50 protein-coding genes are annotated in these 54,064 nt (G+C 71.7%); 19 read left to right on the top strand and 31 right to left on the bottom strand.

All coding sequences use genetic code 11. The annotated features are described in order from the left end of the window. Window positions 1-192: 192 nt before the first annotated feature. Together ACZ3IG_RS35605 and ACZ3IG_RS35600 are read left to right on the top strand one after the other, a co-directional pair. A complete protein-coding gene (locus ACZ3IG_RS35605; protein ID WP_467437355.1) occupies window positions 193-528 on the top strand; it encodes a YnfA family protein in 336 nt (111 codons plus the stop codon). 120 nt (window positions 529-648) lie between these two features. Beyond that, window positions 649-1,422: an SDR family NAD(P)-dependent oxidoreductase gene (locus tag ACZ3IG_RS35600; protein ID WP_467437354.1), complete on the top strand. Its 774-nt coding sequence runs from the start codon at window positions 649-651 to the stop codon at window positions 1,420-1,422. 15 nt (window positions 1,423-1,437) lie between these two features. Here the strand turns inward: ACZ3IG_RS35600 and ACZ3IG_RS35595 are convergent, their stop codons facing one another. After that, complete coding sequence (locus tag ACZ3IG_RS35595; protein ID WP_467437352.1) at window positions 1,438-2,631, bottom strand: RtcB family protein; 1,194 nt, start codon at window positions 2,629-2,631, stop codon at window positions 1,438-1,440. A 205-nt stretch (window positions 2,632-2,836) separates the two neighbouring features. Between ACZ3IG_RS35595 and ACZ3IG_RS35590 the strand changes: the two genes are divergently transcribed. From ACZ3IG_RS35590 to ACZ3IG_RS35580, 3 genes are all read left to right on the top strand, one after another. Continuing rightward, window positions 2,837-3,706 (top strand): DUF3558 domain-containing protein, encoded by an 870-nt coding sequence (locus ACZ3IG_RS35590; protein WP_467437351.1) that lies wholly within the window; start codon window positions 2,837-2,839, stop codon window positions 3,704-3,706. Window positions 3,707-3,857: 151 nt separating this feature from the next. After that, window positions 3,858-4,748: a DUF3558 family protein gene (locus ACZ3IG_RS35585; RefSeq protein ID WP_467437350.1), complete on the top strand. Its 891-nt coding sequence runs from the start codon at window positions 3,858-3,860 to the stop codon at window positions 4,746-4,748. 100 nt (window positions 4,749-4,848) lie between these two features. Beyond that, window positions 4,849-6,159 carry a DUF2637 domain-containing protein gene (locus ACZ3IG_RS35580; protein WP_467437349.1) on the top strand — a complete coding sequence of 437 codons (1,311 nt, stop codon included), beginning with the start codon at window positions 4,849-4,851 and terminating at the stop codon, window positions 6,157-6,159. Here the strand turns inward: ACZ3IG_RS35580 and ACZ3IG_RS35575 are convergent. Then, on the bottom strand, window positions 6,123-7,037 hold the full coding sequence (locus tag ACZ3IG_RS35575; protein WP_467437348.1) for a CPBP family intramembrane glutamic endopeptidase: 915 nt from the start codon (window positions 7,035-7,037) through the stop codon (window positions 6,123-6,125). The genes ACZ3IG_RS35580 and ACZ3IG_RS35575 overlap by 37 nt on opposite strands. 209 nt (window positions 7,038-7,246) lie before the next feature. Beyond that, entirely contained in the window at window positions 7,247-8,989 is a 1,743-nt protein-coding gene (lysS, locus tag ACZ3IG_RS35570; RefSeq protein WP_467437346.1) for a lysine--tRNA ligase, read from the bottom strand. Between the two features lie 154 nt (window positions 8,990-9,143). Here lysS and argS point away from each other — a divergent pair, with 154 nt between their 5' ends. After that, complete coding sequence (argS, locus tag ACZ3IG_RS35565) at window positions 9,144-10,916, top strand: arginine--tRNA ligase (RefSeq protein ID WP_467437345.1); 1,773 nt, start codon at window positions 9,144-9,146, stop codon at window positions 10,914-10,916. Between the two features lie 89 nt (window positions 10,917-11,005). Here argS and ACZ3IG_RS35560 read toward each other — a convergent pair whose 3' ends face one another. Continuing rightward, window positions 11,006-11,455: a peptidoglycan-binding domain-containing protein gene (locus ACZ3IG_RS35560; RefSeq protein ID WP_467437344.1), complete on the bottom strand. Its 450-nt coding sequence runs from the start codon at window positions 11,453-11,455 to the stop codon at window positions 11,006-11,008. A gap of 310 nt (window positions 11,456-11,765) precedes the next feature. On the opposite strand from ACZ3IG_RS35560, the gene ACZ3IG_RS35555 reads away from it, so the two are divergent. Further along, the gene (locus tag ACZ3IG_RS35555; protein WP_467437342.1) at window positions 11,766-12,554 is read left to right on the top strand and encodes a peptidoglycan-binding protein; all 789 of its coding nucleotides are present in this window, start codon (window positions 11,766-11,768) and stop codon (window positions 12,552-12,554) included. Then, a complete protein-coding gene (locus ACZ3IG_RS35550; RefSeq protein WP_467437341.1) occupies window positions 12,551-13,396 on the top strand; it encodes a DUF2690 domain-containing protein in 846 nt (281 codons plus the stop codon). The genes ACZ3IG_RS35555 and ACZ3IG_RS35550 overlap by 4 nt, the downstream gene beginning before the upstream one ends. On the opposite strand, the gene ACZ3IG_RS35545 is transcribed toward ACZ3IG_RS35550, so the two are convergent. Then, entirely contained in the window at window positions 13,385-14,611 is a 1,227-nt protein-coding gene (locus ACZ3IG_RS35545; protein WP_467437339.1) for an aminotransferase-like domain-containing protein, read from the bottom strand. The genes ACZ3IG_RS35550 and ACZ3IG_RS35545 overlap by 12 nt on opposite strands. 79 nt (window positions 14,612-14,690) lie before the next feature. Further along, window positions 14,691-16,127, bottom strand: a complete 1,437-nt coding sequence (locus ACZ3IG_RS35540) for a helix-turn-helix domain-containing protein (protein WP_467437338.1) — start codon at window positions 16,125-16,127, stop codon at window positions 14,691-14,693. A gap of 211 nt (window positions 16,128-16,338) precedes the next feature. Between ACZ3IG_RS35540 and ACZ3IG_RS35535 the strand changes: the two genes are divergently transcribed. Both ACZ3IG_RS35535 and ACZ3IG_RS35530 read left to right on the top strand, forming a co-directional pair. Next, window positions 16,339-17,034, top strand: a complete 696-nt coding sequence (locus ACZ3IG_RS35535) for a DUF4232 domain-containing protein (RefSeq protein ID WP_467437337.1) — start codon at window positions 16,339-16,341, stop codon at window positions 17,032-17,034. Window positions 17,035-17,542: 508 nt separating this feature from the next. After that, the gene (locus tag ACZ3IG_RS35530) at window positions 17,543-17,665 is read left to right on the top strand and encodes a hypothetical protein (protein WP_467437335.1); all 123 of its coding nucleotides are present in this window, start codon (window positions 17,543-17,545) and stop codon (window positions 17,663-17,665) included. Here the strand turns inward: ACZ3IG_RS35530 and hemB are convergent. From hemB to ACZ3IG_RS35505, 5 genes are all read right to left on the bottom strand, one after another. Next, window positions 17,662-18,654 carry a porphobilinogen synthase gene (gene hemB, locus ACZ3IG_RS35525; RefSeq protein WP_467437333.1) on the bottom strand — a complete coding sequence of 331 codons (993 nt, stop codon included), beginning with the start codon at window positions 18,652-18,654 and terminating at the stop codon, window positions 17,662-17,664. The genes ACZ3IG_RS35530 and hemB overlap by 4 nt on opposite strands. 57 nt (window positions 18,655-18,711) lie before the next feature. Further along, on the bottom strand, window positions 18,712-19,122 hold the full coding sequence (locus ACZ3IG_RS35520; RefSeq protein WP_467437332.1) for a VOC family protein: 411 nt from the start codon (window positions 19,120-19,122) through the stop codon (window positions 18,712-18,714). A gap of 56 nt (window positions 19,123-19,178) precedes the next feature. Then, on the bottom strand, window positions 19,179-19,571 hold the full coding sequence (locus ACZ3IG_RS35515) for a helix-turn-helix domain-containing protein (RefSeq protein ID WP_467437331.1): 393 nt from the start codon (window positions 19,569-19,571) through the stop codon (window positions 19,179-19,181). Next, the gene (locus ACZ3IG_RS35510) at window positions 19,568-20,434 is read right to left on the bottom strand and encodes a helix-turn-helix domain-containing protein (RefSeq protein ID WP_467437329.1); all 867 of its coding nucleotides are present in this window, start codon (window positions 20,432-20,434) and stop codon (window positions 19,568-19,570) included. The genes ACZ3IG_RS35515 and ACZ3IG_RS35510 overlap by 4 nt, the downstream gene beginning before the upstream one ends. A 272-nt stretch (window positions 20,435-20,706) precedes the next feature. After that, on the bottom strand, window positions 20,707-21,108 hold the full coding sequence (locus tag ACZ3IG_RS35505) for an ATP-binding protein (RefSeq protein WP_467437328.1): 402 nt from the start codon (window positions 21,106-21,108) through the stop codon (window positions 20,707-20,709). A gap of 115 nt (window positions 21,109-21,223) precedes the next feature. Between ACZ3IG_RS35505 and ACZ3IG_RS35500 the strand changes: the two genes are divergently transcribed. Then, complete coding sequence (locus ACZ3IG_RS35500; protein WP_467437327.1) at window positions 21,224-22,066, top strand: helix-turn-helix domain-containing protein; 843 nt, start codon at window positions 21,224-21,226, stop codon at window positions 22,064-22,066. After that, window positions 22,054-22,233 carry a DUF397 domain-containing protein gene (locus ACZ3IG_RS35495; RefSeq protein ID WP_467437326.1) on the top strand — a complete coding sequence of 60 codons (180 nt, stop codon included), beginning with the start codon at window positions 22,054-22,056 and terminating at the stop codon, window positions 22,231-22,233. Before ACZ3IG_RS35500 ends, ACZ3IG_RS35495 begins: the two co-directional genes overlap by 13 nt. Window positions 22,234-22,369: 136 nt before the next feature. Here ACZ3IG_RS35495 and ACZ3IG_RS35490 read toward each other — a convergent pair whose 3' ends face one another. The 5 genes from ACZ3IG_RS35490 to ACZ3IG_RS35470 form a co-directional block, all read right to left on the bottom strand. Continuing rightward, the gene (locus ACZ3IG_RS35490) at window positions 22,370-23,917 is read right to left on the bottom strand and encodes a class I SAM-dependent DNA methyltransferase (protein ID WP_467437325.1); all 1,548 of its coding nucleotides are present in this window, start codon (window positions 23,915-23,917) and stop codon (window positions 22,370-22,372) included. Beyond that, window positions 23,914-25,467 carry a restriction endonuclease subunit S gene (locus ACZ3IG_RS35485; RefSeq protein WP_467437324.1) on the bottom strand — a complete coding sequence of 518 codons (1,554 nt, stop codon included), beginning with the start codon at window positions 25,465-25,467 and terminating at the stop codon, window positions 23,914-23,916. Before ACZ3IG_RS35485 ends, ACZ3IG_RS35490 begins: the two co-directional genes overlap by 4 nt. Then, entirely contained in the window at window positions 25,464-29,054 is a 3,591-nt protein-coding gene (locus ACZ3IG_RS35480) for a DEAD/DEAH box helicase family protein (RefSeq protein WP_467437323.1), read from the bottom strand. Before ACZ3IG_RS35480 ends, ACZ3IG_RS35485 begins: the two co-directional genes overlap by 4 nt. Window positions 29,055-29,426: 372 nt before the next feature. Then, complete coding sequence (locus ACZ3IG_RS35475) at window positions 29,427-31,475, bottom strand: ATP-binding protein (RefSeq protein WP_467437356.1); 2,049 nt, start codon at window positions 31,473-31,475, stop codon at window positions 29,427-29,429. A gap of 291 nt (window positions 31,476-31,766) precedes the next feature. Further along, the gene (locus tag ACZ3IG_RS35470) at window positions 31,767-32,267 is read right to left on the bottom strand and encodes a cupin domain-containing protein (protein WP_467437321.1); all 501 of its coding nucleotides are present in this window, start codon (window positions 32,265-32,267) and stop codon (window positions 31,767-31,769) included. A 297-nt stretch (window positions 32,268-32,564) separates the two neighbouring features. On the opposite strand from ACZ3IG_RS35470, the gene ACZ3IG_RS35465 reads away from it, so the two are divergent. After that, window positions 32,565-33,551, top strand: a complete 987-nt coding sequence (locus tag ACZ3IG_RS35465) for a helix-turn-helix transcriptional regulator (protein ID WP_467437320.1) — start codon at window positions 32,565-32,567, stop codon at window positions 33,549-33,551. 48 nt (window positions 33,552-33,599) lie between these two features. On the opposite strand, the gene ACZ3IG_RS35460 is transcribed toward ACZ3IG_RS35465, so the two are convergent. Next, a complete protein-coding gene (locus ACZ3IG_RS35460) occupies window positions 33,600-34,103 on the bottom strand; it encodes a MarR family winged helix-turn-helix transcriptional regulator (protein WP_467437319.1) in 504 nt (167 codons plus the stop codon). Window positions 34,104-34,207: 104 nt separating this feature from the next. Here ACZ3IG_RS35460 and ACZ3IG_RS35455 point away from each other — a divergent pair, with 104 nt between their 5' ends. From ACZ3IG_RS35455 to ACZ3IG_RS35445, 3 genes are all read left to right on the top strand, one after another. Continuing rightward, a complete protein-coding gene (locus ACZ3IG_RS35455) occupies window positions 34,208-34,420 on the top strand; it encodes a hypothetical protein (RefSeq protein WP_467437317.1) in 213 nt (70 codons plus the stop codon). A 276-nt stretch (window positions 34,421-34,696) separates the two neighbouring features. Beyond that, entirely contained in the window at window positions 34,697-35,272 is a 576-nt protein-coding gene (locus ACZ3IG_RS35450) for an NAD(P)H-dependent oxidoreductase (RefSeq protein ID WP_467437316.1), read from the top strand. A 97-nt stretch (window positions 35,273-35,369) separates the two neighbouring features. Continuing rightward, window positions 35,370-36,314 (top strand): NADP-dependent oxidoreductase, encoded by a 945-nt coding sequence (locus ACZ3IG_RS35445; RefSeq protein ID WP_467437315.1) that lies wholly within the window; start codon window positions 35,370-35,372, stop codon window positions 36,312-36,314. A 403-nt stretch (window positions 36,315-36,717) separates the two neighbouring features. Here the strand turns inward: ACZ3IG_RS35445 and ACZ3IG_RS35440 are convergent, their stop codons facing one another. The 5 genes from ACZ3IG_RS35440 to ACZ3IG_RS35420 form a co-directional block, all read right to left on the bottom strand. Beyond that, complete coding sequence (locus tag ACZ3IG_RS35440; RefSeq protein ID WP_467437313.1) at window positions 36,718-38,430, bottom strand: bifunctional uroporphyrinogen-III C-methyltransferase/uroporphyrinogen-III synthase; 1,713 nt, start codon at window positions 38,428-38,430, stop codon at window positions 36,718-36,720. Further along, window positions 38,427-39,386 (bottom strand): hydroxymethylbilane synthase, encoded by a 960-nt coding sequence (gene hemC, locus ACZ3IG_RS35435; RefSeq protein ID WP_403533855.1) that lies wholly within the window; start codon window positions 39,384-39,386, stop codon window positions 38,427-38,429. Before hemC ends, ACZ3IG_RS35440 begins: the two co-directional genes overlap by 4 nt. After that, entirely contained in the window at window positions 39,383-41,065 is a 1,683-nt protein-coding gene (locus ACZ3IG_RS35430) for a glutamyl-tRNA reductase (RefSeq protein WP_467437312.1), read from the bottom strand. The genes hemC and ACZ3IG_RS35430 overlap by 4 nt, the downstream gene beginning before the upstream one ends. After that, the gene (locus ACZ3IG_RS35425; protein ID WP_467437311.1) at window positions 41,062-41,883 is read right to left on the bottom strand and encodes a redox-sensing transcriptional repressor Rex; all 822 of its coding nucleotides are present in this window, start codon (window positions 41,881-41,883) and stop codon (window positions 41,062-41,064) included. Before ACZ3IG_RS35425 ends, ACZ3IG_RS35430 begins: the two co-directional genes overlap by 4 nt. Before the next feature lie 302 nt (window positions 41,884-42,185). After that, window positions 42,186-42,482, bottom strand: a complete 297-nt coding sequence (locus tag ACZ3IG_RS35420) for a glutaredoxin family protein (protein WP_467437309.1) — start codon at window positions 42,480-42,482, stop codon at window positions 42,186-42,188. Window positions 42,483-42,644: 162 nt separating this feature from the next. Between ACZ3IG_RS35420 and ACZ3IG_RS35415 the strand changes: the two genes are divergently transcribed. From ACZ3IG_RS35415 to ACZ3IG_RS35405, 3 genes are all read left to right on the top strand, one after another. Next, the gene (locus ACZ3IG_RS35415; RefSeq protein WP_467437308.1) at window positions 42,645-43,568 is read left to right on the top strand and encodes an HAD family hydrolase; all 924 of its coding nucleotides are present in this window, start codon (window positions 42,645-42,647) and stop codon (window positions 43,566-43,568) included. A 313-nt stretch (window positions 43,569-43,881) separates the two neighbouring features. Then, complete coding sequence (locus tag ACZ3IG_RS35410) at window positions 43,882-44,682, top strand: ECF subfamily RNA polymerase sigma factor, BldN family (RefSeq protein ID WP_215167353.1); 801 nt, start codon at window positions 43,882-43,884, stop codon at window positions 44,680-44,682. Between the two features lie 218 nt (window positions 44,683-44,900). Then, window positions 44,901-46,136 carry a DUF5667 domain-containing protein gene (locus ACZ3IG_RS35405; protein ID WP_467437306.1) on the top strand — a complete coding sequence of 412 codons (1,236 nt, stop codon included), beginning with the start codon at window positions 44,901-44,903 and terminating at the stop codon, window positions 46,134-46,136. A gap of 94 nt (window positions 46,137-46,230) precedes the next feature. On the opposite strand, the gene ACZ3IG_RS35400 is transcribed toward ACZ3IG_RS35405, so the two are convergent. The 9 genes from ACZ3IG_RS35400 to ACZ3IG_RS35360 form a co-directional block, all read right to left on the bottom strand. Further along, a complete protein-coding gene (locus ACZ3IG_RS35400; protein ID WP_467437305.1) occupies window positions 46,231-47,298 on the bottom strand; it encodes a lysophospholipid acyltransferase family protein in 1,068 nt (355 codons plus the stop codon). 14 nt (window positions 47,299-47,312) lie between these two features. Continuing rightward, entirely contained in the window at window positions 47,313-48,374 is a 1,062-nt protein-coding gene (locus ACZ3IG_RS35395; RefSeq protein ID WP_467437303.1) for an NAD-dependent epimerase/dehydratase family protein, read from the bottom strand. 220 nt (window positions 48,375-48,594) lie between these two features. Next, the gene (locus ACZ3IG_RS35390) at window positions 48,595-48,693 is read right to left on the bottom strand and encodes a 30S ribosomal protein bS22 (RefSeq protein ID WP_003948845.1); all 99 of its coding nucleotides are present in this window, start codon (window positions 48,691-48,693) and stop codon (window positions 48,595-48,597) included. 165 nt (window positions 48,694-48,858) lie between these two features. Then, window positions 48,859-49,068: a helix-turn-helix domain-containing protein gene (locus tag ACZ3IG_RS35385; RefSeq protein ID WP_189424546.1), complete on the bottom strand. Its 210-nt coding sequence runs from the start codon at window positions 49,066-49,068 to the stop codon at window positions 48,859-48,861. 129 nt (window positions 49,069-49,197) lie between these two features. After that, complete coding sequence (locus ACZ3IG_RS35380) at window positions 49,198-50,013, bottom strand: phosphatase (RefSeq protein WP_467437302.1); 816 nt, start codon at window positions 50,011-50,013, stop codon at window positions 49,198-49,200. A gap of 175 nt (window positions 50,014-50,188) precedes the next feature. After that, window positions 50,189-51,364 (bottom strand): acetoin utilization protein AcuC, encoded by a 1,176-nt coding sequence (locus tag ACZ3IG_RS35375; RefSeq protein WP_467437300.1) that lies wholly within the window; start codon window positions 51,362-51,364, stop codon window positions 50,189-50,191. Continuing rightward, on the bottom strand, window positions 51,315-52,526 hold the full coding sequence (locus tag ACZ3IG_RS35370) for an MFS transporter (RefSeq protein ID WP_467437299.1): 1,212 nt from the start codon (window positions 52,524-52,526) through the stop codon (window positions 51,315-51,317). Before ACZ3IG_RS35370 ends, ACZ3IG_RS35375 begins: the two co-directional genes overlap by 50 nt. Before the next feature lie 23 nt (window positions 52,527-52,549). Further along, complete coding sequence (locus tag ACZ3IG_RS35365; protein WP_467437298.1) at window positions 52,550-53,239, bottom strand: VC0807 family protein; 690 nt, start codon at window positions 53,237-53,239, stop codon at window positions 52,550-52,552. A 73-nt stretch (window positions 53,240-53,312) separates the two neighbouring features. After that, window positions 53,313-53,957, bottom strand: a complete 645-nt coding sequence (locus ACZ3IG_RS35360) for an HAD family hydrolase (protein WP_467437296.1) — start codon at window positions 53,955-53,957, stop codon at window positions 53,313-53,315. Window positions 53,958-54,064: the final 107 nt, after the last annotated feature.

Here is a 54,064-nt window from a genome sequence, read left to right as displayed (position 1 = left end):
TGGCGACCATGGCCTTGATGCGCTCCCGCTCGGTCGGCGTACGGCCCGTGGTCGGGTCCGGCGTGACGTCGCCGACGGTGAAGATGCCGAACTGCATGGTCGATCGACCTCCAGGTTGTTTACCGTTCAACTATACCCCTGAACGACTGCCCGGCCGACGGTATTCCGCCACGGGGATGCGAAGCTGCCCGCATGCCGATCGCCCGCTCCGCCGCCCTCTTCCTCCTCGCCGCGCTGTTCGAGATCGGCGGCGCCTGGCTGGTCTGGCAGGGCGTACGGGAACACCGGGGCTGGCTGTGGATGACGGGCGGCGTCCTGGCGCTGGGCGCCTACGGCTTCGTCGCCACGTTCCAGCACGACGCCCACTTCGGCCGCGTCCTCGCCGCGTACGGCGGGATCTTCGTCGCCGGTTCGATCCTGTGGGGGGTGGTGGCGGACGGTTACCGCCCGGACCGCTGGGACATCGCGGGCGCCCTGGTCTGCCTGGCGGGCATGGCGCTGATCATGTACGCGCCGAGGGGCGACTGAGAGGGCGCCCCCTGGCGGCGCGGGGAACCGCGCGACCAGACACAACGCACCCGCGGCCTGCACCCGCCCGAGCCACCCCGCCTATCCTTGCAACTCCCCGTCGCCGCCAAGGAGCCCCGCATGCCCACTGCCCCCTCCGCAGCCTCCCGCATCGCCGTCGTCACGGGAGCCAGCTCCGGCATCGGCGCCGCCACGGCGCGCCGGCTCGCGGCGGCCGGCCACCGCGCCGTCCTCACCGCCCGCCGCAAGGACCGCATCGAGGCCCTGGCCGAGGAGATCACCGCGGCCGGCCACTCGGCGACCGCCTACCCCCTCGACGTCACCGACCGCGCGGCCGTCGACGAGTTCGCGTCGGCGTTCAGGACCATCGGCGTCCTGGTGAACAACGCGGGCGGCGCGCTCGGCGCCGATCCGGTCGCCACCGGGAACCCGGAGGACTGGCGCCGGATGTACGAGACGAACGTCATCGGCACCCTCCACCTCACCCAGGCCCTCCTGCCCAAGCTGGAGGCGAGCGGCGACGGCACGGTCGTGGTCGTCTCCTCCACCGCCGGCCACGGCACCTACGAGGGCGGCGCCGGCTACGTCGCCGCCAAGCACGGCGCGCACGTCCTCGCCGAGACGCTCCGCCTGGAGATCGTCGGCCGCCCGGTCCGCGTCGTCGAGATCGCGCCCGGCATGGTCAAGACCGACGAGTTCGCCCTGACCCGCTTCGCCGGCGACGCCGAGAAGGCCGCCAAGGTCTACGAGGGCGTGGCCGAGCCCCTCACCGCCGACGACGTCGCCGACACCATCACGTGGGCGGTCACCCGCCCCTCCCACGTCAACATCGACCTCCTGATCGTCCGCCCCCGCGCCCAGGCGTCGAACACGAAGGTGCACCGGGAACGGTGACGGCCGGCCCGTGGGTCAGCCCTTCACGCAGACCACCTGCTTCAGCTTCGCCACGACCTCCACGAGGTCCCGCTGCTGGTCGATGACCTGCTCGATCGGCTTGTAGGCACCCGGGATCTCGTCCACGACACCGGAGTCCTTGCGGCACTCCACGCCCCGCGTCTGCTCCTCCAGGTCCTTGGTCGAGAACCGGCGCTTGGCCGCGTTGCGGCTCATGCGCCGGCCGGCGCCGTGGGAGGCGGAGTTGAAGGACTTGTCGTTCCCGAGGCCCTTGACGATGTACGAGCCCGTCCCCATGGAGCCGGGGATGATCCCGTACTCACCGGAACCGGCCCGGATCGCGCCCTTGCGGGTGACGAGCAGGTCCATCCCGTCGTAGCGCTCTTCGGCCACGTAGTTGTGATGCGCACTGATCTCCGGCTCGAAGACCGGCTTCGCCTTCTTGAACTCCTTGCGGACGACGTCCTTCAGGAGCGCCATCATGATCGAGCGGTTGTACTTCGCGTACTCCTGCGCCCAGAACAGATCGTTGCGGTACGCCGCCATCTGCGGGGTGTCCGCCACGAAGACCGCCAGGTCGCGGTCGATCAGGTCCTGGTTGTGCGGCAGCTTCTGGGCCACGCCGATGTGGTGCTCGGCCAGTTCCTTGCCGATGTTCCGGGAACCGGAGTGCAACATCAACCAGACAGAATCGGTCGAATCTATGCAGATTTCGACAAAATGATTTCCCCCGCCGAGCGTCCCCATCTGCTTCCCGGCCCGCTCCTCCCGGAACCGCACCGCCTCCGCCACCCCGCCGAACCGCCCCCAGAAGTCGTCCCACCCGGCCGTCGCGAACCCGTGCAGCCGCCTCGGGTCCACGGGATCGTCGTGCATCCCCCGCCCCACCGGGATCACCTGCTCGACCTTCGACCGCAGCCGGGACAGGTCCCCCGGCAGGTCGCCCGCCGTCAGGGACGTCCTCACCGCCGACATCCCGCAGCCGATGTCCACGCCCACCGCCGCCGGGCACACCGCGCCCCGCATGGCGATCACCGACCCGACGGTCGCGCCCTTGCCGTAGTGCACGTCCGGCATCACGGCCAGACCCTTGATCCAGGGCAGCGTCGCGACGTTCTGGAGCTGCCGCATCGCACCGCCCTCGACCGTCGCCGGGTCGGCCCACAGCCGGATCGGTACCTTCGCGCCCGGTACTTCCACGTACGACATGACGTCCTCATTCCCCCGGAACCACAACATAAAGAAGAAAGCGCAAAAACCGTCACCAGTACTGACGAAAGGGATCTCGGACCGGCGTCCGCGGCAGCGCGTGCGATAGACATTGTCCCCAGGACCCACCCCCGTGCGGCAAGCGATTAACCAGCGGGGACACTGAAGGACCCGCCACCGGACCCACCGTCGAGAGGAGCCGACCGTGCAGCGGAAGGCGTACGTATCCGGCGCCGTCGCCCTCCTCGCGGCGCTGCTGGCTGGCTGCACCGGCGGCTCGGACGGCGGCACGACCGACGACTCCAACCCGGGCGGCTCCGGCACCGCCTCGGCCGCCGCCCAGCCCGGCCGGTACCGCACCCTCCCGGAACCGTGCTCGGCGGTCGGCGAGGACTCCCTCGACTCGCTGCTGCCCGGCATCCGGCAGATCACCGACGAGGACCAGCGCGCGAAGGCGTACGAGGGCGAGGCGACGCTCGCCTACGACAACGACCGCAAGGTCGGCTGCCGCTGGAAGGTCGACTCGACGGACGCCACGGACCATCTGCTCGTCGACTTCGAGCGCGTGGTGTCCTACGACAACGCGGTCAGCGACGACAGCCAGGCCGAGGAGCTGTTCGCGACCAAGGAGGAGGACGCGGACCTGCCCGAACCGACCGTGTCCGAGACGCAGTCGGCACCGGAGTCGGAAGAAGCGTCCCCCTCGTCCCCCTCCTCCCCCTCGTCCTCCGCGACACCCAACGCCACCGCCACCGCCTCCGCCCCGGCCACCTCCGAGCCCGGCTCCGCGTCCGGCTCCCCGTCCGGCGCGTCGGCCGAGGCCACCCCCACCGACCTTCAGCCCCGGCTGCTGGACGGACTGGGTGACGAGGCGTTCCTCGACGACGAGCTGAGCGACTCCGGTTCGACGGCCCAGCGGCGCACGGTGACTGTGGCGTTCCGCACGTCGAACGTCATCGTCACCATCGAGTACGCCGAGCAGCCGGCCGTGGTCGGTGTCGTCCCCGACAGCGAGGAAATGCAGGACAAGGCCCGGAAACTGGCCTCCCGGCTGGCCGATTCCCTCAGCGGCTGACGCCCGTTCGGCGCCGGCCGCGCGCGTTCGTGAAGCGTGCGAACCGGGACCGCGCGGTTTCCCCACCGCGTACGGTGGCCCACCAGAACCGTTCCGAACGCCTGAACGCCCGAACGCCAAGAACACGAGTGTCATGAGTGTCATGAGTGCCATGAGTGAAGGAACCATGCAGCGACGAGTGCAGCGAGACCAGCAGGACCGACAGGTGAAGCGTCTGAGCCGCGTTCTTGTCGGCGCAGCCGCCGTCCCCGTGATGCTGGTCGCCGCCGGCTGCTCCTCCGACTCCGGCTCCGACGAGGGCAAGTCCGCGAGCGGGAAGAGCGCGTCGGCCTCCGCGTCGGCGACCGCGAGCCCGTCCCCGACGGTGCGGGCGGCAGCGTACGGGAAGCTGCCGGAGTCGTGCGACGTGCTGACGAAGAAGACGCTGAAGGACCTCGTGCCGAAGGCGAAGTCCGGCAAGGAGGGCTCGTCCTCCGACACCGCGACGCGCGCCAGTTGCTCCTGGGACAGCCTGGACGACAACGGCGTCAAGGGCTCGCAGTTCCGCTGGCTGAACGTCTCGTTGCTGCGCTTCGAGTCCGACGTCACGCGCGGCGCGGGCGACGACCTGGCGCACGAGTACTACGAGAAGCAGATCAAGGACGCCCAGAACACCGACGGCGCGAAGAGCGTGCGCAGCGACCTGTTCGCCGGGGCGGGCGACGAGGCCTCGATGGTGCAGTACGTGCTGAAGAAGAAGGAAGGCACCTTCAAGCAGCAGACCGCCGTCGCACGCGTCGAGAACGTCGTCGTCACCGTCGACTACAACGGTGCCGGCCTGGCCGGCGACGAGTCCCCGGACGCCAAGGGGATGGTGACGGACGCGAAGCGGGCGGCCAAGGAGGCGGTGGCCGCGGTGTCGGCCGCCAACGGCGCCTCGGCGAGCGCCTCGGCCTCGAAGACCACCGGCACGTCGGGCGGCACGTCGGACGACGACCCGGACGACGACAGCTCCTCGTCGAAGTCGAAGTCGTCGTCGAAGTCGTCAGCGAAGAAGAGCTGACAACCCGGCAAACGCCACTTCCTCCCACCGGCCACCCGCTCTTCCGCACACATGTGCCACCCTGTAGCGCGCAACAACAGGCACTGGGAGGGGAGTACGGGTGGCCGCGCCACTTCAGCTGACACGGATGCACCGCGTTCTCATCGGGGTCGTCGTCTTCGGTGCCGTCATCATCGCGGGGATCGGTTTCGCCGGCTCGTACGCGGCCGTTCTCGACCTGGCCATGCAGAAGGGCTTCGGGAAGTTCAGCTACGTCTTCCCGATCGGCATCGACGCCGGCATCTGCGTCCTGCTCTCCCTCGACCTGCTGCTGACCTGGATCCGCATCCCGTTCCCGCTGCTGCGCCAGACGGCGTGGCTGCTGACGGCGGCGACGATCGCGTTCAACGGCGCGGCGGCCTGGCCGGACCCGCTGGGTGTCGGGATGCACGCGGTGATCCCGGTGCTGTTCGTGGTGGCCGTCGAGGCCGCCCGGCACGCCATCGGCCGGATCGCGGACATCACCGCCGACAAGCACATGGAGGGCGTCCGCCTCACCCGCTGGCTGCTCTCCCCCCTGCCGACCTTCCTGCTGTGGCGCCGGATGAAGCTGTGGGAGCTGCGCTCCTACGAGCAGGTCATCAAGCTGGAGCAGGAGCGCCTGGTCTACCAGGCCCGGCTGCGCTCCCGCTTCGGCCGCGCCTGGCGCCGCAAGGCCCCGGTCGAGTCGCTGATGCCGCTGCGCCTGGCCCGCTACGGCGTCCCGCTGGCGGAGACCGCCCCCTCGGGCCTGGCGGCGGCGGGCATCGAACCGGCCCTGCTGCCTCCGGCGCCCCCGCAGCAGACCACGCAGTCCCCGTCCCCGTCCCCGTCCCCCTCCCGGACAGAGGCGCCGGCGCAGCCCCAGCCGCAGGTGGCGCCCGCCCCGGAGCAGCGCCGCGAGCTGGCCTCGGGACCCGGCCCGGAGCAGCGGCCGCCGGTCGTGGACGAGAGCAGCCCGTGGTTCAAGGCCCCGCGCCAGACCGAGTACCGGGGCGGCTACGACCCGACGTACGACCCGGCCGAGCAGTACGCCCAGTGGTACGAGGAGCAGCAGCAGGCGGAGGAGTACCGGGACCAGTACGAGGAGGAGCCGCCGCCGATCGAGCCCTCCCCGGAGGAGACCGGCAGCTTCCCCATACCGGTCTCGCCCGGCCGGACCCGCGAGCTGGGCGAGGGCGGCGGCACGCCGGTCCAGGAGCCGGACGAGGAGGACTACTACCAGGTCTTCAGGAAGTCGGTGCCCGGCGGCGGCTACCCGACCGCGCGCGAGTTCGGCGAGAACGTGGAGGCCGAGTTCGGCACGGCCCTGCCCCCGGAGGAGGCCAAGCGCATGGTCAACCGCTTCACCAACCGCTACAACGCGGAGCTGGAAGAGGACCACATCGCCTGACCCCGGGGCATCCCCAGCCGCCCCCGGGTCGCCACCAGGACCACCAGCGCCGCCGCCAGCGACGCGAGCAGGAAGGCGTAGGTCGTGGCCCCGGACTCCGCCGACGGGAACATGTCCGACCACGCCACGGAGAAGAAGTTGTTCACGCTGGTGTGCAGCAGCATCACCAGCGGCATGCTCTCGCGGGAGCGGTTGAACACCCAGGTCATCACCACGCTGAACGCCAGCGTCGTGCCCATGAAGGCCAGTACGTGGGCGGGGTCGGCGTCCGGGCCGCCGCCCCACTCGGTGAGGAACAGCGGCAGGTGCCAGGCACCCCACAGCACCCCCACGACCAGGGTGGCGACCAGCGGGCCGAAGCGGCTCTGCATGCGCGGCATCGCGAACTCGCGCCACCCCGGCTCCTCGGCCAGCCCCGTGGTGATCATCTGCATGATCAGACCGGGGATGTACGCGACGAGCACGGCGGCCGACGGCAGCACCGGGTTCTGCTCGGTCAGCGCGGCGGTGGCGATCGTCAGCGCGAGGGGCACCGAGAGCGCCACGAGCAGGAACCAGAGCCAGCTCACCCTGAGCTTCGTCATCCGGCCCCGCCACACCCGCAGCCCGGCGCGTCCCTCCGTGACGGCGGTGATCAGCAGCGCCGCGCCGATCGGGCCGAGGTAGGCACCGGGCAGGACGCCGAGCAGCTGGCTGCCGAGCGCGCCGCCGGGGAAGGTCCAGTGCCACAGGCCGACACCGTTCTCGGAGAGGATGTACGGCGTCCAGGCCAGCCAGCTCACCCCCATGGCCAGCGTGAAGAACCAGGTGAGCGGCCGGCGGTGGAGGGCGGAGCGGCGTGGTGCCGGGGTCTGCCGGGGGAGGCTGGTGATCGTCACCGGGGCGGGTCCCTTCAAGGAAGCCGAGCGGCGGCTCGGCGGCGGCTGAGCGGCCTTCGAGCACCGCCCTCACGATGCCTCCAGCACACCAGCGCCGCGCTCCCCGATCACTGCCGCGCACGCCCCGATCCCGGGTACAGCAGGCTGTACCCGGGACGATGAGGGGGCGCCCGGCACGCGCCGGACGCCCCCTCACCGCGCGTACGGCGCTACGCCCCGAGCAGCGCCCGCACCCGCTCCTGCCCCACCGCCAGCAGCAGCGTCGGCAGCCGGGGGCCGGTGTCGCGGCCGACGAGGAGGCGGTAGAGGAGGGCGAAGAAGGTCCGCTGGGCGGTCTTGATCTCCGGCGGGAGGTCCTTGGGCGTGGCGTCGGCGGGGAAGCCGGCCTGGACCTTGGGCACGCCGTAGACGAGGTGGGTGAGCCCGTCCAGGGACCAGTGGTCGGCGAGCCCGTCGAGCAGCAGCCGCACCGACCGCGCGGACGCCTCGTCGAGGGAGGCAAGGAGCTCGGTGTCGGGCTTCTCCCTCACGATGGTGCGCTGGTCGGCGGGGACGTGGGTGTTGATCCACGCCTCCGCCTTGTCGTACCGCGGGCGGACCTCGTCCAGGGAGGCCGGCGGGTCCGCCGGGTCCAGCTCGCTCAGGATGCGCAGCGCCTGGTCCTCGTGCCCGGCGGTGATGTCCGCCACCGAGGCGAGCGTGCGGTACGGCAGCGGCCTCGGCGTCCTCGGCAGGTCACCGGCGGCCGTGCGCACGGCACGGGAGTGCGCGGCGATGTCGGCGGGCAGGGCGGAGCCGTCGGCGACCTTGGCGTCCAGCCGGTCCCACTCGTCGTACAGCCGCTGGATCTCCTGGTCGAAGGCGATCTTGAAGGACTGGTTGGGCTTGCGGCGGGCGTACAGCCAGCGCAGCAGCTGCGGCTCCATGATCTTCAGCGCGTCGGCCGGGGTGGGCACCCCGCCCTTGGACGAGGACATCTTGGCCATGCCGCTGATGCCGACGAAGGCGTACATCGGGCCGATCGGCTGCTTGCCGCCGAAGATCCCGACGATCTGCCCGCCGACCTGGAACGAGGACCCCGGCGAGGAGTGGTCCACCCCGCTCGGCTCGAAGACGACACCCTCGTACGCCCAGCGCATGGGCCAGTCGACCTTCCAGACCAGCTTGCCGCGGTCGAACTCGCTCAGCCGGACCGTCTCCGAGAAGCCGCACGCCGTGCAGGCGTAGGTCAGCTCGGTCGAGTCGTCGTCGTACGCGGTGACCGTCGTCAGGTCCTTCTCGCAGTTGCCGCAGTACGGCTTGTACGGGAAGTACCCGGCGGAGCCGGAGCTGCCGTCGTCCTCGGCGGCGGCGCCGGAGCCCTCCTCGGCCTCCAGCTCGGCCGCGTCCACGGCCTTCTGCTGGGGCTTCTTCGTCTTCGGCTTGGTGCGGTACCGGTCGAGGATCGCGTCGATGTCCGCGCGGTGCCGCATGGCGTGCAGGATCTGGTCGCGGTAGGCACCGGAGGTGTACTGCGCGGTCTGGCTGATGCCGTCGAACTCCACGCCCAGCTCGCCGAGCGCCTCGATCATGGCGGCCTTGAAGTGCTCGGCCCAGTTCGGGTGGGGCGAGCCCTTCGGGGCGGGGACGGAGGTCAGCGGCTTGCCGATGTGCTCGGCCCAGGAGTCGTCGACGCCGGGGACACCGGCCGGGACCTTGCGGTAGCGGTCGTAGTCGTCCCAGGAGATCAGGTGCCGGACCTCGTGGCCGCGGCGGCGGATCTCGTCGGCGACCAGGTGCGGGGTCATGACCTCGCGGAGGTTGCCCAGGTGGATGGGGCCCGACGGGGACAGGCCGGACGCGACGACGACCGTTTTGGCGCCCGGGGCACGGCGCTCCGATTCGGCGATGACCTCGTCCGCGAAACGGGAGACCCAGTCGGTGGTCTCTGTGCTCTGAGCCACGATCGGCACGTCCTTCTTTCCTGCACTGGTTCGAGCGGGGGGGTGACGGTCCATTCTCACAGACCGCGTCGCGCTCCGGGAAACGGCTTTGCCGCCCGGGGAAGACCCCATGAGAGACTGAACGGGTCTATCGATCCCCACGAGGAGAACGGCACCCCTTCCTATGGCCTCGGTCACGTCCCTCAGCGACTCCGTCCACCAGCACCTCGCGTCCGCCCTGTCGGCCACCCGGCCCGAGGCCGCCGGCGCGGACCCGCTGCTGCGACGAAGCGACCGGGCGGACTACCAGGCCAACGGCATCCTGGCGCTGGCCAAGAAGGCGAAGGCCAACCCGCGCGAGCTGGCCGCCGAGGTCGTCTCCCACGTCACCACCGGCGCCCTGATCCAGGACGTCGAGGTCTCCGGCCCCGGCTTCCTGAACATCACGGTCGGCGACCGGGCGATCACCGAGAACCTCGCGGCGCGGTACGCGGACGACACCGGCCGCCTCGGCGTGCCGCACGCCGCCGAGCCGGGCACCACGGTCATCGACTACGCCCAGCCGAACGTGGCGAAGGAGATGCACGTCGGCCACCTGCGCTCGGCGGTGATCGGCGACGCGGTCCGGCAGATCCTGGAGTTCACCGGCGAGACGGTGGTCCGCCGCCACCACATCGGCGACTGGGGCACCCAGTTCGGCATGCTCATCCAGTACCTGGACGAGCACCCGCACGAGCTGGACCACTCCGGTGGCGAGGTCTCCGGCGAGGAGGCGATGTCGAACCTCGACCGCCTCTACAAGGCCGCACGGAAGAAGTTCGACTCCGACGAGGAGTTCAAGACGCGGGCCCGGCGCCGGGTGGTCGACCTCCAGGCCGGGGACGAGCACACGCTCGCCATGTGGCAGAAGTTCGTGGACGAGTCGAAGATCTACTTCTTCTCCGTCTTCGAGAAGCTGGACATGGAGATCCGGGACGCGGACATCGTCGGCGAGTCGGGGTACAACGACATGCTGGCCGAGACCTGCCGCATCCTGGAGGAGTCGGGCGTCGCCGTCCGCTCCGAAGGGGCCCTCTGCGTCTTCTTCGACGACGTCAAGGGCCCGGACGGCAAGCCGGTCCCGCTGATCGTGCAGAAGTCGGACGGCGGCTACGGCTACGCGGCCACCGACCTCTCCGCGATCCGCGACCGCGTCTTCGGCCTGAAGGCCGACACGCTGCTCTACGTGGTCGACGCCCGCCAGTCCCTGCACTTCAAGATGGTCTTCGAGACGGCTCGCAGGGCCGGCTGGCTCGGCGAGGACGTCGAGACGGTCGAGCTGACCCAGCTCGCCTTCGGCACGGTGCTGGGCAAGGACGGCAAGCCGTTCAAGACCCGCGCGGGCGAGACGGTCCGCCTCGTCGACCTCCTCGACGAGGCCATCGACCGCGCCTCGGCGGTCGTACGGGAGAAGGCGCAGGACCTGTCCGAGGAGGAGATCACCGAGCGCGGCACCCAGGTGGGCATCGGCGCGGTGAAGTACGCGGACCTGTCGACGTCGGCGAACCGGGACTACAAGTTCGACCTGGACCAGATGGTCTCGCTCAACGGCGACACCTCCGTCTACCTCCAGTACGCCTACGCCCGCATCCGCTCCATCCTGCGCAAGGCCGGCGACACCGCCCCGGCACCCCGCCCGGAGCTGGAGCTGCACGCCGCCGAGCGCGCCCTGGGCCTGCACCTGGACGCGTTCGCGGAGACGGTGGCCGAGGCGGCGGCGGAGTACGCCCCGCACAAGCTGACGGCGTACCTGTACCAGCTCGCCTCGCTCTACACGTCCTTCTACGACAAGTGCCCGGTGCTGAAGGCCGATACGCCGGAGCGGGTCGAGAACCGCCTGTTCCTGTGCGACATCACGGCCCGCACGCTGCACCGGGGGATGGAGCTGCTGGGGATCAGGACGCCCGAGCGGCTCTGACCCCCTGTCCGTGACACGGCACGCGGCCCGGCCTCTCCCCGGAATATCGGGGAGAGGCCGGGCCGCGGCACGGGTGCGGCCGGGGGCGCTCAGCAGCGGTGGGTACCGGCGAAGTCCCAGAACTCGGCCTTGGTGGCCGGACCGGCGACGCCGTCCACGGCGAGGCTGGCACCGTGCAGGTTCAGGTACCTCTGGAGCCCCTTGATCGTGTTGGGGCCGACGATCCCGTCGATGGCGTCGTCGTAGTAGCCCAGGCTGTCGAAGAACCTCTGCGCCGCCTTCCAGCTGTTGGTGCCCAGCTGCCCGTCGATGGTGCCCGGCGAGTAACCGCGGTCGCGCAGCAGGCACTGCCAGCTCTTCGCGTGGGCGGTGTCCAGCCCCAGGTTGACCACAGCGAGCACGCCGGCCTCGCCGCTCACCGCCTGCTCCTGGACCACCGACGCGGGCGCCGCCATCGCCGTACCGGCGGTCGCCATGCCGCCGGCCGCGATCCCGACAGCGGCGGTGACGCCGACGAGTGCCTTCGTGATACCTCGCATGCTGTTCCCCTCCATGTGACGTGCGGTGAGCGGGACCGACCGCACCGGCCGGCTCCACGACGAGACTGCGGTCACGGCACGCCGCACCGCCACAGTTGGCGCAGAAGTGACGTCGTCCCGGGACGTCCCAGGCCCTGACCTGCTGGGACGCCGCCCCCTGCGGCGCGTCGACGGGACGGCTCCGTACGGATTTCGGCCGATCACCCACCGGATCGAGGCCTTCACCCCAGTGCCGCCGGGGCCGCTGATGCAGAATGAGGCCGGGACACACGGGACCGGCCCAACGGTCCCGGACGCGAGCGGGGGACACATGTCGCGTTGGAAAGAGCTGCCCGGAGAACTCCCACCACACGTCCGCCAGTTGATCGTGCGCCTGCGCACGCTGAAGGACCGCAGCGAACTGAGCACCCGTCAACTGGCCGTGAAGACCGGCTACAGCGCGAGATCGTGGCAACGATATCTGAACGGCGGATCGCTGCCGCCCCGGGCCGCCGTGGAGGCGATGGCCCGCGTCGGCGGCGACGATCCGGCCCGGCTGCTGGCGCTGCACGAGATCGCCGCCGAGCGCTGGGCGGAGGGACACTCGGCCCCCGTGAGCGCCCACGCGGGGACGGACGACGCCGCGCAGCGACGGCCGTACGGCCGCCACCCCTACCCCCGCGCCCTGGTCACGGCGGGAGCGGTCGCACTGGTGCTGTCCGTCTCCGTGACGCTCCTGCTGGCCGTGCGGCTCGCCGAGACCCGCGAGCGGCTCGCCCGGGTCCGCACCGACACCGTCGCCGCCGCCCCGGCCACCGTGTCGGAGTCCCTGGTGCCGGTCACCTACACCTGCCGCCTGGAACAGCGCGACGGCCGCTGGTACGCGGGGCTGAGCCGGACCTCGGACACCATCCTGGCGTACACGCACGTGGGGCCCGAAGTGGCCGAGGCGCAGTGCCTGTTGCGGCGGGCCGGGATCTCGCCGGGGGACATCGACGGCGTCTTCGGCCCGCGGACCCAGCGCGCGGTGCAGCGCGTCCAGGAGCGGCACGACCTGGTCGTGGACGGGGTCGTCGGCCCGCACACCTGGAAGGCCCTGCGGGAGGTGGCGCCCCGGTGAGCACCGCGCACACCCGGCTGACCGAGGCCCTGCGGGAGCTGAGGGCCCGTACGGGGCTGAGCCTGGCGGCCCTGGCGGAGCGGACGGCGTACAGCAAGTCCTCCTGGGAGCGCTATCTCAACGGCAAGATCCTGCCCCCGCGCCAGGCCGTGCAGGAGCTGTGCCGGATCGCGAACGAACCGCCCAAGCGGCTGCTGGCCCTGTGGGAGATCACCGAGTCGGACCGGAGCGGACGCGGCGCGGTCCCGGCCGCCCCTCCCCCAGGAGAACCACGGCACGGGACGGAGCGGCCCCAGCCCGCCGGCGACCGCCGCCGCGGCCCCGGACGCGTCCGTCTCCTGGTGGCGCTGGCGTCGGTGTACACCCTGCTCGCCGGCGGCACGGCCCTGCTGCTCCTCCTCCCGCCGGCCCGGGACAGAGCGGCGGACGAACCGCTGCCGGTCTCCGTCCCGTACTCCCTCTCCCCCCGGTGTCACGGAGCCGCCTGCGAGGGCCGGGACCCGCTGCGCCTGATCTGCGGCGTCGACCCCGACACCCTCGCCACCTCCCGCACCGCCACCGGCGCCTACGTGGAACTGCGCTACAGCGAGACCTGCGGCGCGAGCTGGGCCCGGACCTGGGGAACGGAGGTCGGCGACCGGCTGGACATCACGGTGTCCGGACCGACTCACGCCGTGCGGGTCAGGGACGAGGCCGACGCGGACACCTACGTCTACACCAGCATGGCCGCGGCCGGCCCCGGCAGCACGGTCCGCGCCTGTTTCCGGCCCGCGTCGGCCGGCCACGACCCCGAGTGCGTCACCGCCCGGGTCGGCCCGGCCCGCTCGCCGTCACCCGGCTAGCGCGGCTTCCCGCAGCCCCTCCCCGAGCCTGCGCAGCCCCTCCCCGATCGCGTCCGGCGTCTGCGTCACGAAGCACAGCCGCATCGTCGACCGGTCGGGCTCACCGGCGTGGAAGGGCGCTCCGGGCACGTACGCCACGTCGTGCCGGACCACCCCCGGGAGCAGGGCTGTGGTGTCGTACCCCGCGGGCAGCGTCGCCCACAGGAACATGCCGCCCTCCGGCCGCGTCCACCGCGACCCGGCCGGCAGCGCGTCCGCCAGCCCCGCCAGCATGGCGTCCCGGCGTGCGCGGTACGCCCGCGCGACCCGGCGGACGTGGGCGTCCAGGTCCCGGTCGGCCAGGTACCGGGCGGCGGCGAGCTGGTTGACGGTCGGGGTGTGCAGGTCGGCGGCCTGCTTGGCCACCGCGCAGGCCCGGCGCAGCCCGGCGGGCGCCCGCAGCCAGCCCAGCCGCAGCCCCGGCGCCATCACCTTGGAGAAGGAGCCGAGCAGCACGGTCCGGTCCCGGGCCTCCTCGTACGCGGCGATCCACGGCACCCGCTCGCCCTCGAACCGCAGCTCCCCGTACGGGTCGTCCTCGACGATCCACAGCCCGTACCGCGCGGCGACCGAGGCCACGGCGGCCCGCCGGGCGGCGGACATGGTGCGGCCGGTCGGGTTCTGGAAGGTCGGCACGGTGTAGAACAGCTTGGGCCGCTCCCGCACCACCAGCTCCGCCAGCGCCTCGGCATCCGGTCCCTCGGCGTCCCCGGGCACGGCGATCACGCGGGCGCCCGCGAAGCCGAAGGCCTGGAGCGCGGCGAGGTAGCAGGGGTCCTCCACCAGCACGGTGTCGCCCGGTTCGAGCAGGGCGGTGGCCAGCAGGGACAGCGCCTGCTGCGAACCGGTCGTGACGAGAAGGTCCTCGGCGTCCGTGTCCAGGCCGCGTGCCGAGGTGCGCGCGGCGAGCGCGGCCCGCAGCGCCGGCTCGCCCTCGGTCGTGGAGTACTGGAGCGCCCGCTCCGGCGTCTCGGCGAGCACCGCCCGGTAGGCGGCGGCGATCCCCTCGGTGTCGAACAGCTCCGGCGCCGGCAGCCCGCCCGCGAAGTTGACGACCTCGGGGCGGGCGGTGACGGCGAGGATGTCCCGTACCGGTGAACCACCGATCGACCGGGCCCGCGCGGCGAGGGGCGGGACGGGGGCGAGGGACGCGGCAGGAGGCTGGGTCACGGTCATGGCCGCAGCCTAGGCATTTACATGCCGTCTACAAGCAGGTTTCCGTGATGCGGACACCGGCTAGCAGCAGGCCGGCCCCTCACTCCTTCGTGTACTGCTCCCACTTGTCGCCGCCGAGCGGATAACCGTAGTAGCTGTCGCTCTCCGAGGCACTCGTGCGGAACGGCTTCCCGTTGTCGTCGATCTTCAGTGTGCCCCGGCGCGACCCGCTGGACCAGTCCAGTTCCAGTTGCCAGCGCACGTCGCGCCCGCTCGTGTGGGCGTTGACGTAGAAGGCCTCGGGGTCGGACTCGGTCACCTTGTACGGGAAGTCCCGCTGCCCGTTGACCGGCGTGGCCAGCGGATTGCCGAGGTCCAGCGAGACGTCGAACGCCTTGGTGCCGACCCCGCCCCCGCAGCCGACGCCCATGGCGTACTCGTTCCAGGTCAGCGGCGCGTCGCTGCTGAGGACGCGGACGTGCAGGGCGTTCAGGACGACCGTCTCCTCGCCCGTGCCCTGCACGGTGAAGGCGACCTGCTGCCGGTCCGCGGCGACAGCGCCGTAGGAGGCGATCCAGCCGGCCGAGTCCTGCTGGGGAGGCGCCTCCAGCACGTTCTCGGGGCTGCGGTCGACCAGGAAGTTCTGGTCGCACGGCCCGTCCCAGTAGTGCGGGGTGGTCTGCACGGACAACGGAACGGGGCCGTCGGCCTTCGGGGCCCCGGCGGACGCGGTCGCGTTCCCGCCCTTGCTCGCGGCGGCCCGCGGACCGGCACCGGCACTCGCCGTGGCGCCGGCGCTCGCGCTCGGGGACGCGCTCGGGGACGCCGACCGGTCGGCGCTCGGCGACGGGTCCGAGGACCGCGTGGAGTGCCGGGCGGAGACGGTCGCCCCGACGGTGCCGGAGGAGTCCTGCCCGTCTCCCCCCTCCGGGAGCAGCCCGATCACGAGCGCCACTGCGGCGGCCAGCCCGACCCCGGTACCGGCGGCGTACATCACCCGCTTGCGGGACCGCCCACCGCTCGCGCCGTCGCCGGCCGCCTCCCCGACCACGGTGACCTCGGCCGGGTCCTCGTCCAGCGCCGCGCCGTCCGGCACCGCGCCGTCCGGCACCGCGCCGTCCGGCTCGTTCCCCGGCGCGTGCGCACCGCCCGGTACGGCCGGCGCGTCCCCCTCGCCCGACTCCCCGTCACCCACCGCGGCACCAGCACCCGCACCCGCACCCTCAACGGCACCGGCACCCGCCTCACCGGGCTTGGCGGCGGCGTCCCCCTGATCGGCAGCCCCGTCCGCCTTCACCCCCCGCAGCGCGTCCGCCCGGATCCAGCGGCGGTGGAGTTCCAGCAGTTCCTCGGGCGTCGCCCGGCACAGCCGGGCCATCCGCTCGACGGAGGCAAACTCCGTCGGTACGACCTCGCCCTTCACGTACCGGTGCAGCGTCGACGCGCTCATGTGCAGCCGCTTGCCCAGCGCCCCGTAGCTGAGTCCCGACCGTTCCTTCAGCTCCCGCAGCAGTCCCGCGAAATCGTCCGCAGCCACCGTTTCTCCCGCTCCCCTTGTCCCCGCACCGCATCCCAGAACAGGGACGTCTCTCCAGGTCAGAGTGGTTCCAGCCGTCCCAGCGTCCCGCGTGTGCCGCCGTGGCTGGCGACCGGAACGGCCGCTGCCGCAGGCTGTGACCAGTCAAGCAGCCGCCCCCGGCAACGGTCGAGCGGCGCCACTCCCACCCGCCTGTGAAGGGGATCACCTCATGTCCGCACGCACCACTCGGGTCCGTCTGTTCGCCGCCGCCACCGTCGCACTCGCCACGCTCTCCCTGACGGCCTGCGAGGACGACTCGGCCACGGGCCTGCGCACCACGTCCGCCTCCTCGGACACCACCGCGCAGACCGGCACCGAGGGCGCCGCCTCCGGCGACACGGCCGCCAAGGACACCGCCTCCGCCGGCGCGAACGGCGCGAACGGTACGGCGGGCGGCGGCACGGACACCGCCGGCAAGCAGAACAGCTCCAGCACCGGGAACAACGCCGACGCCTCGATCCCCGGCGACTGCTCCGCCGACGACGTGGAGATCACCGCCACCGAGGTGGCCAGCCCGATCAACCACCTGCTCCTGACCGCCACCAACACCGGCTCGAAGACCTGCTCCCTGCCCACCTACCCGGCGGCCCGGTTCGGCGACGCCCAGTCCGTGCCGTCGGTCGTGGAGGCCAGCAAGCCGCAGGCGCTGACCACGCTGGAGCCGGGCGCGTCCGGCTACGCGGGCGTCCTGCTCTCGGCCGGCGACGGCAGCGCCGCGGGCGGCCGTACGGAGACGGCGCTGACGGTCCCGTTCGACGACGGTTCCATCGCCACGGTCTCCCTGCCCGCCGCCGGCGTCCACGTCGACGACTCCCTCTCGGTCACCTACTGGCTGACCGACCGCGCCACGGCCCTGACCTACTGAGCCGTGTGCCGTCGCAGACACCGCGGGCCCGTCCCGGAGCGGCCGGCTGACCGTGCCCGCGGGCGGGGTCCGGGTGTTCTCGGACGCGACCGTGACCGCCGCCGCCTGGCCGAGCCCGGCCACCGCCGTCATCTGGAGGCCGTCGCTGACACGCGGCCCCGGACGCCCGGGGGGTCCGGGGGGGCCGGGGGGGGGCCGGGGGGCCGGGGGGCCGGGGGGCCACAGCCCCGGGTCGCGGAGCGGGTCCTCGTCGCCGGACCAGTCGACGAGCGGCTCGTCGGCGAGGTCGGCCCGGCCCGAGCGCAGCCGCCGCACCCGGTCCGGGGCTCCCCGTACGTCTTCACCGAGGCGATGCTCCCCGTCCTCGGCGCCGGCGCCCCCGGCCGCGTCGTGAACATCGTGTCCAGCGCGATCATGGCCGCCCGGCCCGCACTGCGGCATGCCGGCGCCCGGCCGCGCCGAGCCGCCCGCGGCGTCTCGGTCTTCGGCCACCGGCAACGCCGCCCAGATGACCACCGACACCCTGCCGCCCCCGACGCGCCCGCTGTGGGACCAGATCCTCCAGGGCGTCGCCACCCCGGTCTCCGCAGCCGTCCGGGCCTGGACCGGCTCCCTGCTCGCCACCGCCTAGCGGAGCGTGCGCGCGGCCTCCACCGCCCAGTAGGTCAGGATGTTGCGCGCACCGGCCCGCTTGATCCCGGTCAGCGCCTCCAGGATCGCCCGGTCCCGGTCGATCCAGCCCTTCTCGGCGGCGGCCTCGATCATCGAGTACTCACCGGAGATCTGGTACGCGGCGACCGGCACGTCCACGGCCTCCGCCACCTTCGCCAGGATGTCGAGGTAGGGCCCGGCCGGCTTGACCATCACCATGTCGGCGCCCTCCTCCAGGTCCAGCGCCAACTCCCGCAGGGACTCCCGCGCGTTGGCGGCGTCCTGCTGATAGGTCTTCCGGTCCCCCCGCAACGACGAGCCGACAGCCTCCCGGAACGGCCCGTAGAACGCGGAAGCGTACTTGGCCGTATAGGCGAGGATGGCGACGTCCTCCCGCCCGATCTGATCCAGAGCGTCCCGGACCACCCCGATCTGCCCGTCCATCATCCCGCTCGGCCCGACGACGTGCGCCCCGGCGTCGGCCTGCACCTGGGCCATCTCGGCATACCGCTCAAGGGTGGCGTCGTTGTCGACCCGCCCCTGCTCGTCGAGCACCCCGCAGTGACCGTGGTCCGTGAACTCGTCGAGGCACAGATCGGACATCACCAGCAGTTCGTCCCCGACCTCGCCGCGCACGTCCCGCAGCGCGACCTGGAGAATCCCGTCCGGATCGGTCCCGGCGGTCCCGAGCCCGTCCTTCTTGCCCTCCTCCGGCACGCCGAACAGCATGATCCCGGAGATCCCGGCCTCCACCGCCTCGACGGCGGCCTTCTTCAGCGTGTCCCGTGTGTGCTGCACGACCCCCGGCATCGCGGCGATCGGCACCGGCTCGCTCACTCCCTCCCGCACAAAGGCCGGAAGGATGAAATCGGCGGGATGCAGCCGCGTCTCGGCGACCATCCGACGCATCACGGGGGTGGACCTCAGCCGCCGGGGCCGGCTTCCGGGAAAGCTTCCATACGTCGACATACCACCTACGCTACGCCCGCCCCCGCGATGCCTTTGCCGACGCGCAGTCGGCCGGGCTCAGCCCTTCAACTGGGTGAAGCGGATGCGATTGCCGAAGGGATCACGCAGCCCGCAGTCGATCCCGTACGGCCGCTCGGTCGGCGCCTCCGTGAACTCCACCCCCTTCTCCAGCAGCGTCTCGTAGGTCTTGCGGCAGTCGTCCGTGGTGAGGATGAGCCACCCGCCCATCGCCCCCTTGGTCACCAGCTCGCGCACCTGCTCCGCCGTCTCCTCCGACATGGCCGGAGCGCCCGGCTTCTCCAGCAGGATCTCCCGCCCGGGGTGGCCGGGAACGCCGACGGCGAGCCAGCGCATGAACCCCATGTCGAGGTCGGCCGTGACCTCCAGCCCCAGCTTGCCGACGTAGAAGTCGAGGGCCTCGTCCTGGTCGAGGACGTACATCTGCGAATGCGTAATGGCGTTGAACATGACCACCACGCTACGGAGCGGAGCACCCGAATACTTATCCAGAACTGCTCAGTCGCTCAGCCGCTCGGTCGCGTCCACGCCATCGTGAAGCAGGTCGGCACCCGCGCGGCGACCGCCGCCTTCCGGTACTCCCGCGGCGACAGCCCGACGATGTCCCGGAACGTACGGCTGAAGGTCCCCGCGCTGCCGAACCCGACCTCGAAGCAGATGTCGGTCACACTGCGCCCGGTCTCCCGCAGCAGGAACATCGCCCGCTCCACCCGCCGCCGTTGCAGATACCGGTGCGGAGTCTCCCCGAACGTCGCCCGGAACGTCCGCGCGAAGTGCGCCGGCGAAACATGCGCGATCCGCGCCAGCGCCGGAACGTCCAACGGCCGCGCGTACTCCCGGTCCATCGCGTCCCGCGCCCGCAGCATACGGCGATTGCTCTCCTCGACAGCCCGGCTCACGGCGCCATTCCACCACGGCCGCCGTCCCTTCTCGCCCGGCAGTCCCGGCACCAGGACCCCTCGGGGGCGCGGAAGGGACGACCGCAGTACCCCGCGCAGTTCGTCATGGGATACCAGGGTCTCGTCTCGTGCTCCCGAGGCGTCGCCAGGACGACCGTCTCCGACACGGGCGGCAGAGGCGGCGGCAGCATCTCCTTCAGCCGGTACGCGAGGAATCCGGCCGGACGTTTCAGGAGAACGGGCACGTCATGGGTCAGGGCGTGGTGCACGGCCGTCCTGTTCGCCCCGTTCTCGAACCACGCCACGACAGCGGGCACCAGCCGACGCACGTCCTTCCGCGACAGCGTGAACCGGCTGTCGGACCGCCGCAGCCCGACGAGCAGCGACTCGGCCTTCTCCTCGTGCTCGCTGCGGGGCGGCTCGGCCTCCTCCACGACGGGCTCGGCCTCCACGACCGCGGGTACTTCAGGGGCGGGGGCAGGGACAGGGACCCCCCGTTCCCCCGGCACGTCGTGAGCGAACGTCCGCGTGACGAACCGCCCCCCGTCGACCCGCTCCCGCACCCGCTCGATGTACCCGCAGGCCTCCAGCTCCCGCAGCGCGAACCCGATCCGGTCCCGCCCTTCGGGAAATCGGGCGGCGAGCGTACGGATGTCGGAGGCGCCTCCGTCCGGCAGCGACAGGATGTACACGGCGAGCCCGATGGCGACCAGCGACAACTGGCGGTGCTGGGCGAGGTGGTTGCCGATGATGGTGTACCGGTCGGGTTGGTACGTCCGTACGTGCGTGACACCGGAGGGAGCGGCGGTACAGGGAACACCCTGACGCGAACTCGGGGCAGGGATAAGCTGTGGCGCAGCCATAAGGGAAGGGTCTTTCTTCCTACTTGGTGAGGCCCTCGCCCTGGGAGTGCAAGTCCCGGCGGGGGCCGCAGTCATATGCGGCGGAGTTGCCTGATCCCGAGAGTGCCCGCCCGCGCGACGCCCGCGCCAGCCCCGCCAGCCCCTTTCACCCACCCGAGTGACGTACACCGGGTTTGGCCGGGTTGGGAGGGTTCTTTCCCCGAGTTCTTTGGTCTTTCACCGCCCGCCGCCCCGGCCTCCGCCCCACCGGCTCCCGTGTTTCCGGGCTCCGGTCAGACGGGATCGATCTCGGCCCACACCGTCTTGCACGGCACGGGCCCGACTTCCACTCCCCACCGGTCCGCCAACTCCCCGACCAGCACCAACCCGTACCCCGACTCCCCGTCCGTCGCCGCCGCCGGGCCGGGCGACAGGTCCCCCCGCGCGTCCACGACCTCGATCCGCAGCACCCCGTCCTCGCCGACGGAGAGACCGAGCCGGAAACTCCGCCCCGGCACCCGCCCGTGCAGCACGGCGTTGGCGCCGAGTTCGGCGACGACGAGCCGGGCGGGGTCCAACGGCAGTCCCCACTCGGTCAGCTTTTCGACGGCCAGCAAGCGGGCGAGGCGCGCACCGCGCCGGGTCGCGGAGAGCGGCACGGTGAAGTGCCGGGTGCAGGTGATGTGTCGGTTCACATCACAGAGCGTGTCGAGGCATGCGTAGCCTGTGAAGGGAATCACCCCGTGCGGACGAGGGCTGTCCAGATGACGCCGGTTTCCGTCCGGGACGTACGACGGGAGGGCGGTAGGCATGGGCGAGTGGGACGTGAGTCCGGAGGACGACGAGGCCGCGGGCGTGATCAGGACGGTGGCCCGGCAGTTGAAGCTGTGGCGCGAGTCCGCCGGCCTCACCCAGCCGGAGTTCGGAGCGGCCATCGGGTACGGCGAGGAGTTGGTCTCGTCCGTCGAGCGCATGAGACGCATTCCCCGCCCCGAGTACCTGGAGGCGGCGGACGAGGCCCTGAACGCGGGCGGCAAGGTCGCGGCGCTGAAGAAGGACCTGGCGGACGTCCGGTACCCGAAGAAGGTGCGGGATCTGAAGAAGGTGGAGGACGACGCGACGGAGCTGTGCGCCTACAACAACTCCGTCGTCCACGGGCTATTGCAGACGGAGGAGTACGCACGGGCAGTACTCGGCGCGCGTAGACCACCCTTCACGGATGACAAGCTGGAGCAGCACCTGGCAGCCCGCATGGTTCGCCAGGAGATCGTCGATGGCACTACAGGCCGCCCTGTCTTCAGCTTCGTCCAGTGCGAGTCGACCCTCCGGCGGCTGATCGGAGGCAAGATGGTGATGCGCAGGCAGCTCGAACGGCTGTTGGAGGTCGCTGGCTTCTGCAATGTCGACCTCCAGGTGCTCCCACTGAGCTGTGAAGAGAACTCGGGACTCGACGGTTCGTTCCGGTTGCTCCGCTTGAAGGACGGCACAACGGTCGGGCACGTGGAGGTGCAGCACATCAGCCGGGTGATCACCGACCAGAAAGAGGTGCAACTCCTCGACATGCGCTATGGGATCATCCGGGCACAGGCTCTCAGCCCTCGGGAATCAACGGCCCTCATCGAGAAGGTACTCGGAGAAACATGCAGTGGATAAAAAGCAGCTACAGCACGTCTGACGGCCCCGACTGCGTCGAGGTAGCCGCTCCTGATCCGGAGCTGGACCGCGTCCTCATCCGCGACTCGAAGGACCCCCAGCGGGGCCACCTCACCGTCGCCCCCACCACCTGGGCCGCCTTCCTCCCGTACGCCTCCGGCGGCTGATCCCCTCCCCGCCGAACCCCCCTCCCGAAAACCGTGAGCACTTCGGCCCGAAGTGCTCACGACTCGGCGACGGGGTCCGGCGTCGACACGTGGCCCGCACCCGCCGACTGCTCGGGTGCGGGCCACGCGCGTACCGTCACTCCCCGGCCGCAGCCTCGCCTTCCTCGGTGACGCTGTCGCGAGCCTGCTGCAACGTCTCGGCGATGGCGGCGAACTCCTCCAGCGCGGCCTGGAGGTCTTCGACGATCTCGGCGGCGAGCACCTCGGGCGCGGGAAGGCTGTCCGCGTCGTCCAGGCTGGGGTCGCGGAGCCAGGTGATGTCGAGGTTGGCCTTGTCGCGGGCGGCCAGTTCCTCGTAGGTGAACGCCTTGAAGCGTTCCGTCTCCACCCGCTTGGAACGGTCCTCTTCGGGCCGGTAGCACTGCACGAAGTCCTCGAGGTGGGCCCGGGTGAGCGGGTTCTGCTTGAGGGTGAAGTGCTGGGCCGTACGGAAGTCGTAGACCCAGAGCTTCTCGGTCCACGGCTGCTTGGGGCGGGCCGGCTTGCGCTCGAAGAACAGGACGTTGGCCTTGACCCCGCCCGCGTAGAAGATGCCGGTGGGCAGCCGCAGCAGCGTGTGGACGTCGTACTCGCTCAGCAACCGCCGGCGGATGGTCTCACCGGCGCCGCCCTCGAAGAGGACGTTGTCGGGGACGACGACAGCGGCCCGTCCATGGATCTCCAGCAAGGAGGCGATGTGCTGGACGAAGTTGAGCTGCTTGTTGGTGGTGGTGACCCAGAAGTCTCGCCGCTCATAGGCGATGGCCTCCCGCGCCGCCGAACCGTCGTCGCCGTAAACCGTGATGGACGACTTCTTGCCGAAGGGCGGGTTGGCCAGGACGAGACTCGCCCGCTGGTCGGGCGGCGCGGCGAGGGCGTCCTTGGTGCGGACAAGGGCCGTACCGGTCGGCTGACCGATGCCGTGCAGGAAGAGGTTCATGGCGGCGAGCCGCGCGGTGTTCCTGACCAGCTCGGTACCCCAGATGCCGCCGCTGCTGAGGTGCTCGCGCTGCTCGGGGGTGAGCCGGTTGCCGTACTCCTGGAGGATGTACTCGGCGGCGGAGAGCAGGAAGCCACCGGTTCCGCAGGCGGGGTCGGTGATCGTGTCGTCCGGGGTCGGACGGACGCAGTCGATAATGGCCTGGATGAGCGGACGCGGGGTGAAGTACTGCCCGGCCCCCGACTTGATGTCCTCGGCGCCTCGGGAGAGCAGCTCCTCGTAGGCGTCGCCCTTGATGTCGGTCTTCTGCCCCGACCAGTTCTCCTTGTCGATCAGGTCCTTGACGAGCCGCTTGAGCTTGGCGGGGTCGTGGATACGGTTCCGGGCCCCGTTGAAGATCAGGTGGAAGGTCGTACCCGCGCGCTGTGCGCCGAGGTCTTCGAGCAACTCGGTGTAGGCGGCTTCGAGCGCGGCCCCGTCGTTCTTCAGCAGCTCGGGCCAGCCCCGGTTCTCCCACACCGACCCCTCAGGCATGATCCGCTCACGGAACATCGGCGGCCGGGTCTGCGCCTCGTGCGCCATCTTGAGGAACACAAGAAGCGTCAACTGCTCGACGTAGTCGATGGTGGAGACACCGTCGTCCCGCAGGACATGGCAGTAACTCCACAGCTTGTCGACAAGCCGCCGGGCCTCGGTCGTGGTCACGAGGGAATCTCCAGATCAAGGGTGGGCTGAGTGGCGGTGGCGAGGTCGGACGCGTTCGCACGGGGCACCGGAGGCGCCTCCGGAACACTCGCCTGCTGAGCGGACGCCCGCCGCGGACTCCGCCGACGAGACTTGGTCACTCCGGCCGCCTCACGCTCCGCGCGGATGCGAGTGAGCAGAGCTTCGGCGGACTCGTCTGCGGCACCTTGCGCGGTCAAGCGGCCGGCGAAGGCTTCGGCAAGGAGCGCGCGACGGAGGACGGCCGACCGAAGCAACGCAGACTGAACAGCCTTCTCCGTACCTTCGAGGACAGAGAGCTGACGTTCAGTTTCCTGAACGATCCGCCCTTGCAAAGAGCGAGGAGGGACCGGGACGGGAAACTGCTTGATCTTTCGAAGACTGATCGAAGCCAGATTCACGCTCTGCTTCCCATTCACCTCGAACCATCGGCGCCCAAAACTATTGGCATGCCAGGCAAGAATTTTGGGGTCAAGCAGTCCATCACGAATCCGTGCTCGGAATACATGGTTCTGATGGATGCAGTTTTCGATTTGACCCTCCCAAATCCACCCCCTACCCAGCTTGTCCCGGTCTCCGCCTTCATTCAGCAAAACGTCGCCCGACCGAAGAGTCAGTGCGGCAGCCTTTTCAGGAGTGGCGCGAATGCGCGAGATATTGGACAGGTCCAAGCGTCCACGCTGCACATTCGCCACGCGCAAGTAAGGGACTTCAGGCAATTCGATGTCTGATTGCTTCTTCGCATCCTTCGTGATTCCACCAACCACATCAGCGATCTCGCCGAGCCGACGCCAAGTCCAATCCTCGGGCAGTGATGGAAGTTCGCCATCTACACAATCAGCGGCAGTGAGGGCAGGCTGATCAATCGAAGGCGGAAGATTCAGCAACTGGCCGTCACACGCTTGAAGAAGCAAACGCTCCCCGCAAGCAACAATCTTGCGAAGATTCGACCTCAGAAGGTCCTGAGCTCGGTCCAGCTGACCTAGGTACTCTTCGAGCGCCGCAACGATACGCCCTTGCTCCTCCAGCGGCGGAATAGGAATGTGCGTACCCAAAATGCCGCCAAGCTTAAGGTTATTGATGTTGGAACCTTTAGCCATTCGCGACCATTTTTTTCGCACTTCATCACTCCGCAAGAAAAGAGAGATGAACGAAGCGTTGATTCCCGCACATGGTCGCACGCAGACACAAAAGGCGCCCCACGTGCCCTCCCAAGGGGAGGAAAGTTGAGCACTTTTTCCGACTACTGACACACTGCCGCTCGATGATGCCACGATAATGTCACCAGCGCGCAGCCGTTGATGGGCGGAGACGAGCCCATGAGGGACGTATACTACTTTCCCGTCGACATCAAGAACTTCCTGAATATTTGTCGCCCGCAATAGCGGCAGGTATCCGGGGAGAGGAGAATCGGAAGCCTGCTGCTTTTTATAGGTAACTCCCCGGATCACCTCGGCCACGTCCTCGAGTGTCGCCCAGTGCCACCCTTCGGGCAGAGCAGTCTCACCTGCGTCTTCACGCCCCGCACTCACGCACCCAGCTCCCGTCCCAGCTCATCCAAAATCTCCGCCCCCCGATCCGCCCCGAATTCCTGAAGGAACCCGTCCACGCCCCCGCGCCCCATGAAGGTTACGTCCTTCAGACGCTCGGGCTCGATCGCCGCATCCGTGGCGATGACGTCGACCATGCGGTCGAGCCACCACACCTGGTCCTCCGTGAAGACGGCCCCCGCCTGCTCCTGCTTGGCACGCCAGGCCGCGTACCGTTCCTCGACCAGGGCCCGGTACGGCCGTACCTCCGTATCCAGCCCCAGCTCGAACCGCAGCAGGCCGATCAGGTCGACCACGCCGGCCGTCCCGCGCGGACGCTGCGACGCCTTGCCCAGCTGCACGTACGCGTCGTACAGCCGCCCCGGCGTCCACTGGAACGGGGGCCGCTCGATCTTGCGGGCGAGGTCCTTCAACCGCCGGTAGACCTCCCTCGGGTCCCGGCGCTCGGAGAAGGCGAGGTTGAGCGCCGCGATCTCGTCGCGGTGGTCCTTGAGGTACTGCTGCCAGGACGTGACTCGCCGCATCGCCAGCTCGTCGGCGGTGACGCCGCGCGCCTCCTTCACCTCGTCGACGTTCACCTCGTCGATGACGATGTCGTGGGCGCGGCGCATGGACATCAGCCGGTCGCGCAGCTCACGGTTGGCGGCGATCGGCTTCAACGCGTCCAGCATGTCCTGGCGGACCTGCTTTTCACCTCCTATGCGCCGGGCCTTCTCCTGCTGGTCGGGGTCAACGGAGCGGACCAGGCCGCCGACGATCTCCCGGAGCGGCCGGCCGGCGAGTTCCTCGACCTCCTGGCGTTCCTCGGGCGTGAGCTGCCGGTCGAGCCGGGCGAGGCGGCCCGCCAGTGTGGCGACCTCGTCCTCCGTCACCGCGAGGCCGGCCGTCTTGGCCATCAGCCGCTCCAGTGGGACCTTCCGCTCGGAGACACGCGCCAGCGGTCGCGCGTCGACGCGGGGCGAGTCCGTGACGCCGACCGCGTCGACGATGACGAACCGCTCCTTGACCTCGGCGTCCGGCGTCACCGCCTGGAACTCCGCCGGGTCGATCGTCCGCGAGCCCCGCCCCTTCATCTGCTCGAAGTAGGCCCAGCTCTTGACGTCCCGCAGGAAGAACACGCACTCCAGGGGCGGGATGTCGGTGCCCGTGGCGATCATGTCGACCGTGACGGCGATCCGCAGCTCGGGGCTGTTGCGGAAGGCCTTGATCAGCTCGGCGGGCCGCTTCGCGGCATGCGTGATCTTGCGGCAGAAGTCGTCGCTCTCGCCGAAGACCTGCCGCGCCATCCGGACGATCTCGTCGGCGTGGTTGTCGTCGACGGCGAAGATCAGCGTCTTGGGCACGTGGGTGCGCGCCCGCCGCACGTCACCCTCGCCCACCGGCGGGAAGATGTCGGTGAACAGGTGCGCCCGGAAGGTCTCCAGGACCAGCTTGAGCTGACCCTTGCTGATGACCTGGCGGCCGAGCTGGGAGGCCTTCCACTCCAAGTCCTCCTCCAGCTCCTGGTACCGCTCGCGCCGCGTCTTGCGTTCCCGCATCGGGACGACCGTCTCGGCCGGGATCGTGCCGCCGTTCTCGCCCAGCTCCGTACGGATGCGGAAGACGTCGAAGTCGACGTTGACACCGTCGGCGACGGCCTGCTCGTAGGGGTACTCGCTGACCAGGTTCTGGAAGAAGAAACCGAAGGTCTGCATGACCGGGGTGGCGGTCAGGCCGACCAGGTGGGCGTCGAAGTACTCCAGGACCGCGCGCCACTTGCCGTAGATGGAACGGTGGCACTCGTCGACGACGATGAGGTCGAAGGTCTCCGGCGGCAGGTCGGCGTTATAGCCGACCTCGACCGGCGCGTCGACCAGGTCGTAGCGGTCCAGGCTCTGGTCGTTGTCGTCGGCGCTGGGGACGTCCCGGCCGGTCAGCGCGAGCCACAGCCGCTGGACGGTCGACACCACCACATGAGCGGACCCCAGCACGCTGTCACCGGCCAAGCGCTGCACCACGTACAGCTCGGTGAACTTGCGGCCGTCGTCCGGGGTGTCGAAGTTCTCGAACTCGGTGGCGGCCTGGCTGCCGAGGTTGTTGCGGTCGACGAGGAACAGCACCCGCTTGGCGCGCGCGTGCTTGAGCAGCCGGTAGCTCTCGCTGACCACGGTGTACGTCTTGCCCGCGCCGGTCGCCATCTGGATGAGGGCGCGCGGGTCGTCCTTGGCGAGGGAACGCTCCAGGCCGGTGATGGCCCTGTGCTGGGCCGGGCGCAGCGGGCCGGGGTCGAGGAAGGTCTGCGGGAGACGCCGCATCCGGGCGCGCAGGGTGGGTGCCGAGGGGTCGGCCTCCGCCTCGTCGATCCAGCGGGCGATGGTCTCCGGCTGGTGCACGGCGAAGACCTCGCGGGTGCGCGGGGACGGGTCGAGCGCGTTGTGGAAGCGGACGGTGTTGCCGTCGGCGACGTACCGGAAGGGCAGGCTGGCACGCCAGGCGCTGAGCTGCTGGCTGCGGGTGAGCCCGGTGGCGTACCGCGCGGCCTGCTGCATCGCGCCTTCGAGGTCGGCGCCCTCCCGCTTGGCCTCTATGACGCCGACCAGGCGCTGGTCCACGTAGAGGAGGTAGTCGGCGCGGCCGACGGCGGTAGAGACCTCGCGGACGGCGACCCCACGGCCGTCGAAGAGGTTCTTGTCCTTGTCGTCCTGGACGACCCAGCCCGCCATCCCCAGAATCCGGTCCAGCTCGTCGCGGACCTGCGCCTCGCTCATCGGCGGGCGCACCGCCTTCTGCGCGTGGGCGATGAACTCGTCCCGCTTCGAGGCACCGTCCAACGGCCGTGCCACCGTACGCGACTGGAGATCCGGCGCCGTCAGCTCGGTGATCTTGTCGCTCAGTTCGGCGACGAGATCGTGCAGGGCGGCCCGCTCGGCCTCGGCCGCCTCGAGTTCCGCCTCGGCCTGTTCCCGGGCGGCCTGCTCCCGTTCCAGACGGCTCTGCTTGCCGTCGTAGCGGAGCCGGGCCTCTTCGAGACGGCGCCGGTAGGTGTCCAGCTCGGCGCGGAGCTGCTCCAACTCCCGCCGGTCCGCGCCGTTGGCCGGGACGGGGGCGGCCGAGGGCCGTGCCGGGGGCAGGAAGACCCGGTGCGTCGTGTCGTCGGGCGTGAGCGAACGGTGCAGCCAGTCACCGAGGCGGAAACACGCCTCCACGGCCTGCAGCGCGGCCCTGACGTTGGCGTAGTACTCGTGGACCGCCTTGTTGCCCGTCGTGCGGACGGCCTCGAACCAGCCGCGCACCTGCGGGTGCAGCACCTCCGCCTTGACCAGGGCGTTGATGCGGTCGACCTGCTTGTTGCCCGGGACGGTCACCTTGACGAGGGTGACCAGGTGCTTGGCCATGATCTCGCCGTACAGACGCGCTTTGACCATGGCCGCGTGCGGATCGGTGTGCACGTAGGACTCGGCGGCGCAGCCGAGCGTCACCAGCAAAGGCTCGTGCCGGAGCAGGTGACCGAAGTTGGACGAACCCGCCGCGAGCCGCGCGACCTGGTCGTCGTGGCCACTGGACGGGTTCCCCGTCGCCGTCCCTGTCATGTTCTTCCCCCCAGAAGTTCCGGTTGTCGTGTCAGCGCAAAGCCTTGCAGGATGACACGGACGCCCGGACGGATCAAGGGTTTGGGGAAACAGGACCGCGCACGTGCTCTTTTGAGCGCCCCGGTGACAGCCGGGGCCTGAATGCTCACGCTTCGCCGCGACGGGTTCCGTTCCCCCGCGCACAGGGGAGCGGGTGGCACGGCGTCCTCCAGGGGCGTGACCGCGTGGGTCCGCCCGCGCGCGGGCCGGACGGCCGGCCGGCCGGCCGGGAAGGGTGACGGCCGCGGCGGACCGTGCGCCGGGGCGGCACGCGGCGGACGCGGTACCGGCGGGACGGCCCCTCGCCCGCCGGCCGCGTGGCGCGCGCGGCCGTCAGTCCGGTGGCGCCGCACCGCCGCTCCCGGACGCGACCGGGGGCGATGCCTGCCGCAGCAGGTGTGCGACGAGCCGCTCCTTGGCCAGGGCGAGGTGGCGCCGGTAGGTGCCGTAGGGCACACCGAGCCGTCGGGCGGCGGCCTTGTGGGTGCGGGAGGCCGTGATGTAGGTGGCGGCGAGGGCCTCGTGGGCCTTGACGCCCGCGGGGTCGGTCTGCATCGCGTCGACGGCGGTGAGGATGGCGGCACGCAGGTCCGCGGCCGGGTCGGACGAACCCGGCGGCACCAGGGGGGAGTCGAGCAGGACGCTGGTGGCGAACGCGCGGGGCGTGTGCCAGGTGCGCAGCGCCTCCAGCACGCCCTCTGTGAACGCCGCGCGCGGCACCCGGCCGCCCGGACCGCCCGTGGCGTCGGCCGCGGGCCAGGTCGCCACCGGCGCGGCCCCGGCGCGCGCCCGGTGCCGCGCCCACTGTTCCACTGTCTGCCGCCGCCAGTCCCGGCCGAAGACGTGCTGCCGCCGCCCGCCGACGTCCACGGCCACCAGCTCCGCCAGCCCGGCCCCGGCGAGGTGGCTCCCCCACCGGTCGGCGTCCTCGAAGACGGTGAAGGTCATCGCGCGTCCCCTGGCCCGCATCTCCTCGCCGATGGCACGCCGGCCGATGAGCTCCATCAGCGGCGAAGGCCGCTGGTGCCCGCCGACCTGCACCGCGAAGCGGCGGATGCCCAGATGCTCGCCCGGCCCCAGGGGCGCGACCGCCTCCACGAACTCCCGGACCGCCGCGATCACCGGGTCCTCGGCGTGGTCCTCGGTCAGGGACGCGTCCAGCCGCAGGACGGCCATGAACGACACGGGCGTGCGGGAGCCCGCGTAGCGGTGGACACGGAACGCCTCCGGCTGGCGGCGCACCCAGTACGCGACCGCCGCCGCCGATGCCGGGCCCTCCTCCTTCTCGGCCATGCGTAACACGCCCGGCACGTCCTCGGGCCGCAGCGCGGTCTCCTCGATGTGCGGGTGCGCCCGGTGGGTGTACGGGTCGTCCGGGCCCCCCTGGCCTCGGAAGAGGAACATCCACTCCGCGACCCGCGCCGGCACGTCCTCCTCGGAGGCGTCGCGTACGGCGCGCAGGCCCGCGAGTGAGACGCGGACGCGGACGTCTTCGTAGCGCTCTGGGTTCCGCCAGCGCAGGTCCGCCTCCAGGACCGCCCGCACCGCGTCGTGCGGGTACAGCCCCTCGGGCGTGGCCTCGATGTAGGGCAGCTGACGCAGCCAGCGGAACACCGCGTCGGTGTCCTCGTCGCCCAGCACCGCCCGCAGCAGCTGCTCCCGGGTGACGCAGGCCTGCGCGACGACCTCCAGGGCCCGCCGGTGGACGACGCCGGGCAGGTCGCCCACGAGCCGCTCGACCAGGATCGTCAGGACGTCGCCGGCCGGCTCCCAGGGCACACCGGGCGCCCCGGCGGGCATCGAGGCGGCCAGTGAGAGGGCGAGCGGATTGCCTCCGGCGAAGGCGACCAGGGCGCCGCGCCGCTCGGCGGGGACCCCCCGGGCGGCGAGCAGGGCGTGGGACCGGGCGGTGTCCAGCGGGCGCACGGCCAGCGCGGTGAACAGCTGCGCCCAGCCCGGGTCCAGGCACCATTCCGCGTCGGGGGCGACCCGGCCGGCCAGGATCACGATCGCGCGGTCGGCGAGCCGCAGCAGGAAGGTGTCGCGCAGCCACGCCTCCAGGGACTGGCACCGCTCGAAGCTGTCGATGAGCAGCACCGTGCCGGGTTCGGCGCACGCCGGGGCCGCCTCCTCGGCCAGCCGGCGCGGATCACCGCCGAGGAACCGGCCGTCCACCTGCACCACGCGGCGTCCGCCGAGCCCGGCCCGCCACGCGGCGTAGCGCAGCAGCGAGGACTTGCCGATGCCACCGGGACCGTGCAGATAGGCCACGAACGGGGCGTCCGCCGCGCCCGACAGCATCCGGTCGAGCACCGCCCGCTCCGGCTCCCTGCCCACCAGTGCCCCGGCTCGCGCCGCGGCCAGCCGGTCCGCCAGTCCCACCGCGCCCAACCCGCGCTCCTCGGTTCATAGCAGTAGCAGTTCGAGCAGCGCGAGGAGTGAGGAGTGCGGTCACCCACCGCCCAGGCCGCCGTCCTGTCCGCGGCCGGGACACCGGGCTGCTCGTCACGGTCACCCCGGGCACGGCCACGTCCGTGACCGCGGCGGGACGGGCCCGGGGCCTGACCCGGCCCCGCCTCATCCGGGGACTCTGGGAGGCCACCCGGCCCGGTGCACGCCCCCGGCCCGACGCGCGCCCCCCCCCCCGGCGGCCGGGCGTACCGGCCCCGCGGGCTACAGGAACTCGCTCCGGTAAGCCGAGGCCAGCTCGACCGCACGGCGGCGGCGCTCCATGACCTCGTCCTCCGACAGCCGCGGCGGCGGCGCGTCCTTGCCCTCGACGACGTCGCCGACGCGCAGGAAGTACTCGTCCTGGCCGGCCGGGGTGCACATGCACAGCATGCGGGCCGGAGCGCCCGAGACGTTGCGGAAGTTGTGCGGCGCGTTGGCCGGGATGTTGACCGTGGACCCGGCCCGCACCGTGTGCTTCTCGCCGCGGAAGGTGAACTCGATCTCGCCCTCGAGGATCGTGAACATCTCCTCGAAGTCGTGCCGGTGCGGGGGCGGGCCGCCGCCGTCGGGAACGCGCATGTCGATCAGGCAGTACCGGCCGTCGGTCTGCTCGCCGGTGATCAGCATGGCGTAGGTGTTGCCCACGAGCGAGACGTACGTCGTGCCGGGGTCGTCCGGGTTGGCCACGGTCAGCGACCGGGACGGGTCGTCAGCGGGAATCATCGCGGTGGTCTCCTGGGGGGTCGGTCGGGGGGGGAGTCGGTCGCCGGACGCGACGAGGACTCCGCCACCGGACGGTGCGCCCGCGGCGGCGCCGGCGTGCGGCTCCACCGTGCGGCGTGCGGCGCCGGCGTGCGGTATGCGGCGCCGGCGTACGGCGACCCGGCGGTGACACCCGCGGGCGGCGGACCGTTGACGGTTGAATCACGGCCAAGCGTAGGAACGGCCGTACGCGGAAGGCATGTACGTTTGCGACATCAGACGGGATCCCGGCGACACGTTCGCCGGCGCGGAGGGCACATGAACGACAGACCGCGTTTCCTCGGTCCGAGCGACAGGATGGGCACGTTCACCGTCGACGCCGGGTCCATGGGCACCGGCCGCAGGACGTGGGAGCCGTTCATCGACACCTGGAACGACCGCATGGGTGACCTGTACCCCCTGCCGGAGTTCAGCACTTCCACCCTCGACGGCTTCCAGGGGACCATGCGCTCGGTGGCCCTGCGGGACACCGCCGTGAACGAACTGTGGGGCTCCTCACCCCTGAGCACCCGGGCGGTCGGTGCGCACGAGCACGACCACGTCAGGCTGTACTTCGTGCTGCGCGGCGCGATGACCCTGCGGGAGCCGCACGACCAGGGCGGTGACGCCCGCGTCTCGGCCGGCACCTACTTCGCGCACCACGTCGTGACGGAGAACCACTTCCACACCACGCCCGAGATCGGCAGCCGCATCTTCATCTTCCCCGGCGACGCCCTGCGGTCCCTGGTCGCCGGGAAACCGCGCGCCGGCCGGGCCACCTCGCCCGCGGCACAGATCCTCATGGCACACACCAGCATGGTCCAGCGGACCGTGGGCGACCTGGGCCCCGCGGCCGCGCACGCGGCCCGCAACGCCCTGCTCGAACTGGCCAAGGGGCTGCTCCTCGACCACTTCGACGACCGCGAGCCCGCCTTCACCCCGGCGCTGGCCCGGGCGGCCAGGGACCTGGCCGACGCCCGCCTCACCGACGCCGACCTGTCCCCGGCCGCCGTCGCCGCGCACCTGCACGTCTCCCTGCGCACCCTGCAACGGGCCTTCGCGAGTCTGGACGAGTCGTTCAGCGCCTACATACGCCGCCGGCGCCTGGAGGAGGCCGCCGCGGCGCTCACCGCCCCCGGATCACGCCTCACCGTCTCCGAGGCCGCCGCGCGCTGGCACTTCACCGACAGCAGCCACTTCATCCGCGCCTTCAAGAAGCGGTACCAGGCGACGCCGGCGCAGTTCGCGCGCCGGCCGACGGCCTGACGGCTCGGCCCGCCGCCCCGTCCGGGCGCACCGGCGCCGGCCGCGTCCTCACGCCCCGCCCCTGCGGCGGCGGGGCGCGGCCGAGCGGGGCGGCGCCGAGCGCATGTGGTCGCGCACCGGCGCCAGCAGGCCGGCGAGGGCCTTGACGTCGTCGCGCGAGAGCGGCTCGAACAGGAGACCGCTGACCACCTCGACGTGTCCCGGCAGCACCTTCGCCAGCAGCGCGCGTCCGGCGTCGGTGAGGGTGACGGTGATGCTCCGCTCGTCGTCCGGCGAGGGAGCGCGGACGACCAGGCCCGCTTTCTCCAGCAGACCCACCTGGTACGTCAGCCCGCTGCGGCTGTAGACCACGCCGTCGGCCAGGTCGGTCATGCGGTGGCTGCCCGTCGGCGAGTCCCCGAGGCGGGCCAGCAGCTGGAACTGCACATAACTGAGATCGCCGCTCTCGCGCAGCTGCTGCTCGACCGCGTGCCGGAGCAGGCTGGTCACCTCGATGAGGTCGAAGTAGGCGCCGAGCTGCACGGGGTCGAGCGAGCGCGGTGAATCAGGCATGACCGGAGTCTACTGCTTCGAATTCGAAGAGTGTGGTGCGCGCATGGCCCCGGGGTCCCCGGGCACGCGAACCGCGTTGCCCGCCGACCGAGTTGGAGGCGAACGTGAGTAACCGTACGTGGCGGATCGTTCCGACGAGCCGGGTCATGAGCGTCCTCTACCTGCTGATCGGCGTCGCGCTGGCGGTCAACGCCGCGCACCGGCTGGAGGACGACGTGACCGTACTGCCCCTCCTGTCCGGCCTCGCCGCCGTGGCGCTCGTGGCCGTCGCCGCCGCGGGCCTGGTCCGCCCCGGCTCCCGCGTCCGGACGCGCTGACGCGCTGTCGCACTGGCGCTCCCGTGACGGGGCCGCGCCGCCCCGGGTGAACCGCGTGGGCAGCGTTGGGCCCGACTGAGCACCGCGGACCGTGGCGGCCGGGCAGTGGCGCGGCGCAGGGTTGCGGAAGGAGGACGGCGCCGCCGTCCGCGCGTCCCGAGGACCAGCCATGGACATCCCCCCGTACCGCGCACCGCGAGGAGCAGCGGCGGACCGAGCGGACCGGCGGGAGCGACGGCCAGGCCACGCGGACGCGCCCATGAGCACGGTGCCGGCATGAGCACCGCCGCGTGGAGCCCGGTGTCCCTGACCGTCGTGAGCGCCGGCGCCGACGCCCCGGGTCCGACCCGCCTGCTCGCCGACCGGGTCACGGAGGCGGTGTGCCGGTCACTGGCGTCCGGCGGCGCGCGCGCCGACGTGGAGGTGGTGGAACTGCACCGGCTGACCGCCGACCTCGCCCGGTCCGCCGCCCGCGGTCACGTCGGCCTCGACCTGCGGGAGGCGGTCGCGGCGGTCGCCGCGGCCGACGGGCTGGTGATGGCGACCCCGGTGCTCGCGGCGTCCCCGAGCCCGGTGTTCGACGCGTTCCTCGCCGTCCTCGGGAACGGGCTCCTCCCCGGCACGCCGGTGCTCCTGGCGCTCGACGCCGGCTCCCGTCGGCAGCCGCCCGACCTCACGCGGGCCCTGTGCGGGCGGCTGGCCGGCGCGCACGCGGTCCCCGTGCCCACGGTCGTCGTCGCCACTCCCGCCGGCCGGGGGGCCGCGGCCCACGGCGACGCGGAACGACTGCACGCCCGCGTCGACCGGGCCGCCGCCGAACTCGCCGCCGCGATGCGCTCGCGCCGGCGATGACCGATCCCCCTTGCTTCGAATTCGAAGCAGATGTATGGTCCTCGACAGTTGCTTCGAATTCGAAGCACATCGGATCGCAGCGAAGGTGAGAACAGCCATGAAGGCAGTGCGTTTCCACGAGTACGGCGAGCCCGGCGTCCTGCGCTACGAGGACGTGGAGCAGCCCGTCCCCGGCGCGGGCGAGGTCCTGATCCGGGTCGCCGCGACCTCGTTCAACTCCGTCGACGGCAACATCCGCGCCGGATTCATGCAGGGCCCCATCCCGGTGACGCTGCCCCACACCCCCGGCCTGGACGTCGCCGGCACGGTCGACGCGCTCGGCGAGGGCGTGGACGGCATCGCGGTCGGCGACGACGTCATCGGCTTCCTGCCGATGACCGGCACCGGAGCCGCCGCGGAGTACGTCATCGCGCCGGCCGGGATCCTGGCCCCGGCACCCAAGAGCGTCCCCCTGGCGGACGCCGCCGCGCTGCCCGTGGTGGCCCTGACCGCGTACCAGGCCCTGTTCGACCACGGCAAGCTGACAGCCGGACAACGCGTACTGATCAACGGCGCCGGCGGCGCGGTCGGCGGCTACGCCGTGCAGCTGGCCAAGAACGCCGGTGCCCACGTCATCGCCACCGCCGGCCCGCGCAGCGCCGAAGCGGTCCGATCCGCCGGCGCCGACGAAATCATCGACCACACCACCACCGGCGTGACCGCGGCGGTGACCGAACCGGTCGACCTCGCCCTCAACCTCGCACCGGTCGACCCGGCCGAACTGGCCGCCCTGGTCACCCTGGTCCGCCCCGGCGGGACCCTCGTGAACACCACGGTGTGGATGCCCGCCCCCAGCGACGAGGAGCGCGACGTGCGGGGCATCGACCTGTACGTCCGCAGCGACGCCGACCAGCTGGCGGCACTGGCGGCCTCGGCCGACCGCGGCGAACTGCGCGTCGATGTCGCCGAGCGGGTGCCGCTGGCCGAACTGCCGGCGCTGCACGCGCGAGCCGCCCAGGGCGCGGTCCACGGCAAGGTCGTCGTCGTCCCCACCGCCGCCTGACACCGGTCCGCCACCGGAAGGAAAGGGCCACGGCACTCAGTCCGTACCCCGGAATCGCCAGCGCGCCGGCCCCGAGGGCCGGCGCGCCGGCGGACACCCCTCCCCGGACCCGCTCGAAGACATCCGCGCGGCACCGCGCCGACCGCGCGAGCACACCACCGGACCCGACACCGACGCCGACACCGGGCGCGAGACCCCGGCCAGGACACCGGCACCGAACGAGCGCCCCGGCCCGTGAACGCCCTGGCCCGTGAACGAACGGCCCGACCCATGAACGACCGGGCCCGTCAACACCCCGGCCCGTGACCGACCGGGCCCCCACCCGACGCCCGGGGCCCCGAAGAGCCCCGCCGCCCGCCCCCGGGCGGTGACGGAGCGGGCGCCCCCGAAAGGGCGCCCCACCTCAACTGGTCGTAGTCGACCGCCGCCGCCGCGACCCCGGACGCCGCTCGCTCGGCCGCGTCACCGGATCGCCCGCCTCCAGCGCCGCCGCCCGGCGCCGCATCCCGAACTCGGCCAGCGCCTCCGCCAGCTTCAGCACCGACGGCTCGGGGGCCATGACGTCGACCCGCAGCCCGTGCTCCTCGGCCGTCTTGGCCGTCGCCGGGCCGATACAGGCGATCACCGTCACGTTGTGCGGCTTGCCCGCGATACCGACCAGGTTCCGCACCGTCGACGACGAGGTGAACAGCACCGCGTCGAAACCGCCGCCCTTGATCGCCTCCCGCGTCGTGGCCGGCGGCGGCGACGCCCGCACCGTCCGGTAGGCGGTGACGTCGTCGACCTCCCAGCCCAGCTCGATCAGCCCGGCGACCAGCGTCTCCGTGGCGATGTCGGCGCGCGGCAGGAAGACACGGTCGATCGGGTCGAAGACCGGGTCGTACGGCGGCCAGTCCTCCAGCAGCCCGGCCGCCGACTGCTCCCCGCTCGGCACCAGGTCCGGCTTCACGCCGAAGGCGATCAGCGCGTTGGCGGTCTGCTCGCCCACCGCCGCGACCTTGATCCCGGCGAAGGCCCGCGCGTCGAGCCCGTACTCCTCGAACTTCTCGCGGACGGCCTTGACCGCGTTGACCGACGTGAACGCGATCCACTCGTAGCGGCCGGTCACCAGCCCCTTCACCGCCCGCTCCATCTGCTGGGGCGTGCGCGGCGGCTCGACGGCGATGGTCGGGACCTCGTGCGGTACGGCCCCGTAGGAGCGCAGCTGGTCGGAGAGCGACGCCGCCTGCTCCTTCGTACGCGGCACGAGCACCTTCCAGCCGAACAGCGGCTTGGACTCGAACCACGACAGCTGGTCGCGCTGGGCGGGGGCGGAGCGCTCGCCGACCACGGCTATCACCGGCCGGCCACCGTCCGGGGACGGCAGCACCTTGGCCTGCTTCAGCGTCTGGGCGATGGTGCCGAGCGTCGCCGTCCAGGTCCGCTGACGGGTCGTCGTACCGGCGACCGTCACTGTCATCGGCGTGTCCGGCTTGCGGCCCGCCGACACCAGTTCACCGGCCGCGGCGGCCACCGAGTCCAGCGTCGTCGACACGACCACCGTGCCGTCGGAGGCACCGACCTCCGTCCAGCACCGGTCGGAGGCCGTGCGGGCGTCCACGAACCGCACGTCCGCGCCCTCGGCGTCCCGCAGCGGGACACCGGCGTACGCGGGCACACCGACGGCGGACGCGATACCGGGAACCACCTCGAAGGGCACCCCGGCGGCGGCGCAGGCCAGCATCTCCTCGGCGGCGTACGTGTCGAGCCCGGGGTCCCCGGTCACCGCACGCACCACCCGCCTGCCGCCCCGCGCGGCCTCCATGACAAGATGTGCGGCATCCCGCACGGCGGGGACACCAGCGGTTGTTGACGAGCCGTCAACGACCGCCAGCTGAGGCGTGCCTGTGCCCGGGACCGGGCCACCGGACGGGTCCGGGTCGGTGTGCACTTCGGCCACGCCGTGCCGGGCATGCGTACGTACGACGTCGAGCACCTCGTGCTCGGCGACAAGGACGTCCGCGTGCGCCAGCGCCTCCACGGCGCGCAGTGTCAGCAGTCCCGGATCTCCGGGTCCGGCACCGAGGAAGGTGACGTGCCCGTGTTCCGGACCGGCGGGAAGGGCGGTGGGGCTCAATGTTCTCGCTCCCCCATCAGACCGGCCGCGCCCTGGGCGAGCATCTCGGTGGCGAGTTCGCGACCGAGAGCCAGTGCCGCCTCGTGCGTTGCGGGCACGGGACCGGTGGTGGACAACTGCACCAGCGACGAGCCGTCGGTCGTGCCGACGACGCCGCGCAGGCGCATTTCCTTGACAGTCTGCCCGTCGGCCAGCAGGTCGGCCAGCGCCCCCACGGGTGCGCTGCAACCGGCCTCCAGGGCGGCGAGCAGTGACCGCTCGGCGGTTACGGCGGCCCGCGTGAACGGGTCGTCGAGTTCGCCGAGCGCGGCGATCAGCTCCGCGTCGGACGCGGTGCATTCGATCGCCAGTGCCCCCTGGCCGGGGGCGGGCAGAACCGTGTCGACCGACAGGAAGTCGGTCACCTCGTCGCCGCGGCCGATCCGGTTCAGCCCCGCGGCGGCCAGTACGACGGCGTCGAGGTCGCCCTTGCGGACGTACCCGATGCGGGTGTCGACGTTGCCCCGGATCGGCACCGTCTCGATGTCCAGGCCGTGCGCGCGGGCGTACGCGTTGAGCTGCGCCATGCGCCGGGGGGCGCCGGTGCCGATGCGCGCGCCGCGCGGCAGGTCCGTGAACTTCAGCGCGTCCCGGGCGACGAGCACGTCGCGCGGGTCCTCACGCTCGGGTACGGCGGCCAGCACCAGGCCGTCGGGCTGCGCGGTCGGCAGGTCCTTCAGCGAGTGAACCGCGAAGTCGACCTCACCCCGCAGCAGCGCCTCGCGCAGCGCGGCCACGAACACCCCCGTGCCGCCGATCTGCGCGAGCTGCTCCCGCGACACATCGCCGTACGTGGTGATCTCGACCAGTTCGACGGGCCGTCCGGTCACCTGGCTCACGGCGTCCGCCACCTGCCCGGACTGGGCCATGGCGAGCTTGCTGCGCCTGGTCCCCAGTCTCAGTGCCTTCTCGGTCATGCCGGTCCTCGGTTCTTCTCAGTGCTGTTCCCGGCCCGGGAGACGGAGGCCACCGTCTCGGGGTCGAGGTCGAACAGGGTGCGGAGCGCGTCCGCGTACCCGGCGCCGCCTGGCTCGGCCGCGAGCTGCTTGACCCGCACCGTCGGTGCGTGCAGCAGCTTGTCCACCACGCGCCGTACCGTCTGGGTGATCTCGGCGCGGTGCTTGTCGTCCAGGGCGGGCAACCGCCCTTCCAGCCGCGCGATCTCGCTCGCCACGACCTCGGCGGCCATGCTGCGCAGCGCCACCACGGTGGGGGTGATGGTCGCGGCCCGCTGGGCGGCGCCGAACGCGGCGACCTCGTCCGCGACGATCCGCCGGACCTGGTCCACGTCGGACGCCATCGGCGCGTCCGCGGACGCCTCCGCCAGCGACTCGATGTCGACCAGCCGGGCCCCGGCCAGCCGGTGCGCGGCGGCGTCGATGTCGCGCGGCATGGCGAGGTCGAGGAGGAAGAGGACGGGCTCCGGGCGCGGCACCTCGGGGACCGGCTCGGGCCGACGCATCTCGGGGACCCGTCCGGCGGTGGCCGCGGCCGCGGCGAGCGCGGAGATCAGGCCGGCGTCGGCGCTCTCCCGCGGCTGGTCCACCGCGGTACCGCCCGCGGCCCACGCCCCGTGCTGCTCCAGCGCGGCGGCGTCCAGGCCGGCCACCGCCGCCTCCCCCATGACGGAGAAGCCGGACTGCGCGGCGGACAGGTCGAGCGGGCAGCCGTCCTCGGTGCCGGCACTGGCCGGCGGCAGCGGCGCCCCGGCGGCCGGTGCGACGGGTGCGGCCTCGATTTCGACGGGCTCGCCCGTACGTCCCCCGACCGCCGCGGCGACCGCGTCGACGGTGAGCACCAGGCCGGTCGCGCCGGTGCAGGAGACGGCGACGTCGGCACGTGTCAGCTCGGCCGGCACCGCGTCCATCGGGACCGCGCGGGCCACCACGCCCGTGTCGCCGCCCTGGGTGAGGATCTGCGCGAGGCGCTCGGCGCGCTCGAAGGTGCGGTTGGCGACCACGACCTCGGCGACCCCGGCCCGCGCCAGCGTCGCGGCGGCCAGCGAGGACATCGACCCGGCGCCGATGACCAGCGCCTTCTTGCCGCGGGCCCAGCCGGAGACCTCCGCGCCCGCGGCGAGCTGCTCCAGGCCGAAGGTGACCAGGGACTGCCCGGCGCGGTCGATGCCGGTCTCGGAGTGGGCGCGCTTGCCGACCCGCAGCGCCTGCTGGAACAGGTCGTTCAGCAGCCGTCCGGCGGTGTGCAGGTCCTGGGCGCGGGCCAGAGAATCCTTTATCTGCCCGAGGATCTGGCCCTCGCCGACGACCATCGAGTCCAGTCCGCAGGCCACCGAGAACAGATGGTGGACGGCCCGGTCCTCGTAGTGCACGTAGAGGTAGGGGGTCAGCTCCTCCAGGCCGACCTCGCTGTGCTGGGCGAGCAGCGTGGACAGCTCGGCGACCCCGGCGTGGAACTTGTCCACGTCGGCGTAGAGCTCGATGCGGTTGCAGGTGGCCAGCACCGCGGCCTCGGCGGCCGGCTCGGCGGCGACCGTGTCCTGGAGCAGCTTGTTCTGCGCGTCCGCGTTCAGCGAGGCCCGCTCGAGGACGCTGACGGGGGCGCTGCGGTGGCTGAGTCCGACGACGAGGAGGCTCATGCCGGCATCACGGCGGGGACGTCGTCCCCGTCAGGACCCTGGTCGGCAGAGGCAGAGGCACCGGCAGAGGCGCCGGCAGCGGCACCGGCAGCAGAGGCAGCGGCGGCACGCTTGCGGGCGGCGCCAGCCGGTACGGCACCGTCCGCCGCGGCCTCCTCACCGGCCTTGCGCTGCTCGTGGAAGGCGAGGATCTGGAGTTCGATGGAGAGGTCGACCTTGCGCACGTCGACGCCCTCGGGGACGTTCAGCACGGTCGGCGCGAAGTTCAGGATGGAGGTCACCCCGGCGTCCACCAGCCGGTCGCAGACCTGCTGGGCGGCACCGGCGGGGGTGGCGATCACGCCGATCGAGACGCCGTTGTCCTGGATGATCCGCTCCAGCTCGTCGGTGTGCCGCACCGGGATGCCCGCGACCGGCTTCCCGGCCATCGCGGGATCGGCGTCGATGAGCGCGGCGACCCGGAAGCCGCGGGAGGCGAACCCGCCGTAGTTGGCGAGCGCGGCGCCGAGGTTGCCGATACCGACGATGACGACCGGCCAGTCCTGGGTCAGGCCCAGCTCACGGGAGATCTGGTAGACGAGGTACTCGACGTCGTAGCCGACGCCCCGGGTCCCGTACGAACCGAGGTAGGAGAAGTCCTTGCGCAGCTTCGCGGAGTTGACCCCCGCCGCCGCGGCCAGCTCCTCGGAGGAGACCGTGGGCACCGAGCGCTCCGACAGTGCGGTCAGCGCGCGGAGGTACAGCGGAAGCCGGGCGACGGTGGCCTCGGGAATCCCTCGGCTGCGGGTCGCCGGTCGGTGTGTTCGGCCAGTTGCCACGGTGCTCCTGCGGGTAGAGCGGGGCTGTAGGCGGTCATACGTCCCTACATGACCGCCCCGTCGAATGCAGGCTATGTCTTTGTGAACGCGTGCACAAAGATGGTGTCCGATTTGCCCGGCCAACGTGACCGGGGTCACGCGCCCCCGGCGCACGATCGGGGAACCGGCGCGCTCGCGCACGCGTTCCTCTCCTATTGGGGGCAAAGCCGTACACGCTCCTCACGATCCACGCCCCCGAGACCACGTCGCCATCGATTTTAAGCGACCATCCGACAGCTCTTGGACTACTCGGACCAGTCGGACTACTCGGTCAGTGCCCTGCGCAGGCGTTCCTCGTTCACACGCCAGAAGGTGTGCTGGCGTCCGTCGACGAGGACCACGGGGATCTGCTCCCAGTACGCGTCGTGGAGGCCGCGGTCCTCGGTGATGTCCTTCGCCTCCCACGGGACGCCGAGGTCGGCGCACACCTTCTCGACGACGAGCTGTGCGTCATCACACAGGTGGCAGCCGGGTTTGCGGATGAGGGTGACGAGATGGTTCTCGGAACGGGGCTGGTGCTCGGGACGCGGCGGCGTCCTTCTGCGGAAGACCGGGCTCATACGGGCCATTCTCGCGCGCCCCGCGCCGTACGGATGTCCCGCCGCCTCGACGCCGCGACGCGCCGGGCGCACGGCTTCTTTAACGGTACGGTCGCGCAGAGTTCACAGCCTCCCAACCTCTCGACTCCGGAACGCCCGAACAAACTGGCTATGCTCACGGGCATGGCCGCTCTTGGATGGCTCACTCCCCGGAGGCGCTCCGCCACCGCGCGCAGCGTGCTGGCAGGCGAGGCGTCGGCGGAGGCAGCCCGCAAATCCACCCAGGACCTCCCGGCGCCCGACGCCGCCGGCGAGGCGGACTTCCCGGTGCACGGCGACGACCGGGCCGCCGCCTTCTTCGACCTGGACAACACGGTCATGCAGGGCGCCGCGCTGTTCCACTTCGGACGCGGCCTGTACAAGCGCAAGTTCTTCGAGACCCGCGACCTGGCCCGGTTCGCCTGGCAGCAGGCGTGGTTCCGGCTGGCCGGCTTCGAGGACCCCGAGCACATGCAGGACGCCCGCGACTCGGCGCTCTCCATCGTCAAGGGCCACCGCGTCTCCGAGCTGAAGTCGATCGGCGAGGAGATCTACGACGAGTACATGGCCGAGCGCATCTGGCCCGGCACCCGCGCCCTCGCCCAGGCCCACCTGGACGCGGGCCAGAAGGTCTGGCTGGTCACGGCCGCCCCGGTGGAGATCGCCCAGGTGATCGCCCGCCGCCTCGGCCTGACCGGCGCCCTCGGCACGGTCGCGGAGTCGATCGGCGGCGTCTACACCGGCAAGCTGGTCGGCGAACCCCTGCACGGCCCGGCCAAGGCCGAGGCGGTCCGCGCCCTGGCGGCGGCGGAGGGCCTGGACCTGACCCGCTGCGCGGCCTACAGCGACTCGCACAACGACATCCCGATGCTGTCCCTGGTCGGCCACCCCTACGCGATCAACCCCGACTCGAAACTGCGCCGCCACGCCCGGGAACTGGACTGGCGCCTGCGGGACTACCGCACCGGCCGCAAGGCCGCCAAGGTCGGCATCCCGGCGGCGGCCGGCGTCGGCGCCGTGGCCGGCGGCACGGCGGCGGCCATCGCCCTGCACCGACGCCGCCGCTGACCCGTCCGGCCGCCAACCCGTCTGACGTACCCGCGCGGCCCCCGGATCACTCCCCCGTCTCCCACCCGAGCACAACACGCTCTGTTACGACGCCGAACCCAGGCTCTTTCGATCAGCAACCGATCAATCTCCGGCGCCCGAACGGCCGCCATTCGGTTACGTAAGCGACGTAATCGATGATTTGAGCAACTGGGTGTAGCAGGGCCTGTACGAAGCGTTATTCTCCTCAGACGCAATCCGGTACCCCTCCGTCGCTACGACGGGTGAAAGGTCCCGCACTGCACGTGATGGAAGCTCTGCCTCTGGGAGTCCCGTGTACCCACACGTCGGGGTTGACGCCTCGGGCCTGGCTACGCTGCGCGCAACGGTCAAAACGCTCCAGGACCTGTTCCGCGACTACGTCCCCACCGCGTATGCCGTCCCCACCGCGTACGCCGTCCCCGCATTCGCCGCAGCCACCGCCCCCGTCGGCCCGGCCTACGCGCTCGCCGAGAGCGGCGCCGCCGCCGTCGGCAGACGCGCACGCGCCTCCGGGACGACCGCCCGGCGCCCTGCCGCGGACAGCGACAGCGCCCGGATGATGGACCTGGTGGAGCGCGCTCAGGCGGGCGAAGCCGACGCCTTCGGACGGCTCTACGACCAGTACAGCGACACCGTGTACCGGTACATCTACTACCGCGTGGGAGGCAAAGCCACCGCCGAGGACCTGACCAGCGAGACCTTTCTGCGCGCCCTGCGCCGCATCGGCACCTTCACCTGGCAGGGGCGCGACTTCGGCGCCTGGCTGGTGACGATCGCCCGCAACCTGGTCGCCGACCACTTCAAGTCCAGCCGCTTCCGGCTCGAAGTGACCACCGGCGAGATGCTCGACGCCAACGAGGTCGAGCGCTCCCCCGAGGACTCCGTCCTGGAGTCCCTCTCCAACGCCGCCCTGCTGGACGCCGTACGCCGGCTCAACCCCCAGCAGCAGGAATGCGTGACGCTGCGCTTCCTCCAGGGCCTCTCCGTCGCCGAGACCGCCCGCGTGATGGGCAAGAACGAAGGCGCCATCAAGACCCTCCAGTACCGGGCCGTGCGCACCCTCGCCCGGCTGCTCCCGGACGACGCCCGCTGAGCCTCCCAAGTCACCTTCGGTGACGGCTCGTTGACTCACTGGCCCGCTTGCCCGCCGTGCGTAACCCAAGTGCCGCGCCACTCGTTGAGCGGGATGCAGGCTCCCTGTGGTCACTCCCTGGCCGACTTCGATCACACATTCGTGTGCTCCTGGTCAGGGTGTGCAACCCTCAGGACCCCCTGGGGAGTCGACCGTCATGACGAGAGGAGGTGCCGCCAGTGATCGCGAACGTATCGGCGCACCGGCGGGCGAACGCCTTCGCCCAGGCTCTGGAGGAGCAGCCCGACCGCGGCCCGGCGGCCGAGCAGTCCGAAGGACCGGCACCGGCCGCGGCCACCGCGGACCGGACCGAGCAGGGCCGCCTGGTGGCCCTGACAGCCGGTCTCGACGCGCTGCCCAAGCCCGAGCTGGACCCGGAGGTCAAGGTCGTCCAGCGGGCCCAGCTGGTGGCCGCGTTCGAGGCCATGCTCCAGGAAGGCACCGCGGGCGGCGAGGCGGACCCGTCGGTACCCGAGCAGCGCCGCGCCCGCGGCGCCCACCGGGCGACACCGCTCAGGAAATTCAGGCCCCGCTCGCGGCTGGCCAAGGGCCTCACCGCCGGCGGACTCAGCGTCGGCGTGGCCGCCGGAGCCTTCGGCGGAGTCGCCGCGGCCAGTTCCGACGCCCTCCCGGGCGACTCGCTCTACGGCCTCAAGCGCGGCATAGAGGACTTCAAGCTCGGCCTCGCCGACGACGACGCCGAGCGCGGCCGCGGCTACCTCGACCTGGCCTCCACCCGGCTGAGCGAGGCCCGCCGGCTGGTCGAGCGCGACCGCGGCGGCTCCCTCGACCACGAGGCCCTCGGCGAGATCCGCCGCGCCCTGTCCGGCATGCAGCAGGACGCGTCCGAGGGCCACCGCCTGCTCAGCGCGGTCTATGCCCGCGACCCCGACTCGCTCGACCCGATGCGGGCGCTCTCCGCCTTCTCGCGCTCCCACCGGGACGCCTGGGGGACCCTGCGCGAGCGACTGCCCGTGCAGCTCGGTGACGTCAGCGAGCAGGTGTCGTCGGTGTTCGACGCCATAGACGAGGACGTGGCCCCGCTGCGGTCCCTGCTCCCCCAGCCGCCCTCCCGGGACGACGGCGCGGGCAAGCAGGACGGCGGCTCCGGATCGGTCGGCTCGACACCGTCCGGCTCCGGCAGCTCAGCGCCGCCCAGCACCGGGCGCGGCGACTCCTCCGAGCCCGGCCGCACCGACAGCCGGCACCCCAGCGAGTCCGCCGACTCCGGCAGCGAGGGCGACGGCCTGCTCGGCGGCGGCACCGGCGGCCTGCTCGACCCGCCCGAGGAGACCGCCCCGGCCTCACCGTCCACCAGCGACAAGACGCCCGCCCCCGAGCCGGACGTCACGCTGCCGCCCCTCCTCCCGGGCCTGCTGCCCGACCTGGGCATCGAGAGGGAGGACACCGACTGAGACGGGCTCGACATGACGGTACGGCGGTGGGGACGTTCCCACCGCCGTACCGTCATGTCGAGCCCCTGAAAGCGCCTCGGGCCCCTGAGAACGCCTAGAAGAACACCGACCGCCGCTGCACCAGCAACTTGTACAGCGTGTGCTGGATCTGTTCCCGCACCTGATCGGTCAGGTTGAACATCAGCATCGGGTCCTCCGCCGCCTCCGCCGGATAGTGATCCGTGGGGATCGGCTCACCGAACTGGATCGTCCACTTCGTCGGCAACGGCACCGCCCCCAGCGGCCCCAGCCACGGGAACGTCGGCGTCAGCGGGAAGTACGGGAAACCCAGCAACCGGGCCAGCGTCCTGGCGTTGCCGATCATCGGGTAGATCTCCTCCGCGCCGACGATCGAGCACGGGACGATCGGTGTCCCCGCCCGCAGCGCCGTGGAGACGAACCCGCCCCGGCCGAACCGCTGCAGCTTGTACCGGTCACCGAACGGCTTGCCCAGCCCCTTGAACCCCTCCGGCATCACCCCGACCAGCTCCCCCTGCCCGAGCAGCCGCGCCGCGTCCTCCGCGCAGGCCAGGGTGTGCCCCAGCTTGCGGGCCAGCTCGTTGACGACCGGCAGCACGAACACCAGGTCCGCCGCGAGCAGCCGCAGATGCCGCCCCGCCGGATGGTTGTCGTGGACCGCGACCTGCATCATCAGGCCGTCCAGCGGCAGCGTCCCGGAGTGGTTGGCGACGATCAGGGCCCCGCCCTCGGCAGGAATGTTCTCGATGCCCTTCACCTCGACCCGGAAGTACTTCTCGTACACCGGACGCAGCACGGACATCAGCACCTGGTCGGTCAGCTCGGCGTCATAGCCGAAGTCGTCGACCTCGTAGTCACCGGTCAGGCGCCGGCGCAGGAACGCCAGCCCGCCCGCGATCCGCCGCTCCAGCCCGTCACCACCACCGTCCTCCCCCGGCGGCAGCACCCGGTTCTCCCCCGCCACCGGACCGTCGTCGTCCCCGCCCTGCCGCACGGGCAGCGCCTGGACCTCACCGACCGGCGCGGCGGACTCCGCCGTACTCGCCCGCCGGCTCCCCGCGCCGCCCCTGCGCCGCGCCGAGCGCTGCCCGGCGCCCCCGCGGGACCGGTCGTCGTCGAACGGAATGACCTTGGCATCAGCCATCGTTGATGCGCTCCTCAGTTCGCGCTCTGCGTCGGGGGGTGGCCGCCGCCCGTACGGGACAGCGCGGCGACCCGGTCCACGGCCCGCGCGACGGCGGCCGGCGGGAGCAGCCCCGGCTCCCGGCTGCGCGCGAAGTCCGTGAACGTCTCTGCGGTGGTGTGTTTCGGCTGGAAACCCAGCGTCTCGCGCATCTGGGTGGTGTCCACGACCCGGCCGTGCGTGAGCAGCCGGATCTGCTCGGGGGAGAAGTCCGTCACCCCCAGCGTACGCACCAGGGACCCCGCCCAGCTGACCACCGGCAGCAGCATCGGCACGGTGGGCCGGCCCAGCCGCCGCGCGCACTGGGAGAGCACCAGGACACCGTCACCGGCGATGTTGAACGTCCCGCTGTTCAGCGTCCCCCGCTCCGGCTCGTGCGAGGCGATCCGCAGCACCTCGATGGCGTCGTCCTCGTGGACGAACTGCAGCCGAGGGTCGTACCCGAACACCGTCGGCAGCACCGGCAGCGAGAAGTACGACGCCAGGGGGGTGTCGGTGGCCGGGCCGAGGATGTTGGCGAACCGCAGCACGCACACCGCGACGTCCGGCCGCCGCCGCGCGAAGCCCCGCACATACCCCTCGACCTCCACGGTGTCCTTGGCGAAGCCACCGCTGGGCAGGGACTTGGCCGACGTCGTCTCGGTGCAGACGGCCGGATCGCGGGGCGCGGACCCGTAGACGTTCGTACTGGACTTCACCACCAGCCGCCGCACGGCCGGCGACTTCTGGCAGGCGCCGAGCAGCTGCATGGTCCCGATGACGTTGGTCTCCTTGACCGACGTCCGGCTGCCGCTGCCCAGCGGGGTGCCGGTGACGTCCATGTGGACGACCGTGTCGGCGCCCGTCTCCGCCAGCACCCGCGCGATGGTGGGCTGCCGGATGTCGGCCTGGACGAAGTCCGCGCCGCCCAGATGGTGCTCGGGCGCGACCGCGTCCACACCGACGACCCGGTCCACCGCCGGGTCCCGCTGGATCCGCCGCACGAAGCGGCCCCCCAACTGCCGGGCCACTCCCGTCACGAGCACGACCTTGCCCAAGATCCGCGCCTTTCTCTCGGTCCCCGCCGGGTTCCCCGCCCGCGGGCCAACCTATCGGCTCGGTGTTGCTCGGTGATGACCGCCGGACGCGTCCCGTGACGGAAACCGGCCGTACGGCCCACCTGCCCGCCCGCCGCATACGTCCGCTCCGCATACGTCTGTGGCCCCTCACCGGATCCGGTGAGGGGCCACAGATGACGCTTTCGCGGCGTCGCGTCGCTTACTTCTTGTTGCGACGCTGCACGCGCGTGCGCTTGAGCAGCTTGCGGTGCTTCTTCTTGGCCATCCGCTTGCGCCGCTTCTTGATAACAGAGCCCACGACTACCCTCGCTCACTTCTCATCACTCGGTTGTTTGGGCGCCATGGGCCCACACGACCTACGAGGGGCTAGCCTACCCGCCCGAGCGCTGAGGTCGTAATCGAGGGGACGGGGGAGGTCCGACGGGACTGCCGGGGACCTCCCCCGAGCCCTGACGGGCCCTGATCAGGCCGTGTCCACCCCCACGAAGCTCTCGCGGAGGTACTCGTGAACCGCATTCTCCGGGACGCGGAAGGACCGCCCCACCCGGATCGCGGGCAGATGGCCGCTGTGCACCAACCGGTACACGGTCATCTTCGACACTCGCATCACCGAGGCGACCTCCGCCACGGTAAGGAACTGAACCTCGCTCAGAGGCCTCTGGTCTCCAGCCATGACACACCTGAACCTTCCGCACTCGACGGCCACCGGCTTCCCCTTCCGGTGACTCTTCGTCGCTGCGTGCTCACTCCCCAATGTAGGTGCGGGTGATGCGAGTGGGGAAGAGGTGCACGCATCGGCGTCCTACTGGGACAGACACGCTCGATTGAGTACGTAGCGGGTAAGCGGGAGGTAGTAATCGGACCGCACGCCGTCATCAAGTGGAACGACGACGGACACGCACCCCTCTGCCTGCCCCACGAAGAGCGCGGGGTCGTCCGTATCAGCGAGCCCGATGGCCTCGAACCCCAGCTGACCTGCTCCGCAGACCCATCCGTGGTCTCCGATCACCAGCTCCGGCAGCACCCCGCCGGCCTCCGCCGCACCGGCCAGGGCGGTCCGAACCGGGAGGGGTGAGTGGGTGTGCGCGCCGGGCTCACAACCGGGGCGTTCAGGGCCGGGTTCCCGCACCAACGCGACGCCTCGTACGTAGTCGAGGTTGTACGTGCGTAGACCGAACCGGGTCGTTATGTCGACACAGCGACCCTGCGCCGGGGTGAGAACGGCACATCCCGCCGCCGACAGGGCGTCCGCCAAGGCGGCGTAGAAACCGAGCAGCCGGTGCGGATGTCCGGTCCCGAGCACGACCGGGGCCGCACGCCGGGCGGCCTCCGCGAGCCGGTCCGCGAAGGCGTCCAGAGCGCTCAGCGTCCGGTCCGGATCGATCACGTCCTGCCCCGTGACGCACCGAGGGTCGGCCGATACGCCGCACCGGTCCGCCATCAGCGCGATCACGTCCCGCTGCCGCCAGGCCCCTACGGGATCGAGCCCCAGCAGCACCCGCGGATCCCGGGCCGCGAACAGCCGATAACTGCGCAGACTCCTCTCCCGCGAGGTCGCCACGACCCCGGCCAGCCGGGCACCGAGCAGATGATCACGAAGCTCACGGACCGACACCACCCCCCGATGCTCCCGAACCCACCCCCCGCCCCACCCCCGTTTCCCCGCAACTGCACCCACTCGGCCCACTCACGAGGTGAGGACCCGCGCCGGCACCTCGCCCACTCGGGCCGCGCCCCCACCCAAGAGCGCACGACCGCACCCGCACGACCGCACGACCGTCGGCCGCCACCCGTCACGCCAACAACCCCCGCAACGGAAACACCGCCCGCCGAGCCGCCACCACCGCCTGATCCACCCGGTCCGCAGGGTCGTACCCCGCCTCCCACTCCGCCCACGACACAGGCCACCGCCCGTCCGTCATCCGCATCGGCCCCAACTGCCGGGTCCGCGCGTACACCTCCGCCCGCCACGACTCCGGGATCACCGCCTCCGGCGCCACCTCCCGCCCCGCCGCGATCCCCACCAGATGCGTCCACGACCGCGGCACCACGTCCACCACCGCGTAACCGCCCCCGCCCAGCGCCACCCACCGCCCCCCGGCGTACTCGTGCGCCAGCTCATGGCACGCCACCTGCACCGCCCGCTGCGCGTCCACCGACACCGCCAGATGCGCCAACGGATCCTCGAAGTGCGTGTCCGCCCCGTGCTGCGTCACGAGCACCTGCGGCCGAAAAGAGGAAACCAGCTCCGGCACCACCGCGTGGAACGCCCGCAGCCACCCCGCGTCCCCGGTCCCCGCCGGCAACGCGACGTTCACCGCCGACCCCTCCGCCGCCCCGTCCGCCCCGGTCTCCTCGGGCCACCCGGTCCCCGGGAACAACATCCGCGGATGCTCGTGCAACGACACCGTCAGCACCCGCGGGTCCTCCCAGAACGCCGCCTGCACCCCGTCCCCGTGATGCACGTCGACATCCACGTACACGACCCGCTCGGCACCCAGCTCCAGCAGCCGCGCGATCGCCAGCGCCGCGTCGTTGTACACGCAGAACCCCGACGCCGCCCCCGGCATCGCGTGATGCAGCCCGCCCGCGAAGTTCACCGCGTGCAGCGCGTCCCCCCGCCACACCGCCTCCGCCGCCCCCACCGACTGCCCGGCAATCAGCGCCGACACCTCGTGCATTCCCGCGAACGCCGGATCGTCGACCGTCCCCAGCCCGTACGCGGGATCCGCCGCCCCCGGATCGGCGGACGCCGCCTTCACCGCGGCGATGTAGTCCTCCCGGTGCACCAGCCGCAACGTCGACTCCCCGGCCGCCTTCGCCGCTACGACGTCCAGCTCCCGGTCGAGCCCGAAGGCACCGACCAGACCGCGCGTCAGGGCGAGCCGCACCGGGTCCATCGGATGATCCGGCCCGAAGTCATAGCCCGTTACCGCCTGGTCCCACATCAGCCGCGCGCGCCCGCTCATGCCCGCCACCGTATCGGTCGGCCCCGCCCGCCTCGAACGACCGGGCGTACACGACCGTCACCAGCACCAACGCCATCGGCACCAGCATCGCCCCGCGATAACTCCACACACCCCCGAGCGCCCCGACCAAAGGCGAACCCACCAGGAAACCCACGTAATTGAAGACGTTCAGCCGCGCCACAGCCGCGTCCGAAGCCCCGGGAAACAACCGCCCCGCCGCCGCGAACGTCTGCGGCACCAGCACGCACAGTCCCGCCCCCAGCAGCGTGAACCCGGCCATCCCGACCCAGGCCCCCGGCGCCCCCGCCAGCACCGCGAACCCCGCCGCCGCCACCAGCGCCCCGCCCCGCACGACCACCACGGCCCCCAGCCGCCGCACCCCGAGATCCCCCAGCGCCCGCCCGACCAACGTGGTCACCATGTACACGCCGTACGGCACGGTCGCCAGCTGCTCCGAACTCCCCAGCACGTCCCGCAGATACTTGGCACTCCAGTTGGACACCGTCGAGTCCCCGATGTACGCGAACGTCATCACCAGACACAACGGCAACAGCACCCGAACCCCCGCGCCGCCCCCGCCACCGGCACCTCCTCCCTCCTCCCCACCCCCGTCCGCATACCACCGGCTCCCCACCAGCGCCGCCGGCACCAGCACCGCGACCACCGGCAGATACGACACCCACAGCGCCAGCCCCCAGTGCGCCCCCGCCCACGCCAGCGAGGCCCCCACGATCCCGCCCAAGCTGTACGCGGCATGGAATCCGAGCATGATGCTCCGCCCGTACGCCCGCTGCAGACTGACCCCGAGCATGTTCATCGAGGCGTCCAACGCCCCCACCGCCAGCCCGAACGCCCCGAGCGCGACGGCCAGCGCGGTCATCCCGTCCCCGAGCCCCACCCCGAGCAGCGCCGACAGCACCACCGGCTGGGACCACCGCAGCACCCGGCTCGGCCGCACCCCCCGCACCAGCCGCCCGGTCACCACGCTCCCCACCCCGGCCAGCACCGGCACGGCCGCCAGGAACACCGGAAGCAGCCCGTCGGAGACCCCGTACCGGTCCTGAACGGCCGGAATGCGCGTCACCAGCAGCGCGAACGCCACGCCCTGGGCGAAGAACGCGAACGCCAGAGAGACCCTGCCCCGCCGCGGCACATCCGTCATGGCGGCGAGCGTAGGACCCCGCCCTACCGCTGGGTAGGTACCGCCGAAGATGAACCGACCTCACCTTCCACGGCGCACGCCTCCCGCCCGACCATCCGCGCCATGGGCCCGGCCACCAGCGCCCCACTGACCACGAAGGTCACCCCGAGCACCCCGCACATCACCACGGTCCCGAGCCACACCATCACGTCGACCTGCAGCACGTACGCCCCCACGACCCGCACCGCCGACTCCCCCACGAACGCGACGCCCCACATCCCGGTGAACCGCCGCTCGGCCCGCCGGAACGCCACCGACTCCCGCCGCAACCGCCCCCAGGCCCGCTCCCGCCCCGCATCCCCCTTGACCACCCAGGGCCGCACCACCCCCGACATCATCGGCCGCCCCACGACCACGGACCCCAGCACCACGACCCCCACCACACTGGTGACCATGCTGTCCCGGACCAGCATCACCCGCGGGTCCCCGGCCCCGGCCCCCACCACCAACCCCACCCCATTGGCGAGCAGCATCAGCAGCGCGAGCCAGTTCACCGCCCCACGCCCCGCCAGTCCCCACCCGGCCCGCAGCAGCGGCACCACCCCGCTCCACCCGAGCGCCGCGAGCGTACTGACCCCGGCCCCGTCCTTCAGCACGTAGTACGCCCCGATGGGCACCCCCACGTCCAGGAGCAGGGAAACGAGGGTCCGGCGCAGGTCGCTGTGTGTCCTCATGCCCCCAGCGTCCCGTCGGAAGCCGGGACGCCAGTAGAGACAACCGTCCGCGTCCCCCCGTGACAGATGTCAGTCAGGACAGCAGACCGGGCAGCTCCCGCATGTCCGCGAACACCTTCCCGGCCCCGCCCAGCTTCTCCGCCGGCGTCATGGCCGTGAACCCCACGACATCCATCCCGGCCGCCACAGCCGCCGCCACCCCGAGCGGACTGTCCTCGACGACCACACACCGCTCCGGCGCCACACCCATCCGCTCGGCCGCGTACAGGAACAGATCCGGCGCCGGCTTCCCCCGCCCCACATCCTCCGAGCTGAAGATCCGCCCGTCATCGAACCACCGGTCCAGCCCGGTCTTCCGATGCCCCACCCGAATCCGCTCATGACTCCCGGACGACGCCACGCAGTACGCCACCCCGTCCCCGGCCAGCTTCTCCAGCACCCCGACCACCCCGGGCACCGGCTCCAGCTCCGCCTCGAAGGCCGCGAACACCCGCCCATGAAAGACATCGTCGAAATCGGCGGGCAACCCCCGCCCGGTCCGCTCCCCGATCAGATCATGGACCCGATGCATCGCGGCCCCCATGTAGTCCCGCAATGAGTCCTCGTACGAGGTCGGATGCCCGAGCTCCGTGAGGTAACCGGCCAGCAGCCGGTTGGAGATCGGCTCACTGTCGACGAGCACGCCGTCGTTGTCGAAGATAACCAGGTCGTAGCGCATACCTTGACCCTAAACGCAGAAAACCCCCGCACCGAAAGGTGCGGGGGTTCCCCTCTATTCCAAAAATTGTTCGGCGGCGTCCTACTCTCCCACAGGGTCCCCCCTGC

Source organism: Streptomyces sp. NPDC016677 (assembly GCF_055562815.1).
This window is presented reverse-complemented; position numbering and strand designations above follow the sequence as displayed.

Excerpts from the sequence above, each read along its gene's own strand:
- ACZ3IG_RS35555 (WP_467437342.1), top strand. The coding sequence starts at position 11,766 with ATGTCGCGTTGGAAAGAGCTGCCCGGAGAACTCCCACCACACGTCCGC.
- ACZ3IG_RS35595 (WP_467437352.1), bottom strand. The coding sequence starts at position 2,631 with ATGTCGTACGTGGAAGTACCGGGCGCGAAGGTACCGATCCGGCTGTGG.
- ACZ3IG_RS35495 (WP_467437326.1), top strand. The coding sequence starts at position 22,054 with ATGCAGTGGATAAAAAGCAGCTACAGCACGTCTGACGGCCCCGACTGC.
- ACZ3IG_RS35370 (WP_467437299.1), bottom strand. The coding sequence starts at position 52,526 with ATGACGGATGTGCCGCGGCGGGGCAGGGTCTCTCTGGCGTTCGCGTTC.
- ACZ3IG_RS35430 (WP_467437312.1), bottom strand. The coding sequence starts at position 41,065 with ATGAGCCTCCTCGTCGTCGGACTCAGCCACCGCAGCGCCCCCGTCAGC.
- ACZ3IG_RS35600 (WP_467437354.1), top strand. The coding sequence starts at position 649 with ATGCCCACTGCCCCCTCCGCAGCCTCCCGCATCGCCGTCGTCACGGGA.
- ACZ3IG_RS35415 (WP_467437308.1), top strand. The coding sequence starts at position 42,645 with ATGGCCGCTCTTGGATGGCTCACTCCCCGGAGGCGCTCCGCCACCGCG.
- ACZ3IG_RS35545 (WP_467437339.1), bottom strand. The coding sequence starts at position 14,611 with ATGACCGTGACCCAGCCTCCTGCCGCGTCCCTCGCCCCCGTCCCGCCC.
- hemC (WP_403533855.1), bottom strand. The coding sequence starts at position 39,386 with ATGACCGAGAAGGCACTGAGACTGGGGACCAGGCGCAGCAAGCTCGCC.
- ACZ3IG_RS35375 (WP_467437300.1), bottom strand. The coding sequence starts at position 51,364 with ATGAGCGGGCGCGCGCGGCTGATGTGGGACCAGGCGGTAACGGGCTAT.
- ACZ3IG_RS35535 (WP_467437337.1), top strand. The coding sequence starts at position 16,339 with ATGTCCGCACGCACCACTCGGGTCCGTCTGTTCGCCGCCGCCACCGTC.
- ACZ3IG_RS35530 (WP_467437335.1), top strand. The coding sequence starts at position 17,543 with ATGACCACCGACACCCTGCCGCCCCCGACGCGCCCGCTGTGGGACCAG.
- ACZ3IG_RS35510 (WP_467437329.1), bottom strand. The coding sequence starts at position 20,434 with ATGGCTGCGCCACAGCTTATCCCTGCCCCGAGTTCGCGTCAGGGTGTT.
- ACZ3IG_RS35365 (WP_467437298.1), bottom strand. The coding sequence starts at position 53,239 with ATGAGGACACACAGCGACCTGCGCCGGACCCTCGTTTCCCTGCTCCTG.
- ACZ3IG_RS35460 (WP_467437319.1), bottom strand. The coding sequence starts at position 34,103 with ATGCCTGATTCACCGCGCTCGCTCGACCCCGTGCAGCTCGGCGCCTAC.
- ACZ3IG_RS35450 (WP_467437316.1), top strand. The coding sequence starts at position 34,697 with ATGAGCACCGCCGCGTGGAGCCCGGTGTCCCTGACCGTCGTGAGCGCC.
- ACZ3IG_RS35470 (WP_467437321.1), bottom strand. The coding sequence starts at position 32,267 with ATGATTCCCGCTGACGACCCGTCCCGGTCGCTGACCGTGGCCAACCCG.
- ACZ3IG_RS35480 (WP_467437323.1), bottom strand. The coding sequence starts at position 29,054 with ATGACAGGGACGGCGACGGGGAACCCGTCCAGTGGCCACGACGACCAG.
- ACZ3IG_RS35385 (WP_189424546.1), bottom strand. The coding sequence starts at position 49,068 with ATGGCTGGAGACCAGAGGCCTCTGAGCGAGGTTCAGTTCCTTACCGTG.
- ACZ3IG_RS35445 (WP_467437315.1), top strand. The coding sequence starts at position 35,370 with ATGAAGGCAGTGCGTTTCCACGAGTACGGCGAGCCCGGCGTCCTGCGC.
- ACZ3IG_RS35500 (WP_467437327.1), top strand. The coding sequence starts at position 21,224 with ATGGGCGAGTGGGACGTGAGTCCGGAGGACGACGAGGCCGCGGGCGTG.
- ACZ3IG_RS35420 (WP_467437309.1), bottom strand. The coding sequence starts at position 42,482 with ATGAGCCCGGTCTTCCGCAGAAGGACGCCGCCGCGTCCCGAGCACCAG.
- ACZ3IG_RS35520 (WP_467437332.1), bottom strand. The coding sequence starts at position 19,122 with ATGTTCAACGCCATTACGCATTCGCAGATGTACGTCCTCGACCAGGAC.
- hemB (WP_467437333.1), bottom strand. The coding sequence starts at position 18,654 with ATGTCGACGTATGGAAGCTTTCCCGGAAGCCGGCCCCGGCGGCTGAGG.
- ACZ3IG_RS35465 (WP_467437320.1), top strand. The coding sequence starts at position 32,565 with ATGAACGACAGACCGCGTTTCCTCGGTCCGAGCGACAGGATGGGCACG.
- ACZ3IG_RS35360 (WP_467437296.1), bottom strand. The coding sequence starts at position 53,957 with ATGCGCTACGACCTGGTTATCTTCGACAACGACGGCGTGCTCGTCGAC.
- ACZ3IG_RS35560 (WP_467437344.1), bottom strand. The coding sequence starts at position 11,455 with ATGCGAGGTATCACGAAGGCACTCGTCGGCGTCACCGCCGCTGTCGGG.
- ACZ3IG_RS35605 (WP_467437355.1), top strand. The coding sequence starts at position 193 with ATGCCGATCGCCCGCTCCGCCGCCCTCTTCCTCCTCGCCGCGCTGTTC.
- ACZ3IG_RS35585 (WP_467437350.1), top strand. The coding sequence starts at position 3,858 with ATGAGTGAAGGAACCATGCAGCGACGAGTGCAGCGAGACCAGCAGGAC.
- argS (WP_467437345.1), top strand. The coding sequence starts at position 9,144 with ATGGCCTCGGTCACGTCCCTCAGCGACTCCGTCCACCAGCACCTCGCG.
- ACZ3IG_RS35400 (WP_467437305.1), bottom strand. The coding sequence starts at position 47,298 with ATGGCTGATGCCAAGGTCATTCCGTTCGACGACGACCGGTCCCGCGGG.